Origin of the sequence: Mycobacterium sp. E3298, assembly GCF_001666895.1 — a bacterium.
GTDB lineage: Bacteria > Actinomycetota > Actinomycetes > Mycobacteriales > Mycobacteriaceae > Mycobacterium.
On sequence record NZ_LZJB01000426.1, the window covers coordinates 1 to 51,427 of the forward strand.

51 protein-coding genes, 1 tRNA gene and 2 pseudogenes are annotated in these 51,427 nt (G+C 67.9%); 29 read left to right on the forward strand and 25 right to left on the reverse strand.

All coding sequences use genetic code 11. From position 1 onward, the window contains the following. The 6 genes from pgeF to A9X05_RS20095 form a co-directional block, all read left to right on the forward strand. A partial coding sequence (gene pgeF / locus A9X05_RS20070) for a peptidoglycan editing factor PgeF (protein WP_067783657.1) occupies window positions 1-469 on the forward strand: 469 nt, incomplete at its 5' end. A gap of 5 nt (window positions 470-474) precedes the next feature. Then, window positions 475-1,245, forward strand: a complete 771-nt coding sequence (locus A9X05_RS20075; protein ID WP_067758685.1) for a YggS family pyridoxal phosphate-dependent enzyme — start codon at window positions 475-477, stop codon at window positions 1,243-1,245. Between the two features lie 62 nt (window positions 1,246-1,307). Continuing rightward, window positions 1,308-1,949 (forward strand): cell division protein SepF, encoded by a 642-nt coding sequence (locus tag A9X05_RS20080; protein WP_067274456.1) that lies wholly within the window; start codon window positions 1,308-1,310, stop codon window positions 1,947-1,949. 145 nt (window positions 1,950-2,094) lie between these two features. Next, window positions 2,095-2,385 (forward strand): YggT family protein, encoded by a 291-nt coding sequence (locus A9X05_RS20085; protein ID WP_007170773.1) that lies wholly within the window; start codon window positions 2,095-2,097, stop codon window positions 2,383-2,385. A gap of 302 nt (window positions 2,386-2,687) precedes the next feature. Continuing rightward, the gene (locus A9X05_RS20090; RefSeq protein ID WP_067758604.1) at window positions 2,688-3,494 is read left to right on the forward strand and encodes a DivIVA domain-containing protein; all 807 of its coding nucleotides are present in this window, start codon (window positions 2,688-2,690) and stop codon (window positions 3,492-3,494) included. 96 nt (window positions 3,495-3,590) lie between these two features. After that, window positions 3,591-3,944, forward strand: coding sequence for a hypothetical protein (locus A9X05_RS20095; RefSeq protein WP_067758607.1), 354 nt, complete (start codon window positions 3,591-3,593; stop codon window positions 3,942-3,944). 3 nt (window positions 3,945-3,947) lie between these two features. On the opposite strand, the pseudogene A9X05_RS20100 reads toward A9X05_RS20095, so the two are convergent. The 5 genes and pseudogenes from A9X05_RS20100 to A9X05_RS20120 form a co-directional block, all read right to left on the reverse strand. After that, a pseudogene (locus A9X05_RS20100) lies at window positions 3,948-4,628 on the reverse strand (phosphoribosyltransferase); the annotation flags it as partial. A gap of 39 nt (window positions 4,629-4,667) precedes the next feature. Further along, complete coding sequence (locus tag A9X05_RS20105) at window positions 4,668-5,033, reverse strand: STAS domain-containing protein (RefSeq protein ID WP_067758613.1); 366 nt, start codon at window positions 5,031-5,033, stop codon at window positions 4,668-4,670. After that, a complete protein-coding gene (locus A9X05_RS20110) occupies window positions 5,030-6,127 on the reverse strand; it encodes a B12-binding domain-containing protein (RefSeq protein ID WP_067758615.1) in 1,098 nt (365 codons plus the stop codon). The genes A9X05_RS20105 and A9X05_RS20110 overlap by 4 nt, the downstream gene beginning before the upstream one ends. Beyond that, window positions 6,124-7,785 (reverse strand): PP2C family protein-serine/threonine phosphatase, encoded by a 1,662-nt coding sequence (locus A9X05_RS20115; RefSeq protein WP_067758618.1) that lies wholly within the window; start codon window positions 7,783-7,785, stop codon window positions 6,124-6,126. The genes A9X05_RS20110 and A9X05_RS20115 overlap by 4 nt, the downstream gene beginning before the upstream one ends. 262 nt (window positions 7,786-8,047) lie before the next feature. Then, a tRNA-Leu gene (locus A9X05_RS20120) sits at window positions 8,048-8,133 on the reverse strand. Between the two features lie 113 nt (window positions 8,134-8,246). Between A9X05_RS20120 and A9X05_RS20125 the strand changes: the two genes are divergently transcribed. The 4 genes from A9X05_RS20125 (at window position 8,247) to A9X05_RS20140 (ending at window position 11,860) form a co-directional block, all read left to right on the forward strand. Next, window positions 8,247-9,593, forward strand: coding sequence for a M20/M25/M40 family metallo-hydrolase (locus tag A9X05_RS20125; protein WP_197499143.1), 1,347 nt, complete (start codon window positions 8,247-8,249; stop codon window positions 9,591-9,593). Between the two features lie 22 nt (window positions 9,594-9,615). After that, a complete protein-coding gene (locus A9X05_RS20130) occupies window positions 9,616-10,146 on the forward strand; it encodes a YbhB/YbcL family Raf kinase inhibitor-like protein (protein ID WP_067783662.1) in 531 nt (176 codons plus the stop codon). Window positions 10,147-10,286: 140 nt separating this feature from the next. Continuing rightward, window positions 10,287-10,502 carry a hypothetical protein gene (locus A9X05_RS20135; protein WP_067783665.1) on the forward strand — a complete coding sequence of 72 codons (216 nt, stop codon included), beginning with the start codon at window positions 10,287-10,289 and terminating at the stop codon, window positions 10,500-10,502. Further along, complete coding sequence (locus tag A9X05_RS20140) at window positions 10,493-11,860, forward strand: HNH endonuclease signature motif containing protein (protein ID WP_067783667.1); 1,368 nt, start codon at window positions 10,493-10,495, stop codon at window positions 11,858-11,860. Before A9X05_RS20135 ends, A9X05_RS20140 begins: the two co-directional genes overlap by 10 nt. Here the strand turns inward: A9X05_RS20140 and A9X05_RS20145 are convergent. Genes A9X05_RS20145 through A9X05_RS20155 form a run of 3 tightly spaced genes read right to left on the reverse strand, consistent with a single transcriptional unit; the run spans window position 11,857 to window position 14,272 of the window. Beyond that, window positions 11,857-12,939 (reverse strand): quinone-dependent dihydroorotate dehydrogenase, encoded by a 1,083-nt coding sequence (locus A9X05_RS20145; RefSeq protein WP_197499144.1) that lies wholly within the window; start codon window positions 12,937-12,939, stop codon window positions 11,857-11,859. The genes A9X05_RS20140 and A9X05_RS20145 overlap by 4 nt on opposite strands. Window positions 12,940-12,965: 26 nt before the next feature. Beyond that, on the reverse strand, window positions 12,966-13,220 hold the full coding sequence (locus A9X05_RS20150; RefSeq protein WP_067758633.1) for a DUF5703 family protein: 255 nt from the start codon (window positions 13,218-13,220) through the stop codon (window positions 12,966-12,968). After that, on the reverse strand, window positions 13,217-14,272 hold the full coding sequence (locus tag A9X05_RS20155; RefSeq protein ID WP_197499145.1) for a YncE family protein: 1,056 nt from the start codon (window positions 14,270-14,272) through the stop codon (window positions 13,217-13,219). The genes A9X05_RS20150 and A9X05_RS20155 overlap by 4 nt, the downstream gene beginning before the upstream one ends. A gap of 137 nt (window positions 14,273-14,409) precedes the next feature. Between A9X05_RS20155 and A9X05_RS20160 the strand changes: the two genes are divergently transcribed. From A9X05_RS20160 to A9X05_RS20190, 7 genes are all read left to right on the forward strand, one after another. Beyond that, complete coding sequence (locus A9X05_RS20160; protein WP_067758640.1) at window positions 14,410-14,712, forward strand: hypothetical protein; 303 nt, start codon at window positions 14,410-14,412, stop codon at window positions 14,710-14,712. A 73-nt stretch (window positions 14,713-14,785) separates the two neighbouring features. After that, a complete protein-coding gene (locus A9X05_RS20165; RefSeq protein ID WP_067758643.1) occupies window positions 14,786-15,562 on the forward strand; it encodes a histidine phosphatase family protein in 777 nt (258 codons plus the stop codon). Between the two features lie 73 nt (window positions 15,563-15,635). Further along, complete coding sequence (locus tag A9X05_RS20170; RefSeq protein WP_046186213.1) at window positions 15,636-16,223, forward strand: DUF3090 domain-containing protein; 588 nt, start codon at window positions 15,636-15,638, stop codon at window positions 16,221-16,223. Beyond that, window positions 16,207-17,022 (forward strand): SCO1664 family protein, encoded by an 816-nt coding sequence (locus A9X05_RS20175; RefSeq protein ID WP_082971023.1) that lies wholly within the window; start codon window positions 16,207-16,209, stop codon window positions 17,020-17,022. Before A9X05_RS20170 ends, A9X05_RS20175 begins: the two co-directional genes overlap by 17 nt. A gap of 56 nt (window positions 17,023-17,078) precedes the next feature. Next, complete coding sequence (locus A9X05_RS20180) at window positions 17,079-17,867, forward strand: 3'(2'),5'-bisphosphate nucleotidase CysQ (protein ID WP_067783676.1); 789 nt, start codon at window positions 17,079-17,081, stop codon at window positions 17,865-17,867. A 24-nt stretch (window positions 17,868-17,891) separates the two neighbouring features. Further along, window positions 17,892-19,127, forward strand: a complete 1,236-nt coding sequence (mshC, locus tag A9X05_RS20185) for a cysteine--1-D-myo-inosityl 2-amino-2-deoxy-alpha-D-glucopyranoside ligase (protein ID WP_067783679.1) — start codon at window positions 17,892-17,894, stop codon at window positions 19,125-19,127. Between the two features lie 19 nt (window positions 19,128-19,146). Continuing rightward, the gene (locus tag A9X05_RS20190; protein WP_067783681.1) at window positions 19,147-20,028 is read left to right on the forward strand and encodes an SDR family oxidoreductase; all 882 of its coding nucleotides are present in this window, start codon (window positions 19,147-19,149) and stop codon (window positions 20,026-20,028) included. A gap of 202 nt (window positions 20,029-20,230) precedes the next feature. Here A9X05_RS20190 and A9X05_RS20195 read toward each other — a convergent pair whose 3' ends face one another. Continuing rightward, window positions 20,231-21,121: a PAC2 family protein gene (locus A9X05_RS20195; RefSeq protein WP_067758655.1), complete on the reverse strand. Its 891-nt coding sequence runs from the start codon at window positions 21,119-21,121 to the stop codon at window positions 20,231-20,233. A gap of 367 nt (window positions 21,122-21,488) precedes the next feature. On the opposite strand from A9X05_RS20195, the gene metH reads away from it, so the two are divergent. Then, window positions 21,489-25,265: a methionine synthase gene (metH, locus tag A9X05_RS20200; RefSeq protein WP_067783684.1), complete on the forward strand. Its 3,777-nt coding sequence runs from the start codon at window positions 21,489-21,491 to the stop codon at window positions 25,263-25,265. Between the two features lie 34 nt (window positions 25,266-25,299). Beyond that, entirely contained in the window at window positions 25,300-25,587 is a 288-nt protein-coding gene (locus tag A9X05_RS20205) for a hypothetical protein (protein WP_067783687.1), read from the forward strand. Between the two features lie 22 nt (window positions 25,588-25,609). On the opposite strand, the gene A9X05_RS20210 is transcribed toward A9X05_RS20205, so the two are convergent. From A9X05_RS20210 to A9X05_RS20255, 10 genes are read right to left on the reverse strand one after another with little or no spacing between them, the layout of a single operon-like run. Beyond that, on the reverse strand, window positions 25,610-26,377 hold the full coding sequence (locus tag A9X05_RS20210) for a mannan-binding family protein (RefSeq protein ID WP_082950449.1): 768 nt from the start codon (window positions 26,375-26,377) through the stop codon (window positions 25,610-25,612). Then, window positions 26,374-27,057 (reverse strand): hypothetical protein, encoded by a 684-nt coding sequence (locus A9X05_RS20215; protein ID WP_067783690.1) that lies wholly within the window; start codon window positions 27,055-27,057, stop codon window positions 26,374-26,376. Before A9X05_RS20215 ends, A9X05_RS20210 begins: the two co-directional genes overlap by 4 nt. A gap of 24 nt (window positions 27,058-27,081) precedes the next feature. Further along, the gene (locus tag A9X05_RS20220) at window positions 27,082-28,341 is read right to left on the reverse strand and encodes an MlaD family protein (protein WP_067783694.1); all 1,260 of its coding nucleotides are present in this window, start codon (window positions 28,339-28,341) and stop codon (window positions 27,082-27,084) included. Beyond that, window positions 28,338-29,564 (reverse strand): MlaD family protein, encoded by a 1,227-nt coding sequence (locus tag A9X05_RS20225; protein ID WP_156675629.1) that lies wholly within the window; start codon window positions 29,562-29,564, stop codon window positions 28,338-28,340. The genes A9X05_RS20220 and A9X05_RS20225 overlap by 4 nt, the downstream gene beginning before the upstream one ends. Then, window positions 29,564-30,679 carry an MCE family protein gene (locus A9X05_RS20230; RefSeq protein WP_067783700.1) on the reverse strand — a complete coding sequence of 372 codons (1,116 nt, stop codon included), beginning with the start codon at window positions 30,677-30,679 and terminating at the stop codon, window positions 29,564-29,566. Before A9X05_RS20230 ends, A9X05_RS20225 begins: the two co-directional genes overlap by 1 nt. Then, complete coding sequence (locus tag A9X05_RS20235; protein ID WP_067783703.1) at window positions 30,676-31,722, reverse strand: MCE family protein; 1,047 nt, start codon at window positions 31,720-31,722, stop codon at window positions 30,676-30,678. The genes A9X05_RS20230 and A9X05_RS20235 overlap by 4 nt, the downstream gene beginning before the upstream one ends. Beyond that, window positions 31,715-32,770 carry an MlaD family protein gene (locus A9X05_RS20240; protein ID WP_067783706.1) on the reverse strand — a complete coding sequence of 352 codons (1,056 nt, stop codon included), beginning with the start codon at window positions 32,768-32,770 and terminating at the stop codon, window positions 31,715-31,717. Before A9X05_RS20240 ends, A9X05_RS20235 begins: the two co-directional genes overlap by 8 nt. After that, entirely contained in the window at window positions 32,767-34,347 is a 1,581-nt protein-coding gene (locus A9X05_RS20245) for an MlaD family protein (RefSeq protein WP_067783709.1), read from the reverse strand. The genes A9X05_RS20240 and A9X05_RS20245 overlap by 4 nt, the downstream gene beginning before the upstream one ends. Before the next feature lie 11 nt (window positions 34,348-34,358). After that, window positions 34,359-35,222 carry an ABC transporter permease gene (locus A9X05_RS20250; RefSeq protein ID WP_067753869.1) on the reverse strand — a complete coding sequence of 288 codons (864 nt, stop codon included), beginning with the start codon at window positions 35,220-35,222 and terminating at the stop codon, window positions 34,359-34,361. Between the two features lies 1 nt (window position 35,223). Next, entirely contained in the window at window positions 35,224-36,063 is an 840-nt protein-coding gene (locus tag A9X05_RS20255; protein ID WP_067753866.1) for an ABC transporter permease, read from the reverse strand. A gap of 306 nt (window positions 36,064-36,369) precedes the next feature. Between A9X05_RS20255 and A9X05_RS20260 the strand changes: the two genes are divergently transcribed. The 5 genes from A9X05_RS20260 to A9X05_RS20280 all read left to right on the forward strand — a co-directional run bounded on the left by A9X05_RS20260 (window position 36,370) and on the right by A9X05_RS20280 (window position 40,237). Beyond that, window positions 36,370-36,969: a TetR family transcriptional regulator gene (locus A9X05_RS20260; protein ID WP_067753863.1), complete on the forward strand. Its 600-nt coding sequence runs from the start codon at window positions 36,370-36,372 to the stop codon at window positions 36,967-36,969. A 54-nt stretch (window positions 36,970-37,023) separates the two neighbouring features. Further along, window positions 37,024-37,305 (forward strand): phosphoribosyl-ATP diphosphatase, encoded by a 282-nt coding sequence (locus A9X05_RS20265; RefSeq protein ID WP_067783712.1) that lies wholly within the window; start codon window positions 37,024-37,026, stop codon window positions 37,303-37,305. 2 nt (window positions 37,306-37,307) lie between these two features. Continuing rightward, complete coding sequence (hisG, locus tag A9X05_RS20270; protein ID WP_067783715.1) at window positions 37,308-38,165, forward strand: ATP phosphoribosyltransferase; 858 nt, start codon at window positions 37,308-37,310, stop codon at window positions 38,163-38,165. A gap of 183 nt (window positions 38,166-38,348) precedes the next feature. Then, entirely contained in the window at window positions 38,349-38,858 is a 510-nt protein-coding gene (locus tag A9X05_RS20275; protein ID WP_067783718.1) for a DUF4126 domain-containing protein, read from the forward strand. Then, window positions 38,855-40,237 carry an FAD-containing oxidoreductase gene (locus tag A9X05_RS20280; protein WP_067783721.1) on the forward strand — a complete coding sequence of 461 codons (1,383 nt, stop codon included), beginning with the start codon at window positions 38,855-38,857 and terminating at the stop codon, window positions 40,235-40,237. Before A9X05_RS20275 ends, A9X05_RS20280 begins: the two co-directional genes overlap by 4 nt. A 119-nt stretch (window positions 40,238-40,356) precedes the next feature. On the opposite strand, the gene A9X05_RS20285 is transcribed toward A9X05_RS20280, so the two are convergent. Together A9X05_RS20285 and A9X05_RS20290 are read right to left on the reverse strand one after the other, a co-directional pair. Further along, window positions 40,357-41,628 (reverse strand): DEAD/DEAH box helicase, encoded by a 1,272-nt coding sequence (locus A9X05_RS20285; RefSeq protein WP_067753848.1) that lies wholly within the window; start codon window positions 41,626-41,628, stop codon window positions 40,357-40,359. 267 nt (window positions 41,629-41,895) lie between these two features. Then, window positions 41,896-42,786 carry a RecB family exonuclease gene (locus A9X05_RS20290; protein WP_067783738.1) on the reverse strand — a complete coding sequence of 297 codons (891 nt, stop codon included), beginning with the start codon at window positions 42,784-42,786 and terminating at the stop codon, window positions 41,896-41,898. Window positions 42,787-42,859: 73 nt separating this feature from the next. Here A9X05_RS20290 and trmI point away from each other — a divergent pair, with 73 nt between their 5' ends. Then, on the forward strand, window positions 42,860-43,702 hold the full coding sequence (trmI, locus tag A9X05_RS20295; RefSeq protein WP_067753845.1) for a tRNA (adenine(58)-N(1))-methyltransferase TrmI: 843 nt from the start codon (window positions 42,860-42,862) through the stop codon (window positions 43,700-43,702). A gap of 8 nt (window positions 43,703-43,710) precedes the next feature. Here the strand turns inward: trmI and A9X05_RS20300 are convergent, their stop codons facing one another. Both A9X05_RS20300 and A9X05_RS20305 read right to left on the reverse strand, forming a co-directional pair. Further along, on the reverse strand, window positions 43,711-44,004 hold the full coding sequence (locus A9X05_RS20300; protein ID WP_067783723.1) for a DUF503 domain-containing protein: 294 nt from the start codon (window positions 44,002-44,004) through the stop codon (window positions 43,711-43,713). A gap of 8 nt (window positions 44,005-44,012) precedes the next feature. After that, complete coding sequence (locus A9X05_RS20305) at window positions 44,013-44,648, reverse strand: hypothetical protein (RefSeq protein ID WP_067783726.1); 636 nt, start codon at window positions 44,646-44,648, stop codon at window positions 44,013-44,015. A 310-nt stretch (window positions 44,649-44,958) separates the two neighbouring features. On the opposite strand from A9X05_RS20305, the gene arc reads away from it, so the two are divergent. After that, window positions 44,959-46,788: a proteasome ATPase gene (arc, locus tag A9X05_RS20310; RefSeq protein ID WP_067783741.1), complete on the forward strand. Its 1,830-nt coding sequence runs from the start codon at window positions 44,959-44,961 to the stop codon at window positions 46,786-46,788. A gap of 140 nt (window positions 46,789-46,928) precedes the next feature. Here arc and A9X05_RS20315 read toward each other — a convergent pair whose 3' ends face one another. Next, complete coding sequence (locus A9X05_RS20315) at window positions 46,929-47,573, reverse strand: hypothetical protein (protein ID WP_067753819.1); 645 nt, start codon at window positions 47,571-47,573, stop codon at window positions 46,929-46,931. A gap of 9 nt (window positions 47,574-47,582) precedes the next feature. Continuing rightward, window positions 47,583-48,773, reverse strand: a complete 1,191-nt coding sequence (locus A9X05_RS20320) for a hypothetical protein (protein ID WP_082950448.1) — start codon at window positions 48,771-48,773, stop codon at window positions 47,583-47,585. Between the two features lie 171 nt (window positions 48,774-48,944). On the opposite strand from A9X05_RS20320, the pseudogene dop reads away from it, so the two are divergent. The 3 genes and pseudogenes from dop to prcB form a co-directional block, all read left to right on the forward strand. After that, a pseudogene (gene dop / locus A9X05_RS20325) lies at window positions 48,945-50,453 on the forward strand (pup deamidase/depupylase). A 116-nt stretch (window positions 50,454-50,569) separates the two neighbouring features. Next, window positions 50,570-50,764 (forward strand): ubiquitin-like protein Pup, encoded by a 195-nt coding sequence (locus A9X05_RS20330; RefSeq protein WP_067753803.1) that lies wholly within the window; start codon window positions 50,570-50,572, stop codon window positions 50,762-50,764. Beyond that, the coding region (prcB, locus tag A9X05_RS20335) for a proteasome subunit beta (protein WP_067783729.1) at window positions 50,761-51,427 on the forward strand (667 nt) is incomplete at its 3' end. The genes A9X05_RS20330 and prcB, both read left to right, overlap by 4 nt.

Sequence of the window (51,427 nt, forward strand, 5' to 3'; positions counted from 1 at the left end):
CGACGCGCTGGTGACCGGCACCGCGCGGCTGGCTCTGGCGGTGGTGACGGCCGACTGCGTGCCGGTGTTGCTCGCCGACGCGCGCGCCGGAGTGGCCGCGGCCGTGCACGCAGGCCGCGTCGGCGCCCAGCGCGGGGTGGTGGCCCGCACCGTGGAGGCGATGGTCGAGCTGGGCGCGCGCCCCGAGGACATCTCGGCCCTGCTGGGCCCGGCGGTCAGCGGCCGCAACTACGAGGTGCCCGCGGCCATGGCCGACGAGGTGGAGGCCGCGCTGCCCGGCAGCCGCACCACCACCTCGGCGGGCACCCCCGGCCTCGATCTTCGGGCCGGAATCGCTTGCCAGTTAACGGATTTGGGTGTGAGGGCCATCGACATCGACCCGCGGTGCACGGTCGACGACCCGACGTTGTTCAGCCACCGCCGGGACGCGCCCACCGGCCGGCTGGCCTCCCTGGTGTGGATGGAGTGACCGCGATGGCGGTGGACATGCCTGCGGGGGGTGACCGCGAAACGGAATTGACCCACGCATTAGCGGCGGTGCGCTCGCGCCTTGCGGCGGCCGCCGAAGCGGCGGGTCGCAATGTCGGTGAAATCGAACTGCTGCCGATTACCAAATTCTTCCCAGCAACCGATGTGGTGACTTTGTCGCGTTTGGGTTGCCGGGCCGTTGGCGAATCGCGGGATCAGGAAGCATCGGAAAAAGTGAGCGAAGTCACCAAACTCTTATCGCGGGTGGACGTCCCGGCCATGCGCTGGCACATGGTGGGCCACATCCAGCGGAACAAGGCCCGCTCGGTCGCCCGCTGGGCGCATACCGCTCACTCGGTGGACAGCTCACAGTTGGTCAGCGCCCTCGATCGGGGCGTCTCGGCCGCCCTCGCGGAGGGCCGCCGCGCCGATCCGATGCGGATCTACGTCCAGATCAGCCTTGACGGCGACGAGTCGCGGGGCGGCGTCGACATCTCGCTGCCGGGCGCGGTCGACCAGCTTTGCGCGCAGGCCGAGGAGTCAAAACACCTGGAACTGGCCGGGCTGATGGCCATCCCGCCGCTGGGCTCGGACCCCGACGCGGCCTTCGGGCGCCTGCGAACGGAGCATCTGCGCGTACTGGAATCGCATCCCAACGCCGTCGGACTGTCCGCCGGCATGTCCGACGATTTCGAAATTGCCGTCAAACACGGTTCGACATGTGTGCGTGTCGGTACCGCGCTATTGGGCCCGCGGCCGCTACCGTCACCGTATTAAGTCACTGTAGTCACATCTTCATCACTGACACCAAGCATCAGGGGCTAGAAGGGGTCAACGCAATGAGCACACTGCACAAAGTCAAGGCCTATTTCGGTATGGCCCCGATGGACGACTACGACGACGAGTATTACGACGACCACGCGCCCTCCCGCGGATTCCCGCGCCCCCGTTTCGACGACGGGTACGGCCGCTACGAGGGGCGCGACTACGACGACCCGCGCGAGCCCGCGGACTACCCGCCGCCTGGCGGCTACCGCGGCGGTTACGCGGAGGAGTCGCGATACGGCGCCGTCCACCCCCGCGAGTTCGAGCGGCCCGAGATGGGCAGGCCGCGCTTCGGGTCCTGGTTGCGCAATTCGACCCGCGGCGCGCTGGCGATGGACCCGCGCCGGATGGCGATGATGTTCGAGGAGGGCCACCCGCTCTCCAAGATCACCACGCTGCGGCCCAAGGACTACAGCGAGGCCCGCACCATCGGCGAGCGGTTCCGCGACGGCACCCCCGTCATCATGGACCTGGTGTCGATGGACAACGCCGACGCGAAGCGGCTCGTCGACTTCGCGGCGGGCCTGGCCTTCGCGTTGCGCGGCTCCTTCGACAAGGTGGCCACCAAGGTGTTCCTGCTGTCGCCCGCCGACGTCGACGTGTCCCCGGAGGAGCGTCGCCGGATCGCCGAAACCGGCTTCTACGCTTACCAATAAACCCGGCTCGGCGGCGGCGGTCGGCCGCCGCCTTCGCTGGCCGGGCGAGCTGAGATGTGGTCGAGGGCCCGGAGTCGGTACGCTGGCAGGCGCCGCCCATGCCTGCGGCGCATGACATCTCATCGGTAAGGTCGGGGCTCTTCAGTTGGTGCTGTTCTTTCAGATCCTTGGGTTTGCGCTGTTCATCTTCTGGCTGCTGCTCATCGCCCGGGTCGTCGTCGAGTTCATCCGATCGTTCAGCCGTGACTGGCATCCCACCGGCATCACCGTGGTGATCCTCGAGATCATCATGTCGATCACCGATCCGCCGGTGAAGTTGCTGCGCCGGCTGATCCCTCAACTCACCATCGGGGCGGTCCGTTTCGACCTGTCCATCATGGTGCTGCTGTTGGTCGCGTTCATCGGCATGCAGCTCGCCTTCGGCGCCGCGGCCTAACCTTGTCTCCGGCGCCCTGTCTCCGGCGCCTTGTCTCCGGGCCGTTTCGGTCCCTATCCGCGGGCCGGCTTCGGTGCCCGGAGACGGTTCGGCCACGTTTTCGCCTCGGTTTGGTGGCTGCGATTTAAAAATTCTAAGGTTTCGGATTTTATTGCCCTGAGCGTTTGAAATTGGTTCTTATTTATTGGCCTAAACAGCAACGGTCGCGCCTGGTGTGACAGGATGGACGGCAGTTGCACGACGGCTACCACTGCGTTCTACACTTTCCAGAACGTTAGACAGGAACTTGAGGGGACGAAACAATGCCGCTTACACCAGCCGACGTCCACAATGTGGCGTTCAGTAAGCCACCGATCGGCAAGCGGGGGTACAACGAAGACGAGGTCGACGCCTTCCTCGATCTGGTGGAAGCCGAGCTGACGCGGCTCATCGAAGAGAACAGCGATCTGCGTCAGCGGATCGAGGAGCTGGACCAGGAGCTGGCCTCCGGCGGCGGCGCGAGCGCCGCCCCAGCCGCCGCGGCCGCCCCCACTCAGGCGATTCCCGTCCCCGAGCCGGAGCCGGCCCCCAAGGCGGCGCCGGTGGCCGCGCCTGCCGCGTCCTCGTCGAGCAACGAGGAACAGGCCATGAAGGCGGCTCGGGTGCTCAGCCTGGCCCAGGACACCGCCGACCGGCTGACCAGCACGGCCAAGGCGGAGTCGGACAAGATGCTGGCCGACGCCCGCGCCAACGCCGACCAGATCCTCTCCGAGGCCCGCCAGACGGCCGAGACCACGGTCACCGAGGCCCGGCAGCGCGCCGACGCGATGCTCGCCGACGCCCAAACCCGTTCCGAGACCCAGCTGCGCCAGGCGCAGGAGAAGGCCGACGCCCTGCAGGCCGACGCCGAGCGTAAGCACTCCGAGATCATGGGAACGATCAACCAGCAGCGCACCGTCCTGGAAGGCCGGCTCGAGCAGCTGCGTACCTTCGAACGCGAATACCGGACCCGGCTCAAGACCTACCTGGAATCGCAGCTGGAGGAGCTCGGCCAGCGTGGATCGGCGGCGCCCGTCGACTCCAGTGCCGACGCCGGCGGGTTCGACCAATTCAATCGGGGTAACAACTAGCCTCACAGGCGTGCCGGACACTCGCCCAGCTGCGCGGTCGGCACACTAGACCTGCACACGAACTGGCTCTCCCGCTCGCCGCTTGGAGGATGACCGATGCTGATCATTGCGCTGGTGCTGGCCCTGGTCGGGCTCGTCGCGTTGGTGTTCGCCGTCGTCACGAGCAACGAGTTGGTGGCCTGGGTGTGCATCGGCGCCAGCGTGCTCGGCGTGGTCCTGTTGATCATCGACGCGTTGCAGGAGCGGCAGCGCCGCGACGCGGGCGCCACGGAGCAACACGAGGATGAGGCCGGCGAAGAGGCCGTCGACTACCCCGAGGAAGCAACCGAGGAAGCGCCCGACGAGGGCGCCCACGAAGCGCCGGCGGAAGCCGGCGCGCCGCCATCGGCGGAGGCGACCGAACAGTCGGCGGTGGCCGCGGAGGGTCGCGGCGACGAGGCCGCCAAGTAACACTCAGCAGGTGGGCGTGGCGAGTGTCTTGCGCACCTCGTCGTCGCTCACCTGATGGAAGTCGTCGTACACCTGGCCGACCGCTTCGAATCCGGGCGGCATCGTCACGCAGACCACCTCGTCCGCCTCGAGGGTGAGCTCACGGCAGGTCGACCGCGGTCCCACCGGCACCGCGACGACGATCGATCTCGGGCCCGCGGCTCGCACCGCCCGGACGGCGGCCAGCATGCTGGCCCCGGTCGCGATGCCGTCGTCGACCAGGATCACCACCTGGCCGCGGGGGTCGGCCGGCGCGCGATCGCCCCGGTACGCGCGCTCACGGCGGGCGAGTTCGGTTGTCTCGCTTCGGATTACCTCACGGACCTGCTCGTCGCTGATCTGCAGGCTCGAAACCACGTCGTCGTTCATCACGACGCCGCCGCCGCTGGCCAACGCGCCCATCGCGAGCTCCGACCACCGCGGCACCCCGAGCTTGCGGACCAGGAACACATCCAGCGGGGCGTGCAGCGCGGCGGCGATCTCCCACGCCACCGGCACGCCGCCGCGGGCGAGCCCGAACACCAGCACGTCGTCCCTGTCGCGGTAGGACACCAGCTGCTCGGCCAGCGCGCGACCGGCCTCGCGGCGGTCGCGGAAGGTGCGCGTCGCAGAGTGCCGGAGAAATCCGTCGGGTGCCATCGGTCGCGTTCCAGCCTACGGGCTCTCGCCCCGGCGGCCGAGGGGTCAGCGAACCCCGGTTTCTCCCGGGGCGTTCTGGCCGCCCGCATCCGAGACGGAGGCGGTGACGAGGTGCTCGAACGTGCCGGTGACGTCCAGGATGCGGTCGAGGAATCGCGGTCGATGGTCGAGGTGCAGGAGCACACCGGCCTGAGCGCTTCGGCGGTGGACCAGCAGCAGGCCGGACAGGCCTGCGGAATCGCAGAAGACGAGTTCGGCCAGGTCGAGATGCAGGTCAGCGAGGTTGGGCTGGCGGGTGAGGAGCTGGACGGCGGTCTCGACCATCGCGTCCACGGTCTCGTAGACCAGATCACCGGAGACCCGCACGCAGGCCGACCGCCCGGAGGTGGTGGTGTTCAGAGACAGGTTCATTCGGACGCTCCTGGGCCTGCGTTGGCGGTGAGGGCATCGTTTGCTGCGGTCAGTAGGCGCTGGCCGCGGGGAAACTCGTTGAGCTGCACCGTCAGCGAATCCAGCGCCGGGTGCAGCGAAGCCGCCGGAACGCCGCGCGCGGTGAGGATTTCGGCGGTCCAGCTGATGAAGTCGGTGAACAGAGCGTCGTCGTCGGTGTAGAGACTCACGGTGAGGAAGTCGACGATGTGGGCGATGTCCTCGACGGTGCGCTGATGCTGCAGCGGGGAGTAGGCGCGCATGGCGGGAAAGCGGTCCTCCAGGTCGGCGACGGTGGACTTGACCAGCCGCGCCGCACTCCGGCTCACCATGGTGTATTCCTGGTCGGCCAGATGCGGCAGGTCATCGACGGGCTGGCGGTTGGACGCCCGCCGAACGGGGCTTAACCCGCGGCTCAGCCGCTCGTCGGCGGTGCGCGCGTCCGGCGCCCACGCGTCCGCCCCGAGCTGGCGGGCGAAGCGGCCGTCACGGCCGAACGCGGCGCCGCCGGCCAGGACGGGGAAGCCGGCGGATTGGCACGCGACGATCGCGGCGTGCGCGTTGGGTAACCGGGTGGGGATCGAGCAGGAGAGCGCGACGACGTCCGGGCCGTGCTGGTGCAGGTGGGCGACCAGGTGCGGGGTGGGCACCTGCGCGCCGAGGAAGTCGACCTGCCAGCCACGCAGCCGCAGGACCTCAGCAAGCAGCCGGGCGGGCAAAGCGTGCCACTCGCCGTCGACGCACGCCAGCGTGACCCGGCCGCCGTGGCTGGAGACCTTGCCGGCGGCGTGATGGGCCAGCGCGGCGATGACGCGATCGTTGATCGCCGAGGCGGCGTGTTCCTGCGCGACGCTGATCCTGTTCGCGGCCCATTCCGCGCCCACTTTGTGCTGGACGGGGGCGATCACCTCCAGCAGCACGTCCTCGGGCGTCATGCCCGCTTCCATCGCGGCGAACACGGTGGCGGCCGCGGCGTACTCGTCACGGTCGGTCAGGGCCCCCCAGAGCCGTTCGCGGACAACGAGATCGTCCGCGGCACCGGTGGCGGACGTCATGTCGGTGTCGTAGGACGTCATGCCACGTACCTGCCCCGGGTGTGCCCGTCGACGGCGCTGAGGTGGGTCCGCTGCGGGGCGGTGATGGCGACGACGGCGATGTCGTCGTGCACGCGTTGCCCCACCCAGTCCGAGGCCAGCATCAGGACGCGTTCGACGACCGCCTCGGCCGGCATCCCGGCGCAACCGGTCAGCGCGGCCGCCAGGCGCTGTTCGCCGAAGAAGTCGTCGCCGAGCGGGCCGCCGCGCGCTTCGGTGATGCCGTCGGTGTACAGCACGCACGTCTCGCCCGGCGCCAGCGAGGTCTCGAAAGATTGCACAGTGATGCGCTCCAGGGCGCCGACCAGTGTGCCCTTGGTGTTGGCCTCTTCCACTTGCCCGTTGTCGCGCACGATCAAGGGAGGGGGATGCCCGGCGCAGGTCAGGCGCAGCACCACCTGACCGTCCCGGTAGGCGACCGACGCCAGCACCAACGTCGCGAACCGCGTGTGGTCCGACGACAACATGGCACGGTTGAGCAGCGTGAGCACGCCCTCGTGGTCCTGCGCCAGCGGTGTCAGCGCCTGCAGCGTGTTGCGGATCTTGCCGGTCATCACGGCGGCCTCCAGGCCCTTCCCGCACACGTCGCCGAGCACCACCAGCGTCTCGTCCTCGGGACGTTGCGCGGGATGGAAGTCGTAGAAGTCGCCGCCGACGACCTCGTAATCCTTGGACGCCCGGTAGCCGCCGGCGAATTCGATGCCGTGCAGCCCGTGCAGCGGCGGGGGTAGCAGGTCACGCATCAGCGTGCGGGTGATGGCGGCCTGCTCGGCGTAGAGCCGCGCGGCGGACAGCGCAGCCCCCGCCCGGGCGGCGAACAAGCCGGCGAAGGTCTCCTCGTCGGCGGTGTACACCGGCCGACCGGTGCGCCGCAGCAACACCAACGCTCCGGCCGACACGCCGTGGCCCGGGAGCGTCAGGATCATCACGGACCCGGCCGCACCTGAGAAGTCTTGCGGGAGGAGCCAATCCGGAACCGAAACGGGGTCGATCCAGCTCGAGGAGACCGGCGGGAACCCATGCAGCGCCTCGCTCAACCCCGCCACCATCGCGGGGTCGGCGTCCACACTGCACTGCTCCACCGCCCCGGCCGCGGCGCTGTAGAAGACCGGAAGCCGACGGCCGCGGCCCGCGGGGGCCACCAGTACCGCCGCGTCCGCCAGGTGTTGGGCGGCCATCTGCACGGTCGCTTCCCTGCAGCGGTCGACGTTGAGCGAGGCCGTCAGCACCGACGACGCCTCGAGCAGGATCGCGGTGCGCTCCTGTTCCCGTGCCAGCGCTTCTTGGGCCTCGCGCAACAGCTGACCGGTGTCCTCGACCAGCGACCATGCCACCTCGCCGCTGGGCAGCACCGCCGCGTGCGCATCGAACTTGCGGCTGCCCACGTTTCCCGATACCAGCGAGGCGTCCGGGCCGACCGAGTCGGGATGCAGCTGCACGAGGCGATGGTGCGCGTGCGAAAGCCATTCGACCGTCTCGTCGATTCGACCGCCCTGGGCCGCGCCTGGCAACAAGGACTCGGCGGACCCGCTCAAGGCCTGCACGATTCCCGCGCGGTCGATGACCAGGGTGGGACAGGGCACAGCGGCCCACAAGCCGTCGAGGTCGATCTCGACGCCTACGTGGGCACCATCATGCATGCGGTTGACCTGTCAACGCGGGGAGTCGGAGTTGGCTAGCGTTACGTCCGACTGTACGTGTGCGGAATTGCGGGAGAGATTCGCTCGTGCGGGCCGTGCGTCGAAGATGCAGTGCAGGAGCCATTTCTCGACCCCGAGTACGGGACTGCGGCAGGCCCGGACCTGAAGACCTGCGCCACGCGTGTGATCGCGGCTTCGCCGCTCAACACACTCCATCGGCTCGGAAATAAACGCGAGCGTTCATTTCCTCGCCTCAGTCGCGTGTCCGAGGGGGGACTTGAACCCCCACGCCCATTAGTAGGGCACTAGCACCTCAAGCTAGCGCGTCTGCCATTCCGCCACTCGGACAAGGCCAACGAGAGTTGGCAGCTAAGGCTATCGGATTGTCGCGCGCGCACCCAACCCAGCCGGGGCGCTCAGCGTCGAGCCGAGCGGCCCCGGCAGTGGTAGGAAAGGTGGTTGTGACCGCGCACACCGAGTTCCCGACCAACCCGAGTGACGACGTGGTCGAGGTCGTCAGCAGGTTGATCCGGTTCGACACCACCAACACCGGCGAACCGGAGACGACGCGGGGCGAGGCCGAGTGCGCGCAGTGGGTCGCCGAGCAGCTCGCTCAGGTCGGCTACTTGCCGCAGTACGTGGAATCGGGCGCCCCGGGCCGCGGCAATGTGATCGCCCGCCTCGCGGGTGCGGACAGCTCGCGCGGCGCCCTGCTGATCCACGGGCATCTCGACGTGGTGCCCGCCGAGCCGGCCGAGTGGAGCGTGCACCCGTTCTCCGGCGCGGTCAAGGACGGCTTCGTCTGGGGCCGCGGCGCGGTCGACATGAAGGACATGGTCGGCATGATGATCGTGGTGGCCCGGCGGTTGAAGCAGGCCGGCATCGTGCCGCCACGCGATCTGGTGTTCGCATTCCTTGCCGACGAGGAACACGGGGGCAGCTACGGGGCCCGCTGGCTGGTCGACAATCAGCCCGACCTGTTCGCGGGTGTGACCGAGGCGATCGGCGAAGTGGGCGGGTTCTCGCTGACCGTGCGGCGCCGCGACGGGGGCGAACGTCGGCTCTATCTGATCGAGACGGCCGAGAAGGGCCTGTCATGGATGCGGCTGACCGCCCGCGGCCCGGCCGGGCACGGATCCATGGTGCACGACCAGAACGCCGTCACCGCCGTCGCCGCGGCGGTCGCCCGGCTGGGCCGGCACCAGTTTCCGCTCGTGCTCACCGACACCGTCGCGCAGTTCCTGGCCGCCGTCGAGGAGGAGACCGGGCTGACGTTCGACGTTTCGTCGGGCGACCTGGCCGGAGCGATCGAAAAGCTCGGCCCCATGGCCCGCATGCTCAAGGCGGTGCTGCAGGACACCGCGAACCCGACGATGCTCAAGGCCGGGTACAAGGCCAACGTCGTCCCGGCGGTGGCCGAAGCGGTGGTCGACTGCCGAATCCTTCCGGGCCGCAAGGCGGCGTTCGAGGCCGAAGTCGACGAACTGCTGGGCCCCGACGTCACGCGCGAATGGATCAAGGACTTCGAGTCGTACGAGACCAGCTTCGACGGCGACCTGGTCGACGCCATGAACGCCGCCGTGCTGGCCCTTGACCCCGATGGGCGCACGGTGCCCTACATGCTTTCCGGTGGTACCGACGCAAAGTCTTTCGCGCGCTTGGGTATTCGTTGTTTTGGTTTCAGCCCGCTGCGGTTGCCGCCGGACCTCGACTTCACCGCGCTGTTCCACGGAGTCGACGAGCGGGTACCCGTGGATGCGCTGAGGTTCGGCACCGATGTGCTGGAACACTTCCTGACACACTGCTGAATAGTCAACGAAAGGATTCGCCATGAGCACCGCGCCCGACCCGTACGCCGCGCTGCCGCAGCTGCCGACGTTCACGCTGACATCGGAATCGGTCACCGACGGCCAGTCGCTGGCCAAGCCCCAAGTCAGCGGGATCATGGGCGCGGGCGGGGAAGATGTCAGCCCGCAGTTGAGCTGGTCGGGATTCCCGGGGGAGACCCGCAGCTTCGCGGTCACCGTCTATGACCCGGACGCGCCGACGGCCTCGGGCTTCTGGCACTGGGCGGTGGCCAACCTGCCCGCCGACGTCACCGAACTGCCCGCGGGTGCCGGCGACGGCAGCGACCTGCCCGGGGGCGCGCTCACGCTGGTCAACGACGCCGGTATGCGCCGCTACATCGGCGCGGCGCCGCCGCCGGGGCACGGGCCGCACCACTACTACATCGCGGTGCACGCCGTGGACGTCGACAAGCTGGACCTCGGCGAGGACGCCAGTCCCGCCTACCTCGGCTTCAACCTGTTCCAGCACGCGATCGCGCGCGCCGTCATTCACGGCGTCTACGAACAGAAGTAGGCGCGGGGCTTCGGGCCAGCCCGCCGGCCCGCCGGCCCGAAGGCCCGCCGGCCCGAAAGGCCCGAAATCACTTACGTCACTCCCGTCCCGGGGGGTTTGCGTTTGGGTTTCTTGTCGGTGGGCGGGGATATGATTCGAACATGTGTTCGACTGATCTGCTCATCCGCATCGATGCCGTGCTCGAACGGTTCGAGCGCGCGCAGGACGTGTTCTTTGCGTCGTTGGATTCACTGACGGCGGTCGAGCTTGTCGCCGCACTCGACAGATATGGATTTCTGCTCGGACGGCTGGATGCGCTCATCTACGAGTTGTCCAGCCCCTTCGGGCCGCCGAGGGGGCGGCCCACATGGCGTTGACGGACCGCGAGGAGATCCAGGGCGACGTCGACGCGCTGCGCGCCGTTGTCTCCCGATTCCAAGGGCGCTCGTACGAAGCGCTGACCAACCCGGAGCGGTTGTGGTTGCTCGAGATATTCGAGTGCGAGACGCGTCGGCTTCAGGCGCCAAGTCACCAGCTCATCAATCAGCTTGGTGAGCAAGGGGATTCGGCCGAGTTGGGCGGCAAGCTGAGCTGGGCGCTGGCCGATCGGCTGCACATCAACCGGGGTGAGGCCAGCCGGCGCATCGCTGAGGCCGCCGAGCTGGGCCCGCGCCGCGCGCTGACCGGTGAGCCGCTGGCGCCGGTGTTGCCCGCCACCGCGGCGGCCCAGCGCGACGGTGCCATCGGTGCCGACCACGTGGTGGTGATCCGGCAGCTTTTCCGCCAGCTGCCGGAATCGGTCGACATCGATACGCGCGAGCATGCCGAGAAGCACCTGGCTTCCGAGGCAACTCACTATCGCCCCGATCAACTCGCCAAGCTCGCCCGCCATCTGTTGGACTGCCTCAACCCAGACGGCAACTACACCGATGCCGACCGGGCGCGGGCCCGCGGGCTGACCCTGGGCGCCCAGCAGGCCGATGGCATGTCGAGGCTGAGCGGGTGGCTGACGCCCGAGGCCCGCGCCAGCTGGGAGGCGGTGCTCGCCAAGCTGGCCGCCCCCGGGATGTGCAATCCGGACGACGAGGTGCCGGTCATCGATGGCGCCCCGACGGAGGAGGCGGTGCAACGGGACACCCGCACGGCCGCGCAGCGCCAGCACGACGGCCTCAACGCCGCGCTGAGAGCAACGCTGGCAAGCGGCAAATTGGGCCGGCACAACGGCCTGCCGGCATCCATCGTCGTGACGACCACGCTGACCGAGCTGGAAGCCGCCGCAGGTAAGGGCTTGACCGGCGGGGGCACCATCTTGCCGATGTCCGACGTGATCCGGCTGGCCCGCCACGCCCATCATTATTTGGCCGTTTTCGACAAGGGCGAAGCGGTGGCGCTGTATCACGGCAAGCGCCTGGCCTCACCGGGCCAGCGAATTGTCTTGTACGCCAAGGACCGTGGCTGTTCGCATCCCGGTTGTGATGTGCCGGGCTACTACTGTGAAGTCCACCACGTCGAAGACTGGGCCAGCACTTACCGCACCGACATCGACCAACTCACCCTCGCCTGCGGACCCCACCACCGGCTTCTCGAGAAGGGCTGGACCACCCGAAGACGCTCCAACGGCGACACCGAATGGATCCCGCCACCACACCTCGATCGTGGACAACCGCGCGTCAACAACTTCCACCACCCGGAAAAGATCCTGGCCGAAGACGACGACGAAGAAGGGGCGGCTTAACTCGCCGCGCCGCCGGCCTTAGGGGCCGCCGACCCGACGGCATCGCCGAGCGAGGCGAACCCGCCGTCGCGCAGCCGGTGCGCGATACCGTCGTGAATGCGCTTGGGCCACAAGCCTCCGCCGTAGACGAAGCCGGTGTAGCCCTGCAGCAGCGACGCGCCCGCGGTGATCCGCTCCCACGCGTCGTCGGCCGTCTCGATGCCCCCGACGCTGATCAGCACCAGGCGGTCGCCCACGCGGGCATGGAGCCGGCGCAGCACCTCGACCGCCCGGCGCGCCACCGGCGGCCCGGAAATGCCGCCGGGCCCCAGCGCGTCGGCCCCCGGCGTCTGCAGGCCGTCGCGCGACACGGTGGTGTTGGTGGCGACGATGCCCGCGAGGCCCAATTCCACGGCCAGGTCGGCGACATCGTCGAGGTCGGCGTCGGAAAGGTCCGGCGCGATCTTCACCAGCACCGGCCTGGACGTCTCGGCGAGCACGGCCGACAGGATGGGTCGCAGCGACTCGACGGCCTGCAGGTCGCGCAGGCCGGGCGTGTTCGGCGAGCTGACATTCACCACCAGATACGACGCCAGCGGCCCGACCAGGCGGGCGCTGGCACGGTAGTCGTCGACGGCGCCGGCGGCCGGCGTGGTTTTCGTCTTGCCGATGTTGACCCCGATGGGAACGTCTGGTTGGTGCCGCGCGAGTTGGACGGCCAGCGCGCCGGCGCCCAGGTTGTTGAAGCCCATCCGGTTCAGCAGCGCGCGGTCGGCGGGCAGCCGGAACATGCGGGGGGCCGGGTTGCCGGGCTGCGGGCTCGCGGTGACGGTCCCGACCTCGGCGTAGCCGAATCCGAGCGCGCCCCAGGTCTGCAATCCCTTGCCGTCCTTATCGAAGCCGGCGGCCAGCCCGAGCGGCGCCGGGAAGCGCACCCCGAACACCGTGCTCGCCAGCGCCGGATCCCTCGGGCCGAGCAGCCGCTGCAACAGCCGCCGCGCCGGGGCGAGGGCGGTGGCGCCGCGCAGCAGCGCGAAAACCAGCGTGTGGATGCGCTCGGGCGGCACCAGGAAGAACAACCGCCGCATCAGGCCGTACACGACGCCGTCGCCGGGTGCAGCCAACGTCACAGTTCCGGCTGGTCGGGACGCCGGTTTTCCAGACGAGATTTCTTGCGGCGCAACAGCACTCGCCTGCTGCCGTCGGTGTAGAGCCGTACCCGGGTCAGCTCCCATCCCCGATATTCGGCCTCGATGGACAGCCGGGTGGACGCGCTGAGCCGGGTGACCTCCGGCGGCAGGCGCAGGGGCACCCACTCGTATTCGTCGGACAGCTCGGTGTCCCAGCCCGCGGGCAGCCGACTGCTGCGCGACGCGGTCAACGCGTACCCGCCGCGTGCTCGATCACCTGCACCCCCGCGCCGGACCCCGACACCACGTACAAGGTGTCTGACGCTTCGTCGAAGGCCAGTGAGTTCGGTTGCAGCACGGTTGGGTAACGCACCTTTTCGACGGGAATTCCGGTGGACAGATCGTAACCAACCACGATATTGGAAGCGGTCTGGGTTACCCAGCTCAACGCGCGGGAGCCGGCCAGGCCGTAGGGCGCCTGGGGCACCGGATACGCCTGTCGCAGGATCAGCGGGTCCACGCCGTACACCAGCAGCTGCCCGCCGCGAGTGTCGGCGACCAGGACCCGGCCCAGCGGGTCAGCAACCATGGTGGTCGCGCCTTCGCCGGCCCGCAGCGCCTGCCGGGCCTGGCCGTCGGCGCCGATCGTGGTCACCGAGGTCTGTCCCCGGTCCAACACCGCAGTTGTATTCCCTTGCGTGGCAAGCGAATCGACCCGCGCAAAGATCTTGTTCCTGCTGCCGACGGTCGCGGTGCCAGCGGTGCCGGGCGTCGGCGCAGCCGGTGTTGGAGAAGCGAGCGTGTAGACGGCCCCGTCGGCGCTGCCCAGCACCAGCTTGCCGTCGGCGCGCAGGGCGACCGCGGTGAAATCGGCCGGTTGGGCGTCGGCGACGTTCACCTGCGACGCGCGGGCGGTGGCCAGGTCGACCACGAAATAGCCGCCCCGGGCGGCCAGGAACAGCGTTCCGTGGCCGTCGTCGGCCATCGCGGTCGCGGGTCCCGGCAGGGCGATGACGCGCGGCGCGGCCTTCGGGTCGCCGAAGAGGGTGACGCTCGCGGGGCCGGCAGGCGGGGCCCCGGGCGCCAGCACCGCGAGCTGGTGAGTCCCACCGTCGAAGGTGGCCGCGGTCGCGGCCGCGGCCAGCGGGCGCACCTCGCCGGCGGGGCGCTGGGACGCCGGCGGGGACACGGCGGGCGTGGCCGCTTCGATGGTGGGCGGCGCGGATTTGAATGTATTGGACGAACAACCTGCGATCGCCAACAGCAAAAGCGCGGCGGCGGGCAAACGGCGCTGAGCAGCCAGTCGATGACGCGTATGCCGTGACAGCAATTATTTTCCCTTGCGTAATGACGGTGGACTTCCGAGTCTAAGGAACGCCTTCGCATCCAATATGGCCATGTCGCGCACATCAAGTCCCGGTGGCGAGGTATCGTCGCCTCATGGCCGTCATCGTTGACCGGCAGATCGCGGAGAAAGAGTTTGCTGTCGAAGATATGTCGACAGGAATCTTCGCCAGCGGGTATGGACAAGTTGGTGATGGGCGCAGTTTTTCGTTCCACATCGAGCACCGCTCGCTCGTCGTCGAAATTTACCGACCGCGCCTCGCCGGGCCAGTTCCGCAGGCCGAAGAGGTGGTCGCCACGGCGGTCCGCAGCCTGGTCGACATCGACCTCACCGACGAACGCAGCCTGGTCGCCGCCGTGCGCGACTCGGTGGCGCATGCGGTGCCGGTATCGCACTAGCCGATAGCACCTTCGCACCGGGTACGGTCGTGGTCGTGGTTGCCCCAGCCTGTCGGATGTCGGACACCGCTGCATGACGGTCATCCTGCTGCGGCACGGTCGATCCAGCTCGAACACCGCCGGGATCCTGGCCGGCCGTTCCGAGGGCGTCGACCTCGACGACAAGGGCCGCGACCAGGCCGCCGGGCTGATCGACCGGATCGGTGACCTGCCGATCCGGGCGCTGATCAGTTCGCCGTTGCTGCGTTGCCGACGCACGCTCGAGCCGCTCGCCGAGGCGCTGTGCCTGGAGCCGTTGATCGACGACCGGCTGGCGGAGGTGGACTACGGGGACTGGACCGGCCGCAAGATCGCCGAGCTGGCCGGCGAACCGCTGTGGCGGGTCGTGCAGGCCCACCCGAGTGCGGCGGTGTTCCCCGGCGGGGAGGGGTTGGCGCAGGTTCAGGCGCGCGCCGTGTTCGCCGTCCGCGAACACGATCGGCGGCTCGCCCTGGAATACGGGGGGGAGAAGGGCGGCGACGTCCTATGGGTGGCCTGCACTCACGGTGATGTCATCAAGGCGGTCGTCGCCGACGCCTACGGCATGCACCTGGACGCGTTCCAGCGGGTCACCGCCGACCCGGCGTCGGTGAATGTGATCCGCTACACCGAATTGCGCCCGTTTGTGTTGCACGTCAACCACACCGGTGCGAAATTGGCGGCAGCGCTGCGGGCCGGGCCACCGCCCAAGGACGAGGCGCAGGACAAGGGCACCGCCAAGACCGACGGCGAGTCCCCGGCGGGCGCAACGGAACAGCCGGCCGCGGTCGTGCCGTCCAGCGACGCGGTGGTCGGCGGCTCAACTGATTAATTCCGCTTAAAACAAGCGATGCGGGGCAATCGAATCGCACGGCGAAGGCAACAGCCGGTATTTTGGAGGTGCCATGGCCCGCGCAATCCACGTCTTCCGCACACCCGACCGCTTCGTGGCCGGGACCGTTGGTCAGCCCGGAAACCGAACGTTCTACATCCAGGCTGTGCACGATTCCCGAGTGGTGTCGGTGGTGTTGGAGAAGCAGCAGGTTGCGGTGCTGGCCGAGCGCATCGGCGCGCTGCTGCTCGAGGTGAATCGCCGGTTCGGCACACCGGTCCCTCCGGAGCCCGCCGAAGTGGAGGACTTGAACCCGTTGATCACACCCGTGGATGCCGAATTCCGGGTGGGGACCATGGGCCTGGGCTGGGATTCCGAAGCCCAGACCGTGGTCGTCGAGTTGCTGGCCGTCACCGACGCCGAGTTCGACGCGTCGGTGGTGCTCGACGACACCGAGGAGGGGCCCGACGCGGTGCGGGTGTTCTTGACGCCGGAGTCGGCGCGGCAGTTCGCCACCCGCTCCAATCGCGTGATCTCAGCGGGGCGGCCGCCATGCCCGCTGTGCGACGAACCGTTGGATCCCGAAGGCCATATCTGCGCGCGCGCCAACGGCTATAGGCGCAGCGCGCTGCTCGGGCCTGACGATGAACTTGAGGCCTGACGACCGTGAGGTGTTGCGCGACGGCGAGCTGACGGTCCTCGGACGCATCCGCTCCGCCAGCAACGCCACCTTCCTGTGCGAGTCCACGCTGGGCGAATCGACGGTCCATTGCGTCTACAAACCGATCTCCGGCGAGGCCCCGCTCTGGGATTTTCCCGACGGTACGCTGGCTGGCCGCGAACTCGCCGCGTACCTGGTGTCGACGCAGCTGGGGTGGAACATCGTGCCGTACACGGTAATTCGTCACGGGCCGGCCGGACCGGGCATGTTGCAGCTGTGGGTCGAGCAGCCCGGCGACGCGGCCGACTCCGAGCCAAGGCCCGGCCCGGACCTGGTCGACCTGTTTCCCGCCAACAAGCCGGAACCCGGTTATCTGCCGGTGCTGCGGGCCTACGACTACGCGGGCGACGAGGTCGTCTTGATGCACGCCGACGACATCCGGTTGCGGCGCATGGCGGTCTTCGACGTGCTGATCAACAACGCCGACCGCAAGGGCGGCCACGTCCTGCGCGACATCGAGGGCCACGTCTACGGCGTCGACCACGGGGTGTCCATGCATGTCGAGAACAAGCTGCGCACGGTGCTGTGGGGCTGGGCCCACAAGCCGGTCGACCAGAAGATGCTGGAGGCGGTCGCCCGGCTCACCGAGGCGCTGGGCGACTCGCTGTGCGACGAACTGGCCGAGCACATCACGCGGGCCGAGATCGCGGCGTTGCGCAGGCGCGCCCACGCGCTGCTCGACGATCCGGTGATGCCGGGCCCCAACCGGCACCGCCCCATTCCGTGGCCGGCGTTCTGAACCGGCCACCGAGCCACCCACCGGCCCCCCGCACGGGCATCGGAGATACTGAACCGGTGAGCCAGGGCCCGGACGAGTTGACCGACGCCGCCCTGGCCGCCGAACTCGCCGCGGACGCGGGCGAATTGCTGCTGAAAGTGCGCGACGAGATCGGCTTCGGACATCCGTGGGCGCTGGGCGACGCAGGTGACAGCCTGGCTAACGAGCTGATCCTGCGGCGGCTGCGCGCCGAGCGGCCCGACGACGCGGTGCTCAGCGAGGAGGCCTACGACGATCTGGTCCGGCTGAAGCACGACCGGGTGTGGATCATCGACCCGCTGGACGGCACCCGCGAGTTCTCCACTCCCGGCCGCGACGACTGGGCGGTCCACGTCGCGCTGTGGCAGCGCCCCACCAACGGCGAGCGGGAGATCACCGACGCCGCGGTGTCGCTGCCGGCGCGCGGAAACACGGTGTACCGCACCGACACCGTCACCGCCGACGCCGCGCGCGTCGGCATACCCCATACGTTTCGCATCGCGGTCAGCGCCAACCGGCCGCCGTTCGTGTTGCACCGGATGCGCCAGTCGTTGGCCATCCAGCCGGTGGCGATCGGTTCGGCGGGAGCCAAGGCGATGGCCATCATCGACGGCGACGTCGACGCCTACCTGCACGCGGGAGGCCAGTGGGAATGGGACAACGCGGCGCCCGCCGGAGTGGTGATGGCCGCAGGCATGCACGCGTCGCGGCTGGACGGTTCGCCGATGCGCTACAACCAGCTCGATCCGTACCTGCCCGACTTCGTGATGTGTCGCGCCGAGGTGGCGCCGATCCTGCTCGACGCCATCCGCGACGCGTGGCGCTGACTTCCCGCGTTTAGAGTCGTTGGCATGCAGTCGTGGGAGTTTCCACCGGTTCCGGTGTTGCCGGGACGTGGCCCGGAACTCCGGCTGTTCGACACGTCAGACCGGCAGGTGCGGCCCGTTGCGCCCGGGTCGACGGCGACGATGTACGTCTGCGGCATCACCCCGTACGACTCAACCCATCTGGGTCACGCGGCCACCTACCTGACCTTCGACCTGGTCTACCGGCAGTGGCTGGACCTGGGCCGCGCCGTGCACTACGTGCAGAACGTCACCGACGTCGACGATCCGCTGTTCGAACGCGCCCAGCGCGACGGTGTGGACTGGCGCGAGCTGGGCGATCGTGAGGTCGCGCGCTTTCGCGAGGACATGGCGGCGCTGCGCGTCCTGCCGCCGCGCGACTACGTCGCGGCCACGCAGGCGATCCCCGAAGTGGTCGAGCTCGTCGAGAAGATGCTGGCGTCGGGCGCGGCGTACGTCGTCGACGGCGAGTACCCGGACGTCTACTACCGCGCGGACGCGACGCCGCAGTTCGGCTACGAGTCCGGCTACGACCGCGAAACCATGCTCCGGCTGTTCGGTGAGCGGGGCGGCGACCCCGACCGCCCGGGCAAGACCGACGAGCTGGACGCGCTGCTTTGGCGCGCGGCCCGGCCGGGGGAGCCGAGTTGGCCGTCGCCGTTCGGGGCCGGGCGACCCGGCTGGCATGTCGAGTGCGCGGCGATCGCGCTCAGCCGCATCGGTAGCGGCCTGGACATCCAGGGCGGCGGCAGCGACCTGATCTTTCCGCATCACGAATTCACTGCCGCGCACGCCGAATGTGTAAGGGGCGAGCGGCGATTCGCCCGCCATTACGTGCACGCGGGCATGATCGGCTGGGACGGGCACAAGATGTCCAAGAGCCGGGGCAACCTGGTGCTGGTGTCGACGCTGCGGGCCCAGGGCATCGAACCGGCGGCCATCCGGCTGGGCCTGCTGTCCGGGCACTACCGCGCGGACCGGTTCTGGAGCCGGCAGGTGCTCGACGAGGCCACCGCCCGGCTGGGGCGCTGGCGCACCGCGACCGCCCTGGCGGCCGGCCCGGATGCCGCCGACGTGATCGCGCGGGTGCGCCAATACCTGGCCGACGACTTGAACACGCCGAAAGCGCTTGCCGCGCTTGATGGTTGGACAACAGACGCGCTCGAGTACGGCGGCCACGACGCCGAGGCTCCAAGGTTGGTGGCAACCGCGATCGACGCGCTGCTCGGCGTGCAATTGTGAACGCGGTACGTTGTCGGCCATGACGTCGCTGCAGGACAAGGTTGTTTTGATCACGGGCGGGGCCCGGGGAATCGGGGCCGAGGTCGCCCGTCGGCTGGGCAGCAAGGGCGCCAAACTCGTGCTCACCGACCTCAACGACGCCGAGCTGACCGCCCTGGCCGCCGAGATCGGCGCCGACCGGGTGCTGACGGCCGTCGCCGACGTGCGCGACCTGCCGGCCATGCAGGCCGTCGCCGCCCAGGCGGTCGAGCGCTTCGGCGGCATCGACGTCGTGGTGGCCAACGCCGGCATCGCCAGCTATGGATCGGTGCTGCAGGTCGATCCCGAGGCGTTCAAGCGGGTCATGGACATCAACGTGCTCGGCGTGTTCAACACCGTGCGCGCCACGCTGCCCGCGGTGATCGAGCGCCGCGGCTACGTGCTCGTCGTCTCGTCGCTGGCCGCCTACGCCGCGTGTCCGGGCCTGGCCCCCTACAACGCGTCCAAGGCCGCCGTCGAGATCTTCGCCAACGCGCTGCGGCTCGAGGTCGCCCACCGCGGCGTCAGCGTCGGTTCGTCGCACATGTCGTGGATCGACACCGCCCTGGTCCGCGACACCGAGGCCGACCTGCCCGCCTTCGGCAAGCTGCTCAGCAGTTTCCCGTGGCCGTTGAACAAGACCACCACCGTCGACAAATGCGCGGACGCGTTCGTCAAGGGCATCGAGGCCCGCCGGAACCGGATCTACTGCCCCCGCTGGGTGGCCCTGTTCCGCTGGATCAAGCCGGTGCTGTCCACCCCGGCCGGCGAGCTGCCCCTGCACAAGCCCACCGCGGAGCTGTTGCCCCAACTGGACGCCCAGGTCGTCGCGCTCGGGCGCTCCACCAGCGCCTACAACCAGGGCTTGGGCAAGAAGGCCTAGGTTCGATGGCGGCGACCCGCCGCGCCCGGCTACGCCGCGCCCGGCTACGCCGCGCCCGGCTACGCCGCGCTTGCGATCGCCGCTAGGTTCGATGGCGGCGACCCGCCGCGCCCGGCTATGCCGCGCTTGCGATCGCCGCTAGGTTCGATGGCGGCGACCCGCCGCGCCCGGCTACGCCGCGCTTGCGATCGCCGCTAGCGGGTTAGCGGCCGAAGCCCGGGCGCCGTCGGCGCAGGTAACGCTCGAACTCCGCGGCCAGCGCGTCGCCGTCGATCTTGCCCAGGGCCTCGTTCATGTCGACCTCGGCGTCGCCGCGCTGTTCCAGCGATTGGACGTACTCGGCCAGGTCCTCGTCCTCGGCGGCCATCTCGGTGATGGCCTGCTCCCACTCCTCGGCGTCGGTCGGCAGGTCGGCCAGCGGCACCTCGATGTCGAGCACGTCCTCGACGCGGCGCAGCAACGCCACCGTCGCCTTCGGGTTGGGTGGCTGAGACACGTAGTGCGGCACCGCCGCCCAGAACGTCACGGCGGGGATCCCGGCGGCGACGCAGGCGTCCTGGAACACCCCGGCGATGCCGGTGGGCCCCTCGTAGCGGCTCTCCTCGAGCCCGAAGCGTCTGGCCGATTCGGGGGAGTAGGCGGCGCCCGAAACCGGAACCGGCCGGGTGTGCGGCGTGTCGGCCAGCAGGGCGCCGAGGATGACGACGGTGTCCACGTTGAGCTTGTCGGCGATGGCCACCAGTTCGGCGCAGAAGGTGCGCCAGCGCATGTTGGGTTCCACGCCGTGCATCAACACGACGTCGCGGTCGCTGCCCGGCGGCCGGCAGTGCGAAATCCGCATGGCCGGCCAGACCAGCTCGCGGGTGACCCCGTCGACCTGCCGAATGACGGGCCGATTCACCTGGTAGTCGTAGTACGCCTCGTCGTCGATCTCCAGGATCGGGTCGGCTTCCCAAATGGCCTCGAGGTGCTCGAGGGCGTCACTGGCCGCGTCGCCGGCGTCGTTCCAGCCCTCGAATGCCGCCACGACGATGGTGTCGTGCAGTTCGGGCAGTGCGGCGTTCCCAAACGGTGGGCGATCGGATGGGGTCACAGAATCAGCGTACGGCCTTTGCGGCCGATGTTCGGCGTTGTGGGCAGGGTCCCGTCAACCGTTCAAGGGCATTCCCTAGGACGATTATCCTTGTGGGGTGCGTGCCGTTCTGACCGTCGACGACATCGGCAGCAGGCGTCGACGCCGTCAGGGCGAAATACGTTCGGCTTCACACTGGTTAACCTTGGTAACTACCACGTCGCAGGCAGGACCCTAGGGCTGTCGATCGCGGCGATGAGTTGGGCGTCCAGACGTCGATCGGGGGACGACGTAGACTTTTCTGGTCGAGAGGCGTTGCAACGGATCTCCGGTCTCACCGGTATCCGCCACGCTCGGCAGAGTCAAGGGCGCCTTCCGCTACGGAAGGATGCACGTGAACGTCCCTGTAAAGGCCCCGGAGCCAGAGACCTTCGTGCCCGACATCCGGCCCGACTGCACCGCAGAACTGACGGCCGCTCTGCGCGAGCGGATCGTGGTGATCGATGGCGCGATGGGCACGGCGATTCAGCGCGACCGGCCGGACGAGGCCGGCTATCGCGGCGATCGCTTCACCGAGTGGCCGACCGCTCTGCAGGGCAACAACGACCTGCTCAACCTGACGCAGCCGCAGATCATCGAGGGGATCCACCGCGAGTACCTCGAGGCCGGCGCCGACATCCTGGAAACCAACACGTTCAACGCGAACGCGATCTCGCTGTCCGACTACGGCATGCAGGAGCTGGCCTACGAGCTGAACTATGCCGGCGCCGCCCTGGCCCGCAAGGCCGCCGACGAATACGGCACGCCGGATAAGCCCCGCTACGTCGCCGGCGCCATCGGCCCGACGACGCGCACCGCGTCGATCTCGCCGGACGTCAACGACCCCGGGGCCCGCAACGTCTCCTACGACCAGCTGGTCGCCGCCTACCTCGAAGCCGCCAACGGCCTGGTCGACGGCGGTGCCGACCTGCTCATCATCGAGACGATCTTCGACTCGCTGAACGCGAAGGCGGCGGTGTTCGCCGTCGAGACGCTGTTCGAGGAGCGCGGACGCCGCTGGCCGGTCATCATCTCGGGCACCATCACCGACGCGTCCGGGCGGACGCTGTCCGGTCAGGTCACCGAGGCTTTCTGGAACTCGATCCGGCACGCCAAGCCGCTCGCGGTCGGCCTCAACTGCGCCCTGGGCGCCCCGGAGATGCGGCCCTACATCGCCGAGATGGCGCGGATCGCGGACACCTTCGTCTCCTGCTACCCGAATGCCGGACTGCCCAACGCCTTTGGCGAGTACGACGAGACCCCGGAGCGGCAGGCCGGCTACATCGCCGACTTCGCCGAGGCCGGCCTGGTCAACCTGGTCGGTGGTTGCTGCGGAACCGCGCCACCCCACATCGCCGAGATCGCCAAGGTCGTCGAGGGTAAGGCGCCGCGCGAACTGCCGGAGATCCCGGTCGCCACCCGGCTCTCGGGCCTCGAGCCGCTCAACATCACCGACGACTCCCTGTTCGTGAACATCGGTGAGCGCACCAACATCACGGGCTCCGCCCGATTCCGCAACCTGATCAAGGCCGAGGACTACGACACCGCGCTGTCGGTGGCCCTGCAGCAGGTCGAGGTCGGTGCGCAGGTCATCGACATCAACATGGACGAGGGCATGATCGACGGCGTCGCCGCGATGGACCGGTTCACCAAGCTGATCGCGGCCGAGCCGGACATCAGCCGTGTCCCGGTGATGATCGACTCGTCCAAGTGGGAGGTCATCGAGGCGGGCCTGAAGAACGTGCAGGGCAAGCCGATCGTCAACTCGATCTCCATGAAGGAGGGCGAGGAGAAGTTCATCCGCGAGGCGCGGCTGTGCCGCAAGTACGGCGCCGCCGTCGTCGTGATGGCCTTCGACGAGCAGGGCCAGGCCGACAACCTGGAGCGCCGTAAGGAGATCTGCGGGCGCGCCTACCGGATCCTGACCGAGGAGGTCGGCTTCCCGCCCGAGGACATCATCTTCGACCCGAACTGCTTCGCGCTGGCGACCGGCATCGAGGAGCACGCGACCTACGGCATCGACTTCATCGAGGCCTGCGCCTGGATCAAGGAGAACCTCCCCGGGGTGCACATCTCCGGCGGCATCTCTAACGTGTCGTTCTCGTTCCGGGGCAACAACCCGGTCCGCGAGGCGATCCACTCGGTGTTCCTGTTCCACGCCATCAAGGCGGGCCTCGACATGGGCATCGTCAACGCGGGTGCGCTGGTGCCCTACGACTCGATCGATCCGGAGTTGCGGGACCGCATCGAAGACGTCGTCCTGAACCGTCGCGAGGATGCGGCCGAACGGCTCCTGGAGATCGCCGAACGGTTCAACAAGACCGAGAAAACGGACGATCCCGCCGCCGCCGAGTGGCGCAGCCTTCCCGTCCGCGAACGCATCACGCACGCGCTGGTCAAGGGCATCGACGCCCACGTCGACGACGACACCGAGGAGTTGCGCGCCGAGATCGCCGCCGCGGGTGGCCGCCCGATCGAGGTGATCGAGGGCCCGCTGATGGACGGGATGAACGTCGTCGGCGACCTGTTCGGCTCCGGCAAGATGTTCCTGCCCCAGGTCGTGAAGTCGGCCCGGGTGATGAAGAAGGCCGTCGCGTACCTGCTGCCCTTCATCGAAGAGGAGAAAGAACAAAACGGGACCGCAGCGGCGAAGGACACCAACGGCACCATCGTGATGGCGACCGTGAAGGGCGACGTCCACGACATCGGCAAGAACATCGTCGGGGTTGTGTTGCAGTGCAACAACTTTGAAGTGATCGACCTCGGTGTGATGGTGCCGGCCCAGAAAATCCTGGATGCGGCCAAGGAGCACGACGCCGACATCATCGGACTGTCCGGGCTGATCACCCCGTCGCTGGACGAGATGGCCAACTTCGCCGTCGAGATGGAACGCGAGGGGCTCGAGATCCCGCTGCTGATCGGTGGGGCGACCACGTCGCGCGCCCACACGGCCGTGAAGATATCGCCGCGTCGCAGCGGTCCGGTGGTGTGGGTCAAGGACGCCTCGCGCTCGGTGCCTGTCGCGGCGGCCCTTCTCGACGACAAGCAGCGTCCGGCCCTGCTGGAGGCCACCGAGAAGGACTACGCATCGTTGCGGGAACGGCACGCGCAAAAGAACGAGCGGCCGATGCTGACGCTGGAAAAGGCCCGCGCGAACCGGACGCCGATCGAGTGGGACGGCTACACGCCGCCGGTGCCCGCTATCGGTGCGGGGGTACGTGAATTCCAGGACTACGACCTGGCCGAATTGCGCGAGTACATCGACTGGCAGCCGTTCTTCAACGCCTGGGAGATGAAGGGCCGCTTCCCCGACATCCTCAACAACCCGGCCTCGGGCGAGGCCGCCCGCAAGCTCTACGACGACGCCCAGCAGATGCTCGACACCCTGATCAAGGAGAAGTGGCTGACCGCCAACGGGGTGATCGGGTTCTTCCCGGCGAACGCGGTCGGCCCGGGTTTCGAAGACATCGAGGTCTACACCGACGACACCCGTACCGAGGTACTGACCACGTTGCGCAACCTGCGCCAGCAGGGCGAGCACCGGGACGGCATCCCCAACCGGTCGCTGGGCGACTTCATCGCGCCCAAGGAGACCGGGCTGGCCGACTACGTCGGCGCCTTCGCCGTCACCGCGGGGCTCGGCAGCCAGGAGAAGATCGCGGAGTTCAAGGCGGCCCTCGACGACTACAGCGCGATCCTGCTGGAGTCGGTCGCCGACCGGCTGGCGGAGGCGTTCGCCGAGCGGATGCACCAACGGGTCCGCAAGGAGTTCTGGGGATTCCAGCCGGACGAGCAGCTGGACAACGAGGCGCTCATCGATGAGAAGTACCAAGGAATCCGTCCCGCCCCGGGCTACCCGGCCTGCCCGGAGCACACCGAGAAGGTGACGCTGTGGAAGTTGATGGACGTGAAGGAGCGGACCGGCATCGAGCTGACCGAGTCGATGGCGATGTGGCCCGGCGCCGCGGTCAGCGGCTGGTACTTCTCGCACCCGCAGTCGCAGTACTTCGTGGTCGGCCGGTTGGGCCAGGACCAGGTCGCCGACTACGCGAAGCGCAAGGGCTGGACACTGGCCGAAGCCGAGCGCTGGCTCGCCCCGAGCCTCGGCTACAACCCGGAGGACTGAGCCCAAGGGCTCAAGGGGACATTCAGGGGAAGGGATGTTCATGCTCGAGCGAGAGTTGAATCGCATTGCCGACATCGCCGTGGAGGCCGTCAGTGTCACGGTCTTGCATGTCCGGCGCATTGTGGGAGTCCTGTGCACCGCGCTCGACCGCACGAAACGCGAAGTTGGCGACTTAGCTTGGGACTATGGCGATCTGGCGACAAGCGTCGGTTTCTCGGCTCGCCGTAACCGCGCGTCCACCGAGCACGACGGTCGGGAGACGCTCAGCGAGCACGCGGACAACGTGATATCGATCGAGCTGCGCCGTCGGAAGGCCAACTGAGACAACGCCAAAGGCGCCGGTGCTAGATGCGCAGCACGGAACTCAAGGCCGCCAGCGGGATATGCGCCTGCACCGTCCCGCCGTCCATGTACCACTGCATGACGCCGGGGGTGAAGTTGATCGGCTCATCGTGCCCCACCGGATAGTCGGGCATGTACAGGATCAACTCGTCGGGCGTCACCGCCCACGCCTTGTAGGCCCCGGAGTAGACCTTGTCCGGCGTCCAGCGGTCGATCACGAACGGGTAGCTGCCCGGGTCGTGCGGCGGCGGCGCCTGATCCAGCGCTGTTTCGATGAACGGTTGGGCCAGCGGGGGAATGGCGGTCAGCGGGTTCGACGTCGTCAGGTCCGCCAGCTGCACTCGCCGGCCGCTCGCCATGTCGAAGGTGAAGGTCCGGTAGGCGTTGTTGAACTTCGGCCCGTCGGCGTGGTAGTCCTCGTGGAACACCGCGCTGAGCAGGTTTTGATGCCGGAATACCTCGAAGTTCTCCTCGCCATAGCTGTCGGCGGCCATCTGCGAGTTGGCGGTCTTCCAGTTGTTGACCAGGGTGTGCAGGTAGTCGCGGATCACCGGGCCCGTGGTCGGGTTGTCGACCAGGTCGTCGGGCACGGCGACCTTGATGTCCCGCACGGCTTTGCGTTCCGACGTGACCGAGGTATGGCAGTACTGGCCGTCCCAGTCACCGCCCAGCTCCCCGCAGAATGAGGGTGCCGACGCGTGGGTGACGGCGGTGGTGGGAACCGTTGCGGCGGCGGTCAACACCGTCGCCGCGAGCATCCGGCGGATCACAGCAGCTGCACCTTGCTGGCCCGCCAGCGACCGTCGACCTTCTCCATGGTCATCTTGATCCGGCTGCGGTCGATGCGCGGGTCGGGCGCGGCCGTGTTGGTGACGGTCTGGTCGATGAAGACCAGCACCACAACCCTGTTCGTCGACTCGGACTGGATCGCCGAGTCCACCACCACGCCGTGCGCGGTCGCCTTGTTGTCGATCAGCAGCTGCCGCAGTTTCACGCTGGACTGGGTGTACATGTCTTTGAACTCGCCCGTCGCGCCGTCAAGAACCTGCCTGAAGTTATCGTCGACCTTGTTCGAATCAATGCTCGTCAGCACCTGGGCGTAGGCGATGGCGGCCTGCTGGGCCTGTTCGCCGGCCAGCTTCACCTGGTGCTCCTGCCACTGCCGCCAGCCGAGGAAACCCGAAACGGCAAGTGAGGCAACGAGTAGCGCCGGCAACGCGCCGCGACGCAGGTAGTGCTTCCAGGGGCGCCCGCGGCGATCGGGCTCGCGCCGCTTGCCTTTGAGCAGCACGCCGTCTTCTTCGTCCGGCCGGTCTTCGTCGAGCTGTTCGTCGTCGACGCGGACCGCCTCGGCGTCTTCGGTTGCGACTGGGGGTGTTTCGTCGTCCGGCTCCACCTCGGCGCGCACCTCGGCCTTCGGGTTCTTCTTGGTGGTCACGATCACGATCAGCTCCTCGAGATATGGGTTGACGGCTCAGTGCGGCGGTTCGATCGGCAGAGCCGGGCCGCCGTAGGGGGTGGGAATGGTGTAGCGACCCTGCGGGATCGGATCGGTTCGACGGCCCAGGTCGGCACCCGGCGGGGGACCGGCGGTGTCGTCGCCGCCCGGCCGCGGGGCGTTCTTGGCTCCCCGGATCGAGACCGCGGGGTCGTCGTCGCGGCAGTAGGTGTACATGAACGGCTCGTAGTAGTCGGCGGCGGAGGAGGCGTGCGACGGCGTCCCGTAGTCGCACACATAGCGCGGGTAGAGGTCGGCCGTCGCCCAGACCCCGTGATCGTGAAATGCGCTCGCCACCGCGTCCAACACGGACCCACGGTAGTCGGGGAACAGCGCGTTGAGCGCCGGAACCCGTAGATAGAGCAGCTGCGACATGGTCGCCATGCTGCCCAGCAGCTGCACCATCGTGTCGGAATTGTCGGCGAACAGGTTGTCGACCGCGGAAAGCGTGCGCGGGGTTTGCCCGGTCAAGCGGCGATAGCCGGCCTGCATCCTGGCCACGCCCGTCAGCGTTCGGTCGAGTTCCGTTGCGGCAGCGCCCAGTCCGGCGTTCTTGTCGCTCGCCAGGGTGAGCACCACCCGGCTGGTCTTGATGATGCTGGTGGTTTGGGGCAGCACCGAATCGAGCGTGGAGAGCAGAAACGTGCCGCCGTCGACGATGGCGGTCAGCTTCGCCGGGCCCTCCTTGCTCAGGCTGAGTTCCTTCTTGATCAACTCGACCTTGTGGGGGTCGACCTGGGCCAGCAGCCCGTCGGCGTCGCCGAGCAGCTGCGCCAAGCTGACCGGAACGGTGGCGCGGTCGGAGGTGATGAGGCTGCCGTCGTGCAGGTACGGCCCGGCGTCCGAGGTGGCCTCGAAGTTGATGTACTGCTCGCCGGCCGGCGACAGCGCCGACACGTGCACCACGCTGTTCGCCGGTATCCGAACGTTCGACGTGATGCTGGCGATGGCGTTCACGCCGTTATCGGTGATCCGCAGCGACTCGACCCGGCCGACGCGCACCCCCCGCAGCGCGACATCCTGGTTGGGCAGCAAGCCGCCGGATTCCGGCAACTGCACGGTGACGCGGTAGGTCGATGCGAAAGGTTCCACCCGCAACGCTCCGATGAGCAGGTAGGCGGTGGCGACGACCAGAATGAGCGCCAATCCGGCCACCGACAGCCAGACCTGTTGCCGGTGACCGGTACGCACCGCCCGGACGATGGCGTTCGCGACGTTGTCGACGGTGCGGATCATGGTCGCGGTCCCGGCGGTGGTGGTGCTGGCGGCGATGGTGCTGGCGGGGGTCCGGGGGCGACGTCGATTTGGCCGGGGATGTTCGGGTCCGGAACCACCGGAACCTGTGGCGAATTCGGCCCGCGGCCGACCACCCGTTCTTGCAGACGCCACAGGGTGTACTTCAGGGTGCCGACGAGCAGGTTCACGTTGTAGTGGTGCGGCCCGTGCAGTCCGATGTCACCGGGGAACCCGATATCGGGAAGCGATCCGAGCATGATCTTGTCCACGCCCACGTTCACCGAAATCGAGTTGCCCGCGGTCGACTTGACCAACGGCGGAATCAGCCGGTTGAGCGCCAGCCAGCTGGTATCCGGGCTCATCGCAACGTCATTGGCAGCCCCGGCGACCGTGTTCAGGTCGCGGATGATGCTGCGGCCGCTGGTGTCGGTCCCGCCGATCGACGGGAACCGGGCCAGCAGCCGGGAGGTGTCGCCCACCTGGATCGCGACGTCGGAGAGCTGGGCGGTGTTGTCGGCCAGCGCCGAAGTGGCGGGACCGGCGGCCGCCATCAGCTCGCTGATGGTTTGGTTCTTGGCGTCGAGTTCGTCGGCCAGGTGCGACAATTGGGTCAACGCGGTCGAGATCTGGCCGGAACGCGAGTCCAGCGTCCCGAGCAGCTCGTTGGACTTGCGGATCATGTCCCCGAACGCCTGGCCCTGGTCACCGGTCGCCTTGCCGAAACCGTTGATGATGTTGGTGAAATTGCGCACCGCCCCGCCGTTCACCAGGATCGCCGCCGAACTCAACACCGACTCGACCGTCGCGGCGGCCGCCGTCGAGTCCAGGCCGATGGTGTCGCCGTCCTTCAACAGTGGCGCCTCCGGATCACCGGCCGCCGGCGGCTTCAGGGCGACGAACACGTCGCCCAGCGGTGTCGCGGTTCGCAATTCGGCGGTGCTGCCCCGCGGCAGTTGCACGCCGTCCCTGATGCGCAACCGGGTGACCGCGGTGTAGTTGCGCGCGACCATCGACTCGAGCTGCCCCACGTCGGCGCCGGCGAGTTTCACCTTGGCGTTCATCGGCAGGTTGAGCGCGTTGGAGAACACGGCGTTCAGCGAGTAACCGCCCGAGCCCAGGCCCGGGGCCGGAAGGGGCAGGCTGGCAAGGCCGTTCGTGGCGCATCCGGCGGTCACCAGCGCCGCGGCCGCCGCCGCCAGCATGCCCCGGGGGACCGCGGTCATCATTTCTGCCCCATGGCGGCCATGCCGTCCAGCACATAGGTCAACCCGAAATCGGGGCCGAAGTCCTGTATCGTCCCGGTGCTGCAGCCCAGTTGCCGAAGGCCCATCAGGTTGCAGATCTCTTTGGTGTACTGGCTGTCGAAGAGCAACCGATCCGTCAGAAACCGCGCCCGGACGCTGCCGTTGGCCCGGTCGATCATGTTGTAGGCGTTGTCGGCCACCAACGGAGCCAGGTCCAGGAGTTCGGCCAGGTCGCGTCGCTGGTCGGTCACCGTCTGCAGCGTGGCGTTGCCGTTTCGGGCGGTCTGCTTGATGTTGTCGCGGTTGGCGTCGAGCAGGTCGCCGGCCCGTTGGATCAGTTCGTCGAGTTTGCGTCCCGTGGTGCCGCTGCCGAGGTCCTCGTCGGCCATGATCTGGCTGACTTGGTGGATGGTGGAGGCGAATTCCCGCAACTTGGTGTCGTTGGCGGCCACCGCGTCGAACAGGGAGCTGATGTTCTTCACGATCGTGGTGATCTGCTCGCGGGTCGCCGCGCCACCGTCGCTGGACAATCGCAGCGCCTTGGACAGCTCGCCGAGCGCCGCCTTGATCCTTTCCCCGTTGCCGTTGACGACCTGGGTGCCGCCGTTGAGCACGTCGGCGACCGGCCCGCCGCCGCGGCCGTCGCCCTCGAGCGACTTGGTCACTTTGTCCAAAACGTTGAGGACGCTGCTGAATTCGACGGGCGTCTTGGTGCGCGGCAACCCGATGGTGTCGTGGTTCTCCAGCGTCGGTCCGCCGTGATAGGGCGGTGTGAGTTCGATCTGGCGGTCGGTGAGGATGGAGGTTGACACCGTGACGGCCTGCGCGGTGGCGGGAACCTTGACGTGGCGGTCGACGGTGAATTCGACTTCGACGTAGCCGCCCTTGGCGGTGATCTTGGTGATCTTGCCGACCGGCATGCCCAGCACAGCCACCTCGTTGCCCTCGTAGAGGCCTGAGGCGCTGTCGAACTGGGCGGTCACGGTAATCGCGTCCTCGTCGGACCCCAGACACCACCAACCGATGCCGGCGGCCGCGGCGATCACCGCGAGGGCCGCGATGACGGCCACCGATTTCGACGCGAGCGATTTCACTTGCAATCCTTGAAGTACTGGATCATGCCGAACTGCTTGGCGCGGCCGCTGATTGCGCACATCCACGAGTCGATCAGCGGGACGTTGGGGGCGTTGAAGTTGATCGCGTTTCCGTCACCCGTGAGGTTGGCCGCCTCGCGGAAGAAGATCGGGCTGGTTTGCAGCATGCTGTGCAGCAGGTCGTCGTGCCCGGACATCAGGTTGGTGAAGTCGCGCATGTCCTTGATCAGCGCGTCCAGGGCCGGCCGGTCGTTGACCACGACCTGGCTCATGGTGTCGACGAGGCTCGACAGGGATTGCATCATCGCGTGGAAAACGGCTCGCCGCGCGACGAACTGGCCCAGCAGGTCTTGGCCCTGGTTGACCAGGGTGCCGATGTCGGCCTGCTGACGCCGCAGCGTGTTGGTCACCTGTTCGGTGCTGCGCAGCAGCTGGCCCAGCTGGTCACGTCGCAGCGCGATGATCGACGAGAGCGTGTGGATGTTCGAAATCGCTTGCGGCACAACCGCAGGCAGTCCTTCGAGCTGCTTGCCGAGCACTGCGAGCGACTGCGCGAACCGGTCGGAGTCGACCTGTTCGAAAGTGGTGGTGGCGTCCTGCAGCGCGGCTTGCAGGTCGTAGGGCACCTCGGTGTGTGCCAGGTCGAAGGTGTTGTTGGGCAGGTGCGCCGCGCCGGCGGGTTCCAGCGAGAGGTACCGCGAACCCAGGATGGTGGTGACCTTGATCTGCGCCCGGGAATCCTTGCCGAGCGCGATGTTGTCCCGAATCTTCAGCCCCGCCTCGACGTGGTCGCCGACGAGTTTCATGCTGGTGACGTTGCCCACCGGGATGCCTGCGACCACGATCGGGTTGCCGGCCCGCAGCGAGGCGGCTTGCAGGAACTCGGCGGTGTAGTGCCGATATCCGGCGCCGAGCGCGTGCACGAGCAGCATCACCCCGATGATCACCGCGACCACCGCGACGGCGATGAACCCGAGCAGGGTTTTGTTGTAGCTTTCCAGCGGTCGTTTCCTCATCCGCCGCCACACCGACGCGTCAGCCATCCGCCGTGCTCCTGCATCTGGGGCTGTGCCACGCCTTGTTGCCCGGGGTCGCGGCGTTGACGATGATCGGCACCACGTCGTTGAGGCCGGGGAAGAACCCCATGAAGTTCACGTCGCACACGTAGGCGTTGCCGTAGGCGCCCTGGTTGCCGACCCGGGCGAGCCCCTTGAGCAGCAGCGGAATGTTGTCGCCGAAGAACGCCACCTGCGGTTCGACCTCCATGATGTGTTTGGTGGCACCGGGCTGGCGGTCGATGAACTCGCGCAGCGCCGGGTACACGTCCGTCGCCGCGGTCGACAGCCGGTCGGTCACCCGGGCCAACGAACCGACCGAGGCCACCAGGTCGGGGCGCCGGACGTCGAGCTCGCCCACGACGCCGCGGGTCTGGGTGATCACCCCGTCGAGGTTGTCGTTCTGCTGGGCCAGGTTGGCCATCACCTTGTTGAGATTGGTGATCACGCTGCCGAGGGCCTGGTCCCGGCCCGCGAATGTCTCTGTGAGCGTTGAGGTCTGGCCGACCAGCGTGGTCAGCGACGACGTGTCGCCTTGCAGCGAGGCGATGATGCCCTTGGTGAGGTTGTCGGCGTCGTGGGGGTTCAGCAGGCTGAACAACGGTTCGTAGCCGTTCAGCAGCGTGGTGACGTCGAAGGAGGGTTCGGTGCGTTCCAGGGGAATCGTGCTACCCGGTGGGAGCGGCTGCGGGCTGCCGTCCCTGCCCAGGGACAGCCCGAGGTAACGCTGGCCGACGATGTTCTGATAGGTGACCGACGCGAGGGTGTTTCCGAACAGCCGTTGTTCCTGCTGCACCACGAACGAGACCTTCGCGAGATTTCCCTCGAGCTCGATCTTTTCGACCCGGCCGACGCGGACGCCGGCCATCCGGACGTCGTCGCCTTCGCGCAACCCGTAGACGTCGCTGAAGACCGCCGAATACGTGGCGGTGTTGCCGGCCACGTCACGGCGCAGGCTGACGTACACCAGCCACGTCAAGGTCAGCGAGACGACCATGAACAGGGTCAACGCGACGAGCGGGCCTCGAAACCTCATTTGGCCTCCCCGGGCGGATGAGCCGGCGGATGGGTGATGGACACCGTCGTGCCGCGGGCGACCGGGCCCAGCAGCAGCTCGGTGGCGGCGGTCGCAGGCTCGCCGGTGATCACGCCCAACATGTTCCGTTCGTACTGGCTCCCAACGGGTCCCACGTTCCCGCCGAACGACGCCTGCGGGATCCACGGTGCCTTTGGCGCCACCGGTGCGACCCACGGTTCGTGGGGCTGCGGCGTGGCGGGCGCCCCCGGCGACGGGTTGTCGGGGTTCGCACTCCCGGGCACTGGCGGTGACGGCGTGATCCCCGCGGGCAGTGGGGGATTGGGATCGGACAGGTTGGGGTTCGGGTTGATCAGCGGCGGACCCACGGCGACGAGATTTCCGTCCGGGCCGATCACCGTGCCCGGGGGCGGGGCCAGATCCTTGGGCGGTTGATAGTTCTGCGGCAGCAGGACGTCGGGAAGGTCGGGCCGCACCGGTATCAGCGGTGCGGTGAAACAGCTGGGTCCCTTAAGCTCGCCGTAATGGGGGCAGTCGGCGCGGGTGTAGGTGGAACTGGGGGTGAACGTCAGCATCGCGCGCATGTTGCCGAGGTTGGTGACCGGGTTCCAGACCTGCTCCATGAACTGGTTGGCCAGGTTGTCCAGCTTGGCGACCGCGGGCACAAAGTTATTGGACTTCTGCGCCAGCACACCGAGCACGGGCGTGAAATCGGTTGTGATCCCTATGAGTTGGTCGATATGGTTGCCCAACGACTGGCGCGTGGTGCCGACCGTGTAGTCAGCGCCCGACAGCAACGCGGCCAGCTGACCGCGCGTCTCGGCGAAGGTCCGCATCGGCTCGACGGCCTGGTGCAGCGCGTCGAGCAAATCGGGGGCGGTCTGCGCCAGCCCCCGAGTCGCATCCAGCAACGCGGACACCGTCGAGGGGCCAGCGTCGGTGCTGACAACCGAATTGAGCTGGTCGAGAAGGCGATTCAATTGCGCGCCGGCGTTCAGGAGGCTGACGCGGCGGTGATCGGTGGCGGCGCCCAGCGCGGCCAGGATCCCCACCGACCGGTCGTCCCGGTCGCGGCCCGCCGCGGCGAGCAGGTCGCGCAACTTCGTCACGGTCGTCTGGAACAACACCGTCGGAAGCCGCTTGTCCTCCGGAATATGCGCCCCGTCGCGGATCGTTGCCGCTGGGCGCTCCCGGTTCGGGGAGCCCACCAACTGAACCGACGACACGGCGAAGACATTGCTGGGCACCACGCGCGCGGTCACGTTGGCCGGGATCGAGCCGGCGAATTCTTCCTTGAGGTCGATGTGGACGTAGTTGGGGTTGCCGTGCGCCGCGGGCACGACGCCGTCGACCATGCCGACCAGCACACCGTGGTATTTGACGTCCGACCTCTGCGGCAGGCCGTCGCCCACGTTCACCAGATCGGCGACCACGCGGACGTAATCGTTGAGTCTGCCAGTGGATTTGACCAACATCGCGGTGGTGAGCAGCGCGCTGACCACCACGACCGCGATGCCGATGCCGAACAGCTGCCGGTCGGACGGGCCGCGCCCGTCCAGCTCAAAGGAGTTCGGCATGTTCCCCCGACCTACCCGCCGAACCGTGCGCCGGAGTCGACGCCCCACAGCGCCATGGTGAGCAGCATGTTCACGATGATCACGACGGTGATGCTGGCCCGCATGCCGTGGCCCGCGGCGACCCCGACGCCCTCCGGTCCGCCGCCGGCGTAGTACCCGTAGTAGCACTGGATCGTGGAGGCGATCCAGACGAAGATGACGGCCTTGATCAGGGAATAGACGATGTCCTGCCCCGCCAGCATCAACGTGAAGTAGTGCAGGTAGGAACCGGTCGAGCCACCGCTGCCCAGTCCCACCACCACTTGGGTGCTCAGGTAGCCGATCGCCAGGCATGCGGCGTACAGCGGGACGATCGCCACCACCGAGGCGATCAGCCGGGTGGTGACGAGGTACGGAATCGGCCGGATCGCAATCGATTCCATGGCATCGATCTCTTCGGCGATGCGCATGGAGCCCAGTTGGGCGGTGAAGCGGCAGCCGCCCTGCATGGCGAAGGCCAGCGATGCCATCAGCGGGGCCAGCTCGCGGGTGTTGACCAACGACGAGACGAAACCGGTGGCGGGCCCCAGGCCGAGCAGGTCCAGGAAGTTGTAGCCCTCGATTCCCACGAGCGCCCCGACCGTCATGCCGAGCACGACGGCCACGCCGGCGGTGCCGCCGCCCACCACGATCGAGCCGTTGCCCCAGGTGATGTTCGACAGCAACCGCAGGAACTCGCCCCGGTACTGGCGCAGGGCAAGCGGGACCGCGACGAGCGCGCGGACGAAGAAGACCAGCAGGTGCCCGAGCCGAATGATCGGCACTTTGCCCCGTCGGTAGAGCCGGACGAGCGGGACCGAAATCGGTGCCAACGGTTGATAAGCGGACGCCGTCATGTCACAGCCCCGTCCTGGGGGACAACATGATGTAGAGCTGGCTGATGGCGACGTTGACAATCATCAGTAGCAGGATGGCCTCGACGACCGCCGCGTTCACCGAGTTTGCGACGCCCGTAGGTCCGCCCTTGGTGGACAAGCCTTTCTGGCTCGACACGATGGCCACGATGGCGCCGAACACGACCGCCTTGACCAGCGCCAGGATCATGTCGTCGGTCGTCGCGAAGGAGGCGAACGTCGACACGAAGCTGCCCGGCGCCCCGTTCTGGAAGTACACGTTGAACATGTAGCTCGCGAAGAATCCGGCGAAGCACACGACTCCGGTGAGGGCCACGCCGATCATCACCGCGGCGGCCAACCGGGGGACCACCAGACGACGGATCACCGAGACGCCCATCACCTCCATCGCGTCGGTCTCTTCGCGCATCGTTCGCGAGCCCAGATCGGCGGTGATGGCCGACCCGACCGCCGACGCCATCAGCACCGCGGCCACCAGCGATGCTCCCTGCCGGATGACCGCCAGGCCGCTGGCGGCCCCGGCCAGCGACGTGGCCCCAACCTGGCCGGCCAGCAGTGCGAACTGGATGGACAGCGTGACGCTGATCGGCAGTGACACCAGGATGGTCGGCAACACCGCGGTGCCTGCCATGAATGCGCCCTGGCGGACGAACTCCTGCCACTGAAATCGCCCGGTCATCAGGTCGAAGAAGAAATACTGTGCCGTGCGCACGCCCAAGACGAACTGTTCGCCCACCGTGGTCAGCGACGCGACGGGATGGCGCTTGACGTACCCGACCGACCAGTTCCGGATCGCGACGACACCATCGAGTTGCGTCGTCATAGCGGCGTGACCCAAAGCCCGCACAGCAAACTTATGGCAACCGTCATCGACTATCAGCTACCGCTTCCATCGGCCCTCTTCCCACCCCTGAATTCCTGAGTGCCGAGCAGATGACTTCCGACGCCGTCGAAGCCAATTCTTATTAAAATAATGTCAACAGGCGCCCAAGACTCTGCAGCTCATCGGTGTGTGCCGCATCACGTTAGCCTACTTGATAGCGACTTTCAATAGTGTAGAGTCACTCATCTGAGTTCGTCGCTGGACAGCGCCGCGGGGTTCCAATGTCGGATTGACGAAGGTGAAGGCATGCCCTCAGCAAACACCGGCTCGTTGCGGGACCGGCGTCGTGCTGAGCTAGTTTCGCAGATCCAGCAGACCGCCCAGCGGCTTTTCGCCGAACGCGGCTTCGACGCCGTGACGACCGAGGAGATCGCCTCGGCGGCCGGCGTATCGATCAGCACCTATTTCCGGTACGCACCCACCAAGGAGAGCCTGCTCGTCGGTCCCGTCCGGGAGGCCAGCGCCGAGATCGTCGAGTCCTACAGCGCGAGACCACCGGACGAGTCACCGGTCGAGGCGTTGATTCGGCTGTTCGTCGCGCGCGCTCAAGAGGTCATCGAAGTCCAGACGCTGGACACCTGGCGCCAGGCCGTCGCCACCGCCCCGCGGTTGCTGAGCCAATCGGTGCTGGTCACCGAGATCGAACACCGCGAATTCGTCGAGCAAGTGGCGTCCCGCATGGGCGTCGACGCGGCGGCAGACGTCCGGCCCGCGCTGTTGGTGCACACCAGCTTGGCCACGGCCAAATTCGTCATCGACCGCTGGCTCACCCAGCCCCCCGACGGCCCGGAGTTTCACGTTCAGCTCGAAGAGGCGCTGCGCATGACGCTCGCCGGGTTCGACTGACCGGCGGCGCAAAACGTCACCGGCGGAAACCGCCGTGACTTTGCTCGCCGCCGCGTGAAACAATCGCTGGCCGTGAAGACGTTTGAGGATCTGTTCGCCGAGTTGGGCGAGCGCGCCCGTAGCCGGCCGGCCGGCAGCGCGACGGTTGCCGCCCTGGACGGTGGCATCCACGGGTTGGGCAAGAAGATCCTCGAAGAGGCCGGCGAGGTATGGCTCGCCGCCGAACACGAACCCGACGAGGCGCTGGCCGAGGAGATCAGCCAGTTGCTCTACTGGACGCAGGTGTTGATGATCGCGCGTGGCCTGTCGCTCGACGACGTCTACCGGAAGCTCTGACGATGTTGCGGGTCGCGGTTCCCAACAAGGGCACGCTGAGCGAGCCGGCCAGCGAGATTCTCGCGGAGGCGGGCTACCGTCGTCGCACCGACTCCAAGGACCTCACCGTCATCGACCCGGTCAACCAGGTCGAGTTCTTCTTCCTGCGGCCCAAAGACATTGCGATCTATGTGGGTTCGGGGCAGCTCGATTTCGGCATCACCGGACGCGATCTGGTCCGCGACTCGGACGCGCCGGTGCGCGAGAGGCTGGCCTTGGGTTTCGGGTCGTCGAGTTTTCGCTACGCCGGCCCAGCCGGGCGTGAGTGGACGACGGCGGACCTGGCCGGTAGGCGGATCGCGACCGCGTACCCCAATCTGGTGCGAAAAGATCTGGCGGAACGCGGCATTGAAGCGACCGTCATCCGACTCGACGGGGCGGTGGAGATTTCGGTGCAGCTCGGCGTGGCCGACGCCATCGCCGACGTGGTCGGCTCCGGGCGCACGCTGAGCCTGCACGACCTGGTGGCCTTCGGCGATCCGCTGTGCGATTCGGAGGCGGTGCTGATCGAGGGCGCCGACCCGGACGGCCAGGGCGGCACGCGCGCGGCGCGCGATCAGCTGGTGGCGCGGATCCAGGGTGTGGTTTTCGGGCAGCAATACCTGATGCTCGACTATGACTGCCCGCGTTCCGTCCTGGAAAAGGCCACGGCGATCACGCCGGGTTTGGAGTCGCCGACTATCGCGCCGCTCGCCGATCCGGACTGGGTCGCGATCCGCGCGCTCGTGCCCCGCCGTGGCGTGAACGAGATCATGGACGAGCTGGCCGCCATCGGCGCCAAAGCCATTCTGGCTTCCGACATCAGGTTCTGCCGGTTCTGACCAACCGCTCGAGCGTCACGCTAGCGTGACGCTCGGCGCCGGCGGTCACGCTAGCGTGACGCTCGAGGCGGGTGCCGCGACCGCAGCTGTGTTAGCGTCCGCCTAGGGCTGTTTGCCCGTGTCACCCTCATGGGCCGTCATCCCTCACCATTGCCGGGCTGTTCGATCCCCAGGAGGGTCTTCGTGACACACGCGCTTATTCTGCTGCTGGCTTTACTGATTGGCGTCATCGCCGGGCTGCGTTCGCTGACGGCCCCCGCCGTGGTCGCCTGGGCGGCCTATCTTGGCTGGCTCGACCTCCATGGCACGTGGGCGTCGTGGATGGCCAACATCATCACGGTCATCGTCTTCACCGTTCTCGCGGTCGGCGAACTGGTCAACGACAAGCTGCCCAAGACGCCGGCCCGCACGGCGCCGCCGATCTTCGCCGCCAGGATCGTCATGGGCGGATTGGCGGGGGCTGCGCTCGGCGCCTGGCCGCACTGGACCTTCACCGCGCTCGGGACCGGCGTCATCGGCGCGGTGCTCGGCACACTCGGCGGCTATCAGGCCCGCAAGCGGCTGGCCGCCGTGGCCGGCAGGGACCTGCCCATCGCGCTGCTCGAGGATGCGGTCGCGATCTTGGGCGGGTTCGCCATCGCCGCGGTGACGGGTCACGTGCTGACGGAATACATCCTGACGGCCGTTAAGTGACACAGCATTTCGACGCGATCATCGTCGGCGCCGGGCAGGCCGGGCCCCCGTTGGCCGGGCGGCTGACTGGGGCCGGGCAACGGGTTGCGCTGGTGGAGCGCAAACTGATCGGCGGCACATGCGTGAACACCGGATGCATCCCGACCAAGACCCTGGTCGCCAGCGCGTACGCCGCTCACCTCGCGCGCCGCGGTGCGGATTTCGGTGTGGCGACCGGACCGGTCAGCGTGGACATGGCGAAAGTCAAGGCACGCAAGGACGAAATCATGCTGGGCGACCGTAAGGGCGTCGAGGACTGGTTGGCGGGAATGGACGGTTGCACCGTCTTTCGTGGGCACGCAAGGTTCGAGGACCCGCACACGTTGCGTGTCGACTCCCGAGACGGGCAAGACGTGCTGCACGCCGACCGGATTTTCCTCAACGTCGGCGGTCGGGCGGTGGTGCCGGAAATCCCCGGGCTCTCCGACATCGAGTTCTTGACCAACGTGTCGATCCTCGAACTCGACACGCTGCCAAGCCACCTCGTCATTCTCGGCGGTAGCTACATCGCGCTGGAGTTCGCCCAGATGTACCGGCGCTTCGGCGCCCGGGTGACCGTCGTCGAGCGGGGTTCCCGGCTGGCATCCCGCGAGGACGAGGACGTGTCCGCCACCGTCCGCGACATCCTGGAGGGCGAGGACATCGACGTCATCGTCGGCGCCGATGACGTGCGAATCATCAAGAAGGACAATGGCTTTGAACTGACCCCGAGCGCCGGCGCCGCCCCGGTCGCCGGCAGTCACCTGCTGCTGGCCGTGGGCCGACGGCCCAACACCGACGACCTGGGCCTCGAGGCGGCCGGTGTGCAGACCGACGCCCGCGGCTACATCGTCGTCGACGACCAGCTCAAGACGAACGTCGACCACATCTGGGCGATGGGAGACTGCAACGGCAAAGGCGCCTTCACCCACACCTCTTACAACGATTTCGAGATCGTCGCCGCCAACCTGCTCGACGACGACCCGCGCCGGGTCAGCGACCGCATCACCACCTACGCGCTCTACATCGACCCGCCGCTGGGGCGTGCCGGGATGACCGTTGACCAGGTACGTGCGTCGGGACGCAAGGCGCTGGTAGGCAAGCGTCCGATGACGCGGGTCGGCCGGGCGGTGGAAAAGGGTGAGACGCAGGGGTTTATGAAAGTCGTCGTGGATGCCGACACCCGGGAGATACTGGGAGCGGCCATCTTCGGCGTCGGCGGCGACGAGGCCGTTCACGAGATCCTGGACGTCATGTCGGCCAAAGCGCCCTACACGACGCTGGCTCGCACCATGCACATCCATCCCACCGTCAGCGAGCTCATTCCCACGATGCTGCAGGAGATGACGCCGCTGCAGTAGTGGCGATCGCGAGCGCGGCGTTGGCCGGGCGCGGCGGGTCGCCACCATTGGCTAGTGGCGATCGCGAGCGCGGCGTTGGCCGGGCGCGGCGGGTCGCCACCATTGGCTAGTGGCAGTCCCTACCGCGACGCCGGGGCGGGGCGACGCGAGCGGCGTCGCCTGTTGCGCGCCGCGCTCGCCCGGGGCGCACGAGTCGCCACCGGGGCCGGCGCGACGACCTCGCGTGGCGCCGGCTGGCCGGCCAGGGCGTGGATGACGGGGGAGGCCGCGGTTACCTGCTGGGGCACGGCGCGAATGGCAGCCTTGCGCATCATCGATTCGGCGTCCCGGCGTTGGTCGGGCAACACGATGGTGACCACGTCGCCGGAAGCGCCGGCGCGGGCCGTGCGGCCGGACCGGTGCAGGTAGGCCTTGTGCTCCGGCGGCGGGTCGACATGGACGACCAGCTCGATGTTGTCGACGTGCACGCCACGCGCGGCGATGTCCGTTGCCACAAGCACTCTCGCGTGACCGGCCGCGAACGCCGCCAGGTTTCGGTCGCGCACGTTCTGGGAAAGGTTGCCGTGCAACTCGACCGACGGGATGCCGGACTGCGTGAGTTGGCGGGCCAGCTTCCGGGCCTGATGCTTGGTCCGCATGAACAGGATTCGCCGGGATTCGCCCGAGGCCAACCGGTGCACCAGGTCCTTCTTGGCCTGGGGTCCGTCGACACAGAAGAGATGATGTGTCATCGCGGGAGTCACGGATGCCGGTTCGGCGACCGATCGCGTCACGGGGTCGCTGAGGAATCGCTTCACCAGGGTGTCGACCGCGGCATCGAGAGTGGCCGAGAACAGCATCCGCTGCCCGGCCGCCGGCGTGGCCGCCAAGATGCGGGTGACCGTGGGCAGGAAGCCCAGATCGGCCATGTGGTCGGCCTCGTCGATCACGGTCACCTGTACGGCGCTCAGCGTGACGATGCCCTGCTTCATCAGGTCGTCCAGCCGGCCCGGGCAGGCGACGACGATGTCGACGCCGGATTTCAGCGCCGCGGCCTGCCGGTGCTGCGGCACCCCGCCGAAGACGGTGGTCACGCGCAGACCCCGAACCGCGGCGAGCGGCGCGATGGTCGCGGCGATCTGCGTCGCGAGTTCGCGGGTGGGCGCCAACACCAGCCCGGTCGGCTTGCCCGGTCGGCGGTTACCCGCATCGAGTCGGCTCACCAGCGGGATCGAGAAGGCGAGCGTCTTGCCGCTACCGGTCTTGCCGCGGCCCAACACATCACGGCCGGCAAGCGTGTCCGGCAGGGTCTCGATCTGGATTGGGAACGGCCGGTGGGCGCCGCCCTTGGCGAGCGCGTCAACCAGCGGTGGGCTCACCCCGAGGTGCGCAAATGTTTTGTCTTCAAGCATGTTTCACTGTCCCTAAAGCGTCGGTGGTAGCGAGATTGCCCGTATGGCAACGTCGATCGCCGCGACTCGAGGCTGTGCGGAGCGCACCTAGTCATCTCGGACTCGGCGCCCCGCGGGGATCTGAGAGGAAATAACGAATCGATCACGACGTGCTGGCAAGCCATTTGGCGCCAACGTTGACAACAGCCTACCGCACTCGCCGATGAACTATTGCGTCCGGACGCTCAGGCCGCAATGACGCTCGTCACACCTACGGACGGGCTGCGATCACGCCGCCGGTTCGGTCGGCTGCGAAACGCCTTGTGACAGTGCGATATCCGGCCATCCGGGGTAGGTTGGCGGGGTTCCGCCGAACAACGGGCAGTACTGCTGGTGGGGGCACCAGTCACACAACCGCGACTGGCTGGGACGGAAATCGCCGGTCCGGCCTGCGGATTGGATGGCACGCCACATCGCCATCAGGGTCTTCTCGAAGCGCAGCAACTCGTCGTGGTCGGGCGAATAATCCAACACCTGCCCGTCCGCGAGGTAGATGAGCCGCAGCCGAGTGGGTGGTACGCCGCGCGTGCGCAGCAGGGCCACCGCGTAGAACTTCATCTGGAACATCGCCTTGAACTCGGCCAGGGCCCGCGCCGCCGGCGGGGCCTTGCCGGTCTTGTAATCGACCACCCGCGTCTCCCCGGTGGCGGCGAGGTCGATCCGGTCGATGAATCCGCGCAGCAGCGTGCCGTCGGCGAGCTCGACCTCCACGCGCTCCTCGCAGCACTGCGGATCGAAGCGCGTCGGGTCCTCTAGGCGGTAGTAGCCGGAGAGCAGCGCCCGAGCCTCGGCGATCAGCTGGCCGCGCTGCTCGGTATCGAAGTCGCCGGCCAGGTCGGGCGTCGCGGCGATCACCTGTTCCCAGGCGGGCTTGACCAGCGCCAGCGCGGTGTCGGGGCCGCGCTGCGCGGCGGGCAGCCCGTACAGCTGCTGCAGCGCCGCGTGCACCACCGAGCCGCGCAGTTGTGCGGCCGACGGCGCCTCGGGCAACCGATCGATCGCCCGGAACCGGTAGAGCAACGGACACTGCTTGAAGTCCGCCGCCCTCGACGGGGACAGCGCCGGTTTCGACGCCGGTCTTGCAGCCGGCCGCGCGAGTGCCTGCGGCTGGTCGGTCATGTCCGCAGCGTAGAACCGGGTGCCGACAACCCCGAGCACCGCCCGCGGCGAGTCGGCTGGCACGCTAGACGGCGTGTCCGCAACCGGCCCGTTCACCGTCGGGGAACGCGTCCAACTCACCGACGCCAAAGGCCGGCACTACACGATGGCGCTCACCCCCGGCGCGGAGTTCCATACCCATCGCGGCTCGATCGCACACGACGCGTTGATCGGGCAGGAGCAGGGCACTGTGGTCAAGTCCAGCAACGGTGCGCCCTTCCTGGTGCTGCGCCCGCTGCTGGTCGACTACATCATGTCGATGCCCCGCGGCCCGCAGGTCATCTATCCCAAGGACGCCGCGCAGATCGTGCACGAAGGCGACATCTTCCCGGGCGCGCGCGTGCTGGAGGCCGGGGCCGGATCGGGGGCGCTGACCTGCTCGCTGCTGCGTGCGGTCGGACCCGACGGGCGGGTGGTCTCCTACGAGCAGCGCGCCGACCACGCCGAGCACGCCCGCCGCAACGTCTCGGTGTTCTACGGCCGGCCGCCCGACAACTGGGAGCTGATCGTCAGCGACGTCGCCGACTCCGATTGGCCCGACGGCTCGTTCGACCGCGCCGTGCTCGACATGCTCGCGCCGTGGGAGGTGCTCGACGCAGTCGCCCGGCTGCTGATCCCCGGCGGCGTGCTGATGGTCTACGTCGCCACCGTGACCCAGCTGTCGCGGGTCGTCGAGGCCCTGCGTGCCCAGCAGTGCTGGACCGAACCCCGGTCGTGGGAGACGCTGCAACGCGGCTGGAACGTCGTCGGTCTGGCCGTTCGGCCGCAGCACTCCATGCGCGGGCATACCGCGTTCCTGGTCTTCACGCGACGGCTCGCGCCGGGCGTCGTCGCGCCGGCCCCGTTGGGGCGCAAACGCGAGGGCCGCGACGGCTGACCGGGGCCTCAATCGTCGCTGCGCTGCAGGCCCCGTCGCACCGACAGCAGCTCGAACTCGGGGTGCCCGGCCACCAGCCGTTCGGCCGCATCGAGGACGTCGACGGCATGGCTTCGGTCGCCGGACACCGTGGCCACGCCGATGCCGGCGCGCCGATACAGCTCGTGCGAACCCGTCTCGGCCGCCGACACGCTGAACTTGCGTTGCAGCTCGGCGACGACGGGGCGGATCACCGACCGCTTCTGTTTGAGCGACCGGACATCGCCGAGCAGCACGTCGAACTCGAGCCAGCCGATCCACATGCCGCGGGTCAACCGGGTGGGCTCGGCGTCGGGCCGGGCTCGGGCGGCGGCGCGGGAGCCGGGGCGGGTTGCGGCGCAGGTGCGGGCGCAGGGGCAGGCTCGGGAGGCGGTGCCGGGTTGGGCGGCGGTGTCGCGGGTGACTTGCCCAGTGCCAACAGCATTTCGGCGGTTCGCCGAGATAACTGCCAACCGCCTTGGAACGGCGTGAATTCCATCGGGAAGTGGAAGCTGGCGTTGGGCCGCTGGGCGGTGTTGACGTCGATGTTGGCCACCACGTTGCCGGGGGTCTTGTCGGACCAGGCGATGTCGTGCGCGACGAAGGTCATCGGCAGGTAGCCGTTGTCGCGCAACGCGTTGGTGAACTTGTCCAACGTGTCCGCGCTCTCGGGGGTGGCGCCTTCGACCAAAGTCACCTTGTTGATACCGGGTACGTTCGGGTCGGCGAGCCGGGTCAAGATGTCGGTAAGGGCTTCAGGCGTCGGCAGCGGGGTAGTCGGAGGTACGACAACCGTGCTCGACGTGGCGGGGGCCGCCGCGGGCATGGAGGAGGCGATGCGGGGTTGCTGATGCGACGAACATCCCGAAATCCCGACCGCCGCCAAGACGGTGACGGCGCTCACTGCTGCGGACAGGTGTCGGCGCATCCAGTCGATCAGGCCGGTCGGGGGGTCGGGGCGCTTCCCGAAGTGGGCGCCCGCCGCGCGGTCGGGCCAACGGGTGCAACTGAACTCACACTCGCGGTCGCCACGCCGACGTCGGCGGTGCCGGTAAAGCCTGTGGCGAGGCTTTTTGCGGTCACGGCGGCCCTTTCGATCAGCGAGATTAGTGGCCGAGATTACCAGCGAGACGAAAATCTTAACTTTTCGTGGGTATTTGACTCCGCACATCATTGGTCAATCGCCGGTAGCTTTGAAGTATCCACCGCGCCAATTCGGTGTGGGAAAGGAGCGCAACATGGGTGGCTCAGAGCGTTCTGAATCATTCGGTACCCCCCGCGAGTCAGGCATGTCCAGCGGCGATGCTGCCGAATTGGAAGAATTACGCCGCGAGGCAGCGTTGCTGCGCGAGCAACTCGAGCATGCAGCCGGGGCGCAAGGCGGCGCCCGCTCTGCGCGTGATGTGCATCAGCTCGAAGCCCGGATCGACTCGCTTGCGGCCCGCAACTCGAAGTTGATGGAGACGCTCAAAGAGGCGCGCCAGCAACTACTCGCGTTGCGTGAGGAAGTCGACCGGCTCGGGCAGCCGCCGAGTGGCTACGGCGTGTTGCTGGGCTCACACGAGGACGACACGGTCGACGTGTTCACCTCGGGTCGCAAGATGCGGCTGACGTGCTCGCCCAACATCGACGTCGGGTCGCTGCGGAAGGGTCAGACGGTCCGCCTCAACGAGGCGCTGACGGTCGTCGAGGCCGGCACCTACGAATCGGTCGGCGAGATCTCGACGTTGCGCGAACTGCTGGCAGACGGGCATCGGGCGTTGGTTGTCGGTCATGCCGACGAAGAACGCATCGTGTGGCTCGCCGAGCCGCTGGTGGCCGAGGACCTGCCGGAAGGGCATCCCGACGCGCTCAACGACGACACCAGGCCGCGCAAGTTGCGGCCCGGCGACTCGTTGCTGGTGGACACCAAGGCCGGCTACGCGTTCGAGCGCATTCCCAAGGCCGAGGTCGAAGACCTGGTGCTCGAAGAGGTGCCCGACGTCAGCTACTCCGACATCGGTGGTCTGACGCGCCAGATCGAGCAGATCCGCGACGCCGTGGAGCTGCCGTTCCTGCATAAGGAGCTGTATCGGGAGTACGCGCTGCGCCCGCCCAAGGGTGTGCTGCTGTACGGCCCGCCCGGTTGCGGTAAGACGCTGATCGCGAAGGCGGTGGCGAATTCGTTGGCCAAGAAGATGGCCGAGGTCCGTGGCGACGATGCGCGCGAGGCGAAGTCCTACTTCCTCAACATCAAGGGCCCCGAGCTGCTGAACAAGTTCGTCGGCGAGACCGAGCGCCACATCCGGCTGATCTTCCAGCGGGCCCGGGAGAAGGCGTCCGAGGGAACGCCCGTGATCGTGTTCTTCGACGAGATGGACTCGATCTTCCGCACCCGTGGTACCGGCGTCTCGTCGGACGTCGAGACCACCGTCGTCCCGCAGCTGCTGAGCGAGATCGACGGCGTCGAGGGCCTGGAGAACGTCATCGTGATCGGCGCCTCCAACCGCGAGGACATGATCGACCCCGCGATCCTGCGGCCCGGCCGTCTGGACGTGAAGATCAAGATCGAGCGTCCGGATGCCGAAGCGGCGCAAGACATCTTCTCGAAGTACCTGGTCGAGACCCTGCCGGTGCACGCCGACGACCTCGCCGAGTTCGGGGGCGACCGGTCGGCCTGCATCCACGCGATGATCGAAAAGGTCGTCGAGCGGATGTACGCCGAGATCGACGACAACCGGTTCCTGGAGGTCACCTACGCCAACGGTGACAAGGAAGTCATGTACTTCAAGGATTTCAACTCCGGGGCGATGATCCAGAACGTCGTCGACCGGGCGAAGAAGAACGCGATCAAGTCGGTGTTGGAGACCGGGCAACCGGGTCTGCGCATCCAGCACCTGCTCGACTCGATCGTCGACGAATTCGCCGAGAACGAGGACCTGCCCAACACCACCAACCCCGATGACTGGGCGCGGATTTCGGGCAAGAAGGGCGAGCGGATCGTCTACATCCGCACCCTGGTCACCGGCAAGAGCTCGAGCGCATCGCGGGCCATCGACACCGAATCCAACCTGGGCCAGTACCTGTAGGGCGCTAAGCCGCGCCGCGACTCAGACCACGCACACGCCGTGGTTTGAGTCGCGGCGCGCTTGCTCAGGGTTCGGGTCGCGGCGCCGCGACACTCAAAACGGCGCGCACGACACGCCGCGAGGGATGTGCGTGGCAGCCGTCAGTCGGTCACCAGCGAATAGCTGTTGGTCAGGTTGTCCTGCAGCACCTGGGCCGCCCGGGTCCGCGTGTCGACGCGCAGTTCGTCGGTGAGCACCCGCGGTTGGTAGCTCCACCCCGCCGGCAGGTCGAGCCGCTCGGCGAGCCCCGGCAGGTCCGCTTGCGACAGGTTGGGGTCGGCGACCTGGCTCAAGGTCTGCATCACCCAGTGCTGCCCTTGGGGGTCGATCAGCTCGTAGACCTGTTCACCGGCGTTGAAGACGAAGACCGTGTGCCGGTTGACCTTGTTCGGGATGTAAGGCGCCGGATTCATCGAAGAGAGCAGCACCGTGGCCTGCTGAATCATCTCGATACCGCCGAAAGTCTTCGTGATCTGAGGACCCTGGGCTTCCTTTTCGATGGCGTTCATCAGCCAGTACCGCGGACCGTTGAGCAGGGCTGCGGCCACGCCGTTTTCGGCGGCGATGGCGTGCGGGTCGAGCGCGGACCACAGCTCGGCGGGACAGTCGTTTAGCGGGAAGCTGTTGTAAACCGTTGCCTGCGGGCCGGCTTCGCCGGCGGTTACCAGGAGCACTTCGCCGTAGCGTTTTCCTGCCAGGTCGAGCGCGTGTTTGCCGACGGCACGGTCGGACTCGGGGGCGGACACACGGTGAAGTTAGTCACTACGGTCGGTGTCGTCAACAGCACCCGCGGTCGGCGCGACGGCGCCGCGGTAGCGGTTGCGGGCGATCAGCGTGGCATGCAGGTCACCGATCAGCGGATCCAGGAAGGTGGACCGATACTCGGCGTCGCCGGCCGCGCGGGCGCTGATGTACATGAAGGTAAGCGCGCCCAGGAAAAGGCTCATGTGCACCAGCGAGTCCGGGACCGGCAGCGTGAAGCCCAACACCGTCGCGGTGCTCTTGTAGGTGTGGGTCCATTCGTTGAGCAGTTCCGGGCTCAGCACGATCAGGCCGAGAATCAAATAGATGGTGGCCGTGACCACCGCCACCACCAGGATCTGTGCCAGCTGGGACGCGGCCAGAACGAACACCACGTTGAGGCGTTCGCTCTTCCTCAACGGCGTGCTGTCCGGGGCGTCCGGCATGGTCGCGAACGGCGTGCCCGCGAGGTGCTCGGCGTCTCCGGGCAAGGCCGCCGCCGACTTCAGCGTCGGTCGCACCCGCTCCACCGTGGCCGAGATGACGAACGCCGCCGCGATGGAGACCAGGAACGCCATCGCCAGCCCGAGCCGGTTCCCGCTGATCGTGGCGGCCATCAGCCAGACGTAGGTGTTGAAGAAGACCAACGCCGTCAGCAGCACGACCGGCAACGCCCGGACCGCCAGCGCGCCGACCATGGTGAAGTGCGACAGCATCATGCGGACCGCCCAGCCGACCACCGAACCGACGCCGAAGCCGGTCAGGATCAGCACGACGGCGATGACGGCGGCCTGCTGCGGCAGCTGCGCAGCGTCTCCCGTCGCCACGCCGACGGACACCACCACCACGACCGACGCCGTCGCTATCGTCGCGCGCGCCCGCCCGTTGCGCGATCGCGACACCAGCCAGCCGACGACCGCCATCAGCGGGAGGCTGAGGCCGACGACGACGAGCACGAGCAGCTCCGAAGTCGTTGGTGTGCCGGTGATTTCGACGTCGTGGCCGCCGGTGATCAGATACACCAGCAGGATGCAGGCCTGCAGCGCCGCGTACGCCGCGAGCACCGGCGCCGCGCGCGGCCAGAGCCGGCGCCACCGGGCGCGCCTCGTCAGTACGGACGGCAAACCCCGCGCCAGGAACCAGCTTTCAGCCGCGCCGTTCACCGGACCGCGGCGGCGCGGGGCGCGGCGCAGACTTAGGTCCATGGCGGCTCACCCTACGACGGGCGCCCCGCTCGCGCTGGTCGTTGAGCGACTAGGGCGGCCTTCTCAACGCCCCGCCGCGCGGGGCGCATCGTCGGCGGGCCTAGCCCGATTGCCCGCCTTCTCAACGCCCCGCCGCGCGGGGCGCATCGTCGGCGGGCCTACGCTTAGGCCATGCAACGGATTATCGGGACGGAGGTCGAGTACGGCATTTCATCGCCGTCGGACCCGACGGCCAACCCGATCCTCACTTCGACCCAGGCGGTGCTGGCCTATGCCGCCGCCGCCGGCATTCAGCGCGCCAAACGCACCCGCTGGGACTACGAGGTGGAATCACCGTTGCGGGACGCCCGCGGTTTTGATCTGAGCCGCTCGGCGGGCCCGCCTCCAGTGGTCGACGCCGACTAAGTCGGCGCGGCCAACATGATCCTGACCAACGGCGCGCGGCTCTACGTCGACCACGCCCACCCCGAATACTCGGCGCCCGAGTGCACCGACCCGCTGGACGCGGTGATCTGGGACAAGGCCGGCGAACGCGTCATGGAGGCCGCCGCCAGGCACGTCGCCAGCGTGCCCGGGGCCGCCAAGCTGCAGCTCTACAAGAACAACGTCGACGGCAAGGGCGCCTCCTACGGGTCGCACGAGAACTACCTGATGTCGCGGCAGACACCGTTTTCGTCGATCATCGCGGGACTGACCCCTTTCCTGGTATCCCGCCAGGTGGTGACCGGCTCCGGCCGGGTCGGCATCGGGCCCTCCGGCGACGAGCCCGGCTTCCAGCTGTCCCAGCGCTCCGATTACATCGAGGTCGAGGTCGGCCTCGAGACCACCCTCAAGCGCGGCATCATCAACACCCGCGACGAACCGCACGCCGACGCGGACCGATACCGCCGGCTGCACGTCATCATCGGCGACGCCAACCTCGCCGAGACGTCGACCTACCTCAAGCTGGGCACGACGGCGCTGGTGCTGGACTTGATCGAGGTCGGCCCGGAACACGGGATCGACCTGAGCGACCTGGTGCTGGCCCGGCCGGTGCACGCGGTCCATGCGATCAGCCGCGATCCGTCGCTGCGGGTCGCCGTGGCCCTTGCCGACGGGCGGGAATTGACCGGCCTTGCGTTGCAACGGATTTACCTGGATCGGGTGGCGAAGCTCGTCGACAGCCGCGACCCCGATCCCCGCGCGGCCGACATCGTGGAGACCTGGGCGCAGGTGCTCGACCAACTCGAGCGGGACCCGATGGAGTGCGCCGAGGTGCTCGACTGGCCCGCCAAGCTGCGCCTGCTCGAGGGTTTCCGTCAGCGAGAGAACCTGAGCTGGTCGGCGCCAAGGCTGCACCTCGTCGACCTGCAATATTCCGACGTCCGGCTGGACAAGGGCCTGTACAACCGGCTCGTCGCCCGCGGCTCGATGAAGCGGTTGGTCACCGAGCACCAGGTGCTGGAGGCGGTGGACAACCCGCCGACCGACACGCGCGCGTACTTCCGCGGTGAGTGCCTGCGCAGGTTCGGTGCCGACATCGCCGCGGCCAGCTGGGACTCGGTCATCTTCGACCTCGGCGGTGACTCGTTGGTGCGCATTCCGACGCTGGAGCCGCTGCGGGGCAGCAAGGCGCACGTCGGGGCGCTGCTGGACTCGGTGGATAGCGCCGCCGAACTGGTCGAACAACTCACCAGCTAAGCCGGTTAAACCGGGGAACGTCGGGGTTGACCGGTAGGGTAGAGATACCAGCGAGCAGTGTGGCTTAAAAGGCAAGCGAGCCGCTGAACAAGTTCAGATGAAGCAGGAGGCCGGCGATGGCTCAAGAGCAGACCAAGCGTGGCGGTGGTGGTGGCGACGACGACGATCTCGCCGACAGCACGGCCGCGGGCCAGGAGCGCCGCGAGAAGCTAGCCGAGGACACCGACGATCTGCTCGACGAGATCGACGACGTGCTCGAAGAGAACGCCGAAGATTTCGTCCGGGCATACGTCCAAAAGGGCGGACAGTGACCTGGCCCTTCTCCGATCGCCTGTCCACTAACTCCGCATTCCCGGGAACCCCCGCCGTAGACCTGTCGTCGTTTGCTGACTTCCTGCGCCGCCAAGCGCCGGAGCTGCTGCCGGCGAGCCTCGGTGGCGGTGCCCACGCCGATGGGGTGGGCTCGCAGCTGCCGCACGGCACCACCATCGTCGCCCTGAAGTTTCCCGGTGGCGTCGTCATCGCCGGGGACCGTCGCTCGACCCAGGGCAACATGATCGCCGGGCGCGACGTGAAAAAGGTCTATGTGACCGACGACTACACGGCGACCGGCATCGCGGGCACCGCGGCCATCGCCGTGGAGTTCGCCCGCCTCTACGCCGTCGAACTCGAGCACTACGAGAAGCTCGAAGGCGTGCCGCTCACGTTTGCCGGCAAGGTGAACCGACTGGCGATCATGGTGCGCGGAAACCTGGCCGCGGCGATGCAGGGCCTGGTGGCTCTGCCGCTGCTGGCGGGGTACGACATCGACGCGCCCGACCCCGAAGGCGCCGGCCGGATCGTCTCGTTCGACGCCGCCGGCGGCTGGAACCTGGAGGAAGAGGGTTATCAGTCGGTGGGGTCGGGCTCGATCTTCGCCAAGTCCTCCATAAAGAAGTTGTATTCGCGGGTCGTCGATGCCGATTCGGCGGTGC

Coding starts and splice junctions, on each gene's coding strand:
- A9X05_RS20320 (WP_082950448.1), bottom strand. CDS start 48,773: ATGGACCTAAGTCTGCGCCGCGCCCCGCGCCGCCGCGGTCCGGTGAAC.
- A9X05_RS20160 (WP_067758640.1), top strand. CDS start 14,410: ATGGCCGTCATCGTTGACCGGCAGATCGCGGAGAAAGAGTTTGCTGTC.
- A9X05_RS20080 (WP_067274456.1), top strand. CDS start 1,308: ATGAGCACACTGCACAAAGTCAAGGCCTATTTCGGTATGGCCCCGATG.
- A9X05_RS20140 (WP_067783667.1), top strand. CDS start 10,493: ATGGCGTTGACGGACCGCGAGGAGATCCAGGGCGACGTCGACGCGCTG.
- A9X05_RS20285 (WP_067753848.1), bottom strand. CDS start 41,628: ATGCTTGAAGACAAAACATTTGCGCACCTCGGGGTGAGCCCACCGCTG.
- A9X05_RS20330 (WP_067753803.1), top strand. CDS start 50,570: ATGGCTCAAGAGCAGACCAAGCGTGGCGGTGGTGGTGGCGACGACGAC.
- A9X05_RS20290 (WP_067783738.1), bottom strand. CDS start 42,786: ATGACCGACCAGCCGCAGGCACTCGCGCGGCCGGCTGCAAGACCGGCG.
- A9X05_RS20130 (WP_067783662.1), top strand. CDS start 9,616: ATGAGCACCGCGCCCGACCCGTACGCCGCGCTGCCGCAGCTGCCGACG.
- A9X05_RS20235 (WP_067783703.1), bottom strand. CDS start 31,722: ATGGCTGACGCGTCGGTGTGGCGGCGGATGAGGAAACGACCGCTGGAA.
- A9X05_RS20220 (WP_067783694.1), bottom strand. CDS start 28,341: ATGATCCGCACCGTCGACAACGTCGCGAACGCCATCGTCCGGGCGGTG.
- hisG (WP_067783715.1), top strand. CDS start 37,308: ATGTTGCGGGTCGCGGTTCCCAACAAGGGCACGCTGAGCGAGCCGGCC.
- A9X05_RS20245 (WP_067783709.1), bottom strand. CDS start 34,347: ATGCCGAACTCCTTTGAGCTGGACGGGCGCGGCCCGTCCGACCGGCAG.
- A9X05_RS20305 (WP_067783726.1), bottom strand. CDS start 44,648: ATGCGCCGACACCTGTCCGCAGCAGTGAGCGCCGTCACCGTCTTGGCG.
- A9X05_RS20170 (WP_046186213.1), top strand. CDS start 15,636: ATGGCCCGCGCAATCCACGTCTTCCGCACACCCGACCGCTTCGTGGCC.
- mshC (WP_067783679.1), top strand. CDS start 17,892: ATGCAGTCGTGGGAGTTTCCACCGGTTCCGGTGTTGCCGGGACGTGGC.
- A9X05_RS20260 (WP_067753863.1), top strand. CDS start 36,370: ATGCCCTCAGCAAACACCGGCTCGTTGCGGGACCGGCGTCGTGCTGAG.
- A9X05_RS20175 (WP_082971023.1), top strand. CDS start 16,207: ATGAACTTGAGGCCTGACGACCGTGAGGTGTTGCGCGACGGCGAGCTG.
- A9X05_RS20090 (WP_067758604.1), top strand. CDS start 2,688: ATGCCGCTTACACCAGCCGACGTCCACAATGTGGCGTTCAGTAAGCCA.
- A9X05_RS20110 (WP_067758615.1), bottom strand. CDS start 6,127: ATGACGTCCTACGACACCGACATGACGTCCGCCACCGGTGCCGCGGAC.
- A9X05_RS20165 (WP_067758643.1), top strand. CDS start 14,786: ATGACGGTCATCCTGCTGCGGCACGGTCGATCCAGCTCGAACACCGCC.
- A9X05_RS20250 (WP_067753869.1), bottom strand. CDS start 35,222: ATGACGGCGTCCGCTTATCAACCGTTGGCACCGATTTCGGTCCCGCTC.
- A9X05_RS20075 (WP_067758685.1), top strand. CDS start 475: ATGGCGGTGGACATGCCTGCGGGGGGTGACCGCGAAACGGAATTGACC.
- A9X05_RS20135 (WP_067783665.1), top strand. CDS start 10,287: ATGTGTTCGACTGATCTGCTCATCCGCATCGATGCCGTGCTCGAACGG.
- A9X05_RS20115 (WP_067758618.1), bottom strand. CDS start 7,785: ATGCATGATGGTGCCCACGTAGGCGTCGAGATCGACCTCGACGGCTTG.
- A9X05_RS20300 (WP_067783723.1), bottom strand. CDS start 44,004: ATGTGGATCGGCTGGCTCGAGTTCGACGTGCTGCTCGGCGATGTCCGG.
- A9X05_RS20105 (WP_067758613.1), bottom strand. CDS start 5,033: ATGAACCTGTCTCTGAACACCACCACCTCCGGGCGGTCGGCCTGCGTG.
- arc (WP_067783741.1), top strand. CDS start 44,959: ATGGGTGGCTCAGAGCGTTCTGAATCATTCGGTACCCCCCGCGAGTCA.
- A9X05_RS20225 (WP_156675629.1), bottom strand. CDS start 29,564: ATGACCGCGGTCCCCCGGGGCATGCTGGCGGCGGCGGCCGCGGCGCTG.
- A9X05_RS20190 (WP_067783681.1), top strand. CDS start 19,147: ATGACGTCGCTGCAGGACAAGGTTGTTTTGATCACGGGCGGGGCCCGG.
- A9X05_RS20095 (WP_067758607.1), top strand. CDS start 3,591: ATGCTGATCATTGCGCTGGTGCTGGCCCTGGTCGGGCTCGTCGCGTTG.
- A9X05_RS20240 (WP_067783706.1), bottom strand. CDS start 32,770: ATGAGGTTTCGAGGCCCGCTCGTCGCGTTGACCCTGTTCATGGTCGTC.
- A9X05_RS20205 (WP_067783687.1), top strand. CDS start 25,300: ATGTTCATGCTCGAGCGAGAGTTGAATCGCATTGCCGACATCGCCGTG.
- metH (WP_067783684.1), top strand. CDS start 21,489: ATGCACGTGAACGTCCCTGTAAAGGCCCCGGAGCCAGAGACCTTCGTG.
- A9X05_RS20255 (WP_067753866.1), bottom strand. CDS start 36,063: ATGACGACGCAACTCGATGGTGTCGTCGCGATCCGGAACTGGTCGGTC.